The organism is Streptococcus sp. HMSC034B03 (assembly GCF_001838575.1).
In the GTDB taxonomy this organism is placed as follows: Bacteria; Bacillota; Bacilli; order Lactobacillales; family Streptococcaceae; genus Streptococcus; species Streptococcus anginosus.
The window spans coordinates 191,777-244,691 of sequence record NZ_KV837637.1; the positions used below are offsets into that span (position 1 = coordinate 191,777).

Consider the following 52,915-nt stretch of genomic DNA (forward strand, 5'->3'; position numbering starts at 1 on the left):
ACAAACAATACCGCAAGTATTCTAAAAAATACGATGGCTATGATTTAAAACAACGGCTCACCCAAGCACTCGCACGCAAAGGCTACGATTTTTCTGATATTGCTAGCGCTCTCAGAGAATATCTATAAAAAATGTAAGGTTTATTTATGTTTTTTCATGAAAATATGTTACAATAAGAGCGATAACCTGATTAATTGTAGAAAGTTGGTAGAAGATGAAGCTTCCAAAAGAAGGCGACTTTATTACAATTCAAAGTTATAAGCATAATGGAAGTCTGCACCGCACTTGGCGCGACACCATGGTACTAAAAACAACAGAAAACGCCATTATTGGTGTCAACGACCATACCTTGGTCACAGAAAGTGACGGGCGGCGTTGGGTGACACGCGAGCCAGCTATTGTCTATTTTCATAAAAAATATTGGTTTAACATTATCGCTATGATCCGCGAAAATGGGGTTTCCTACTATTGCAATCTAGCCAGCCCCTATTATCTTGATGCAGAAGCATTAAAATACATAGATTATGATTTAGATGTCAAAGTCTTCACCAATGGTGAAAAGCGATTGCTGGATGTAGATGAATACGAGCGCCACAAGCGGCAAATGAACTATTCCAATGATTTAGATTACATTCTCAAGGAGAATGTGAAAATCTTAGTAGACTGGATTAATAATGAGCGTGGACCTTTTTCACAAGCCTATGTCAATATTTGGTACAAACGTTATGTAGAGCTAAAGAATCGCTAAAGTTGCCAAGGGACCTCTGGTCCTTTTTGATTTTCAAAGAACAATTTCTTGCAATTCAAGCTTATTTTATGTATCATATAGAAAATCCTTTGATGAATGAGCACAGAAAGGAAGAAACGATGGCTTTTACAAATACACGTGGACGTTATGCCAGCTTTGGCGTTGTAACCAGTTTACCAGATGATATCGTTGACAGCTTTTGGTATATTATTGACAATTTTCTAAAAGGTGTGTTTGAATTAGATGAACTTCTTCGATTTGAACTCATCAACAACAAAGGAAAAACGACTTTTCAATTTTCACAAGAGAGCCTAGCGACTGTTGTCACTTTTGATTTTAATGACGCTTTCGATCCATTTTTTCCACGAGAAATCTTTGTGACTGACAATAATGGTAAAGAAACTATTATGCTGCCAGATGAGTATACCTTGATGTAATGGTATATTAAGTAGAGCATATGTGATGATACAACCACTCCTTAATGTATGAAAACACATAAAAGCCCTCATAGAACCATTCTATTGAGGGCTTTATATTGAGTATTTAAAGTCTGCTTTGATGCTTATTCATCAGTTTCTTCTTTTGATTGATTCAGAAAATCCATTGCTTCCTTGGTCCAAGTCGGCAAATTTTTAGCGAGCGGTGCAAAACCAATCTTGTAACGGTCATTTGAAAAGCGATGGCGTTTAGGCAAATGATGCTTCTCTTCTTCCAGAGTTCTCATTGACAAACTAGCCTTACCCGAAAATTCATCATAGTCCATCACTTGCACCAAGACCTGATCGTCAACATGCAGAATTTCGTGGATATTTTCGATATAGCCTGTCCGAATTTCTGAGATATGAATCAATCCCATGTCACCCGTTTCTAGTTCCACAAAAGCACCATAAGGCTGAATACCGGTAATTCGGCCTTTTAGTTTTTCACCAATTTTCATTTTAATCCTCAACTTTAATGGTTTCAATCACAACATCTTCCAGTGGTTTATCCATTGCACCAGTTTCAACTGCTGCAATCTTATCTAACACTTGATAAGAAGCTTCATCTAATAATTGCCCAAATACAGTATGCCTGCGATCCAAATGCGGCGTTCCACCTTTGCTTGCATAGACTTCAGCAATCGGTGCTGGCCAACCACCTCGTTCCAATTCCTTTTGTGCATAAGGGATCTTGCTATTTTGCACGATGAAAAATTGACTGCCATTTGTATTTGGACCAGCATTAGCCATTGAAAGTGCTCCACGGATATTGTACAATTCTGGTGAAAATTCATCCTCAAACTTTTCACCATAAATGGATTCGCCACCCATGCCCGTACCAGTTGGGTCACCACCTTGAATCATGAAATCCTTGATAATGCGGTGGAAAATCACGCCATCATAGTAGCCATCCTTTGACAAAGCGATAAAATTCGCTACTGTCTTCGGCGCTTGCTCTGGAAATAGTTGAATTTTCAAATCTCCGTGGTTGGTTTTAATAGTCGCTTTCGGACCTTCTGTTTTTTCAATCGTCACTTGCGGAAAATGCAATTCTTTTTCTACCATTCCTAACTCCTCTAAGGCATAAAAAATGCCGTCTTCTTCTACTGTTTTTGTCACAAAGTCAGCCTTTGCTTTGATCTTTTCATGGGAAATCCCCATAGCAACGCTGATACCTGCATAATCAAACAACTCTAAGTCATTGAGTTCATCTCCAAAAACCATCACATTCTCAGGCTTCAACCCTAGATGCTCCACAACTGTCGCAACTCCAGATGCTTTTGAACCATTTGTTAGAACTACATCTGATGAATGCGGATGCCAGCGAACCAATCGTAGATGTTCTTCTAACTCTTTAGGCAATTGCAAGCTATCTCCAATATCTTCAAATGTCCACATTTGATAAACGTTGTGATCTTGATAAAAATCCGGCTGAATAGGTAAATTAGGATAAACAATATCAATGGCTTCATCAATAAGCGGTGTTCGCGTCGAAAGCGCTGCCTCATGACTACCAACGAGGCCAAAGTCAATCCCAACTTCCTTCGTCCACGCAATGTATGCCTCCACCATTTCCTCGGGAATGACATGCTGGACAACTACATTTCCTTTTTTATCCTCTACATAGGAACCATTTAAAGTGACAAAGAAATCCGGCTGCAATGCTTTCAGCTCTGGAACTACACCAAAAATCCCTCTCCCTGAAGCAATTCCTGTCAAAATTCCTTTTTCTTTTAGCTGTTTAAACACCGTTTTGATAGAGTCCGGAATATAGCCAGTCTCTTTCACTCGCAACGTATCATCAATATCGAAAAAGACGATTTTGATTTTTTTGGATTTATATTTTAATTTTGCGTCCATAATCTCCCTCTAGGAATTATTCTGCTTTCTATTATACCACTAAATGTCATCTTGTGGGACAAGGTGATGTTGGAAAGCATAAACAACAGCTTGTGTACGATCGCTCACTTCTAGCTTTGATAAGATATTGGACACATGTGTTTTCACTGTCTTTAAAGAAATAAATAATTCATCTGCTATGCGTTGATTTTCATAACCTTTTGCCAGTAGTCCTAAAATATCTCGCTCACGCGCAGTCAAATCTTCGTGCAATTCAATATGATTTCGATGATATTCCACTTTTTGGCTGACCTCTGTTTCAATGGCAAGTTCACCCTTAGCTACTTTTCGGACAGCTCGTAAAATATCATCAGCACTAGATGTTTTCAGCATATATCCTTTAGCACCTGCGTCTAAAACCGGATAAATTTTTTCATTATCCAAATAAGAAGTCAAAATGAGAATTTTAGCTTCAGGCCATTCTTTCAAAATAGCAAGTGTCGCTTCAATCCCACTCATTTCAGGCATAACAATGTCCATCATAATCACATCCGGGCGCAACTCCAAAGCTTTTTCAACTCCTTCGCGACCATTTGAAGCTTCTGCCACTACATCCACATCGTCTTGTAAATCCAAATAACCTTTCAAGCCAAGTCGTACCATTTCATGGTCATCTACTAATAAAATATGCATCCTAAACTCCTTTCAATAAAGGTACACGAATGTCAATCGCTACTCCTTGTTTAGGAGCCGTTAAAATCTGAATCGTTCCTGCCATATCGTTTACTCTTTCTTCTATATTTTTCAAACCATAACTCAATTCATCAGACGAAGTGTGCTCAAAGCCAATCCCATCATCTATCATCTTTAACTGCAATTCGTACGGTGTTTGATATAGATAAACATCTAAATGATTTGCATTGGCATGGCGAAGCGTATTACTGATAATTTCCTGAGCAATTCTAAAAATATGCTCCTCAATCTGTTTCGGTAATTTTTGCACATCATGATGAAAGCTCACCTCAATATCGCTTTTATCTGATAGCTCTTTCAAGATGAGATTCAGCCCTTCAACCAAGCTTTTTCCTTCCAACTCTGTCGGTCTCAAATGTAGAAGCAAGATACGCAAATCACGCTGAGCTGTATTTAAAATTCCTGATACGCCAATCAATTGTTTTGATAATGCATCTGTATCTAAATTCTCCACTTGACCTGTCACACCTGACAAAATCATATTGGCAGCAAAAAGTTCTTGACTGACCGTATCATGTAAGTCACGCGCAATTCTCTTGCGTTCTTTCTCAATAATCGTCTCCTCATTTTGCAGGGCGCGGTTCTCTGACTTTTGCAGATTTTCTGTCAAATGAGTTAATTTCTCTGAAACCAGCCGAAAAGAGATATCAATTTCAGGATGATGAATTTCTTGCAATTCTCGACCTTCTAAAACATTTTTTAGGTTTGTCTGAATGGCAGATAAAGTGACCATTTGAATCACTTTAACACCTAAAATCATCAGCATCGTCAGAGATAAAGTCAGTACAATCACAAAGAAACTGAACTTTTCCAACCGCTCTACATTACTAAAAATCAGTTGCCAATCAAAATTAAATAGGCTAAAAATATAATGAATAATGATTCCTAAAATGAGTAGGGAATAAAAGCTAATCAAGAGATAGTAGACTTTTTTCATTTGCGAACCACCTCAACATTTCCTAAAAACGTTGACAGGACAATTTTGACGCTTTTATGTGCTCGCTTGAAGTCTGGTGTCGTTAGGCTGATACTTTCATTTCGCAATTCATAAACAGGTTGATCTAAAAACTGCAATTCACCATATAAATTATTCACTTTCAGGCTGACTGCCACATCAACTGGCACGATGATTTTTGTATTTCCGAAAAATTTTCGCAAAATAATCACATTGTCATGGTTTGTGATAATGACTTGTTCCAAATGAATCGTATCTTTACCCATAAGACGGAAAAGATTGATGTCATCAAATCGACAGGTATCTGATGAGCCAAAATGATGAAGATTTCCCAACCATTGATTTTTTTCACGTTTTTGTTCTACTGCATCATCAAAGATGAGATTCGTCACTCCATTTTCCTTATAAATGTAAGGATAAGCCACAATCATGCCATAAATGACCGCAAAGAGCAAGGCAGCAATAACATAAGGATTGAGCATAATAATGAAAAAGAGCAGTATGGTAGAGGTTACTAGCAGAAAATTTCCTCTTTGTTTTCCAAAATAATAATAGAGCAATAACAAGAAGAGCACCAAAAAAAGAATAACACGTGAAAAATGACCAGACAAAATGGTCACTAATGCAAATGTTAATAGAATAGATTCAACAAAGATAAAAAATTGGATCTTTCTCATAGCCTCGATACCTTTCTTACTCTATTGTATCAAAAACTTACAAAAATTCCTCCGGCTAAGGTATGAAAAGAAGGGAGTGAACTGGAAGAAAATATTTTCAAGTTCTAGTTTGTAGTCCTAGAAGCTAACATTTTTATTTACAATATACTGGATAAACTTGATTGAGCAAAAACAATGCTTATCAATGATGTAAAACGAGTGCAAAAAAAGAGTGAGGGAAAATCGGTTTAACAAAACTACGATTTTATCCTCTCTCTTTTTTAATTACTTGCACTAGCACTTGTGTCTGGTGTTTTTGAGCTGCTTCCATCATTACCACTAGTTGACGAACTGCTAGAGGATGGGCTAGTTTTATCTGAGCTGCTATCAGATTGTGAACTACTTTCAGATGTTGAAGAATCTTCGGTTTTTGGCTCATATACATATAAGATAATGCGATCACTCTTCAAATTCAAAGACTGACCAGCTTCTGGGGCTTGTCTGATAATCGTATTTGCCTGTGTACCCGCTGGAGCTGTTGTAACCGTACGTTTTTCAATATTCGCACCTTGAATACCAATCACTTCCGTCAAATTATTATAAGCAAATTCATAGGTTGAACCGATATAGCTTGGCATCGTGACACTTGAAACGGACTTCGCTACTTTTAACGTGATACGTGTCTTTGAAGTCAAATCATAAGTGCTGCCTGCTGCTGGTGTTTGATCAACAACTGTTCCTGCCGCATACTCACTACTTTCAACTTCTTCTGTTTTAATTAAGCCTTTTGAAACCTTGTATTTTTGTACCAGATTGTTGATGGCATCTGCTCTTTTCTGACTTTTATAATCTTCCATAATAAAAGTTTTAGTCCCTTTTGAGACAATCAGATCCACCGTACTGCCCTCACGACGTTGCGTTCCCGCTTCTGGATTGGTGCGAATGACTGAGTCTTTTTTAACAGAATCACTGTATTCGTCTTTTTCCTTGCCAACTTTCAAACCTGCAGTTTCAATTGCAGAACGAGCTTGGGCAATAGTTTTTCCAGTAACATCTGGAATTTTTACATTTGACGGACTCAAATAGACTAAAGCCACCAGAGCTACGATGACTAAAACCACCGCTGATAACAAAACTTTATAGCGCGTTCTTAAACGGCGCTTCTTTTTTGCTTTTGGCTTAGGCGTAGGCTTACTACTGACTGCTTCTTTTGTAGGAGTAGGTGTTGACTTCGTCGCAGAAGTCAAGGTATTTTGTGATACTTTCGGCAGTGTCTTTGTGTCTGCTTTAGCAGTGTCATCAAAAACTAGTTTTTTCTCATTTCGACGGTCAGCAGATAAACAGCTTGATAAATCCACATACATTTCTGCAACAGATTGATAACGATCTGTCAATTTTTTAGCCGTTGCCTTGATGACTACATTTTCTAATGCTTGTGGAACATTTGGATTTTCAGCAATCACAGAAGGAAGAGGCTTTTGGAAATGCTGTAAAGCAATTGTAACAGCACTATCTCCGTCATAAGGGATATGTCCTGTCAGCATTTCATAGAAAATAATCCCCATGGCATAAATATCGCTCTGAACGGTCGCTTTTGAACCACGTGCCTGTTCTGGTGATAGATAATGCACAGATCCCAGCATAGAGTTGGTTTGCGTTAAGCTCGTTTCTGCAAAAGCTACCGCAATTCCAAAGTCAGTGACTTTTGCATCGCCATCTGGAGTTAAAAGGACATTTTGAGGTTTCAAATCACGGTGAACAATCCCGTGCGTGTGTGCCAAACGCATCGCCAAAAGGATTTGTCCCATGATTCGAACCGCTTCTTCATTGGACAAAGGAGCATGCTCTTTGATATAGCGCTTTAAGTCGAGTCCAGCCACATATTCCATTGCTAGATACTGCTGACCTTCTTCTTCTCCAATGTCGGTAATCCGGACAATATGAGGATGATCCAAGTCTGCCATGGCGCGTGCTTCTCTTTGAAAACGTGCTACAGCAATTGGATCCGTCTGGTAATTGGTTCTTAGAACCTTAACTGCGACTTCTTCCCCGTCTAAAATCAAGTCTTTCGCCAAGTAGACATCTGCCATGCCACCTCGACCAATTTGTTTGATGATTTTATATCGTCCGGCAAATATCTTGCCGACTTGAATCATTCTGCGTCCTCCTTATGATAATGAACCAGGGCAACTGTAATATTGTCCAGACCGCCTGCATTATTTGCAAAGCGAATCAAGGTTTCCGCTTTTTCTGAAAGAGCAATATCGCTTGTCATAATATCATAAATTTCACTTTCTGAAATCATATTGGACAAACCATCGCTATTCAAAATAATGTAATCATCATCTTCTAAGCTAATCATGCCAACATCAGGCTGCACTTCGCCTCTTTGACCGATTGATTGCGTGATGATGTTGCGTTGTGGGTGACGTTCTGCTTCCTCAGGTGTAATTTGTCCTGCTTTGAGCAATTCATTCACCAAAGAATGGTCGCTTGTCAATTGCTTGTAACTGTCCCCACGCACCAAACCAATACGAGAATCCCCTACATGGGCATAAATTGCTTGATTGCCAATAATTGCTAAGGCTTCAAGCGTCGTTCCCATGCCTTTATATTCTTCATCTTGACCAAATTGATGAACTTTTTGATTTTCTGTTTCGAGATGTTCTGCGAACCACTCACGGACACCATTAATAGAATCAATTTGAGTATCCACCCAAGCGGCACCGAGGTCTGTTACTGCCATTTCACTAGCAATATTACCGGCACGGTGACCTCCCATACCATCTGCTAAAAGAACCATTGTCATACCGGCACGATTAACAAATTGATTGGCATAATCTTGATTATTTGTACGCTTCTGACCAACATCTGTTAATAATGAAATTTCCATACTGTCAGTTTCCTCCTGTTAGGATATTCGTTTGAATTGACTGATGAAAAATCCGTCACTTCCATACAATTCTGGCGTAATTAAAATACAGCCATCTTTTAGAATATCCTGTCTATTATGTTCTAGTTTTACCTGTTTAAAATTTGGATGAGCTGCCAAAAACTGCTCAACAACTTGAAAATTTTCTTGCGAAACAATCGTACAGGTACTGTAAGTTATTATACCACCTTTTCGCAAGCTTTGACAAACACTATCCAGTATCTCAAGCTGAATTTTTTGCAACGAGTCAAAATCTGCATTTTCTTTATTGTATTTAATATCTGGTTTCCGTCGGATTAGACCAATTCCTGAACACGGCGCATCTACTAAAATTTTATCAAAGGCGTCTGCCCCAAAAGTTTCAAAAACCTTTCTCGCATCTAGCTTTTTCGTAATCACTTTATCTGCCACACCTAAGCGCTGTGCATTTTCTTTTATCAGAGCCAACTTATGCTCATAGAGATCTAATGCCGTGACCTGTCCTGTCGTTAAGTAAGAAGCAATGTGCATGGTTTTACCACCGGGTGCACTGCATGCGTCTAACACTTTTTCATCGCCGCGCAATTCAAGAGTTGGCGCGACCAATTGGCTAGACTCGTCTTGAATAGTAATAGCACCTTCTTCAAACAAGGCATGCCCTGCAAAATGACCGTGGCTTTTCACCAACGCACTCGGAGCTAATAGCGAATCTTCTGCCTGCAACAGTTGTTTTAATTCTTCTTTACGGCTTAGGTCCACTACTCGAACGCTGGCTTTATTTCGAAGAAATAAACTCTCAAAAATGGCTAGAGCTCGTTTTTCACCGTACTCTTCAATCAGCACTTTAACCAGCCAAACTGGCAGAGAATACTGAATAGAATAGCGTTTGTTTTTACGTTTAATACTGCCTATATCTGCCACACCGTCCCGCAATAGTCTTCGCAGCACTGCATTGACGAACTTTTCGCTTCCCTTTTTTCGTGCCTTTGCCAGCTCTACCGCTTCATTGACGACCGCATGCGCTGGAATTTTATCAAGATACTGTATTTGATACAAACTCATCAACAAAAGAATATAAAGCCAGGAATCCAACTTATCTCGATTTTCAATAACATGAGACAAATACCATTCTAAAGTGATTTTACGTGCAACGGTACCATATACAATTTCTGTTACAAGTCCTTTGTCTGCAGAACTTAAAGGCACTTCTAGCAAAGTCTGGTTGAGAGCAATATTGGAATAAGCTCCTTCTGAAAAAACTGCTTCTAAAACTGCAAGAGCCGTTTGCCGCGCTGTTTTTATTTTATTGACCAAAGAAATCACCTACTGATAATTGCCGTCCCAGACCATTCAGAAAATCAACGATAGTCATTTTGGACTTTCCAGCTGGCTGTACTGTTTTCAGAGAAAGTGCGCTCTCACCAGCTGCTACAATCAATTCCTTTTTCCCGATAGCAAGAATTTCTCCCGGTTGACCAGCTCCTTCTACTGGAGTAGCTTCGTAAATTTTAAAACGTTCTCCATTTAAAAGCGTATGCGCTACAGGCCACGGATACATGCCTCGAATCTGATTAAAAAGTTGTCGATTGGTCTTGGTCCAATCAATTCTCTCCTCTTCTGGTGAAATATTTGGTGAAAAGGTAACTTGATTTTTGTCTTGCGGAACTGATTTTAAATCTCCAGCTAGATAACTAGGCAAGCTCTCAAGTAGCAAATCGCGTCCGACCAACGCTAACTTTTCAAACATCGTCCCAACATTGTCTGTTTCCTCAATAGGAATCGCTCGACGCGCAATCATATCACCCGCATCCATCTCTTTGACCATTTCCATAATAGTCACACCGGCTTCTTTGTCACCATTGATAATGGCGTAGTGAATGGGAGCTCCTCCGCGATATTTTGGTAACAACGAAGCATGCACATTGACGGCAAAATTGACCGAATCTAGCAATTTGCTTGGTAAAAATTGACCGAAAGCTGCTGTGACGATACCATCAGCGTTTAAATTCATCAAACTATCTAATTCAGCACTTTTAGACAATTTCTCTGGCTGATAGATTGGTAAGCCATAGTCTAAAGCCAGTTCTTTAACAGGCGTCATGCGGATTTCTTTTTTACGTCCTACTGCGCGATCTGGCTGTGTAACTACTGCCAAAATCTCGTACTGTTTGCTTTCCAGCAATCCTTTGAGTACCGTTGCAGAAAAATCCGGCGTTCCCATAAAAATAATGTTTGTCATGGTTTCCTCATATTCTTTTTTACTATTATATCAGAAGAAGTCGTGTATTTCTTTAAAAAAGGCTAAAATAAGGCTACATAAAACTTTGTGGTTCATGGTCTATGCTTAAACGTAAGTCCTTATTGTCCTTTTCTTGTGTCCAATCCAAAATCTGATTCAACACATCTTGCAAATGCTCCTCAAAACGGTATTTAATAATCAATTGATAGTGATAGAGGTTGTGAGTGCGGGCAATCGGCTTAGGAGTTGGTCCTAATATCTGAGCCTTCTCTGACAGAGCAGAACGTATCATATTCAGCACTGTATATGACTTTTTAACAACCTCTGCTTCTATTTTATGAGACAAGGTAAGCCCCACCGTAAAATAATAAGGTGGATAGGCCAACTGCTTTCTAATACTCATTTCATAAGCATAAAAGCCCTCATAATCCTGATTTTTCGCAAAAGTAATCGCATAATGGTTCGGATTGTAACTTTGAATAATCACATGACCTTCCTTTTCAGCTCGTCCTGCACGCCCAGCAACCTGAGTTAAGAGTTGAAAGGTGCGCTCAGATGAACGAAAATCTGGCAAATTCAAAGCCGTATCCGCATTGAGCACTCCCACGAGAGTAACATTTGGAAAATCCAGACCCTTTGCAATCATCTGGGTTCCCAGCAAAATATCTGCCTGTCCGTCTCCAAACTCTTTGAGAATTTGTTCATGACTGCCCTTTTTCCGAGTAGTATCAATATCCATTCTCAAAATACGAGCCTGCGGAAAGGCTTCTGCTAATTCATCATAGGCTTTTTGCGTCCCAGTCCCATAGTAACGAATGCTCCTGCTGGAGCAATTCGGGCAACTATGAGGAATCCCTTTTGAGAAACCACAATAGTGACAATTCATGCTTTTGGTATCCATGTGCAAAGTCAAGGAAATATCACAATTTGGACAGGTATCAACTGTCCCGCATTCACGACACATGACAAAACTAGAATAGCCCCGTCGATTCAACATTAGGACAACCTGCTCTTTTCTATCTAGCTTATCTTGAATGGCTTCTAACAAAACAGGCGTGAAATTACTAGCTTCATTTTGCCCAATATAATCACGAAAATCCACAATTTCCACTTCAGGAATCTGAGCTTGCGGATTTGCTCGCTTGGTCAGTTGCAAAAAGTGATACACACCTTTGCCAGCCCGCGCTCTGCTTTCTAAACTCGGCGTCGCCGACCCCAACACCAGAATGGCTTGATTGTACTTTGCACGTAGTAAAGCGACATCTCGTGCATGATAGCGTGGATTGGAGTCTTGCTTGTAACTCGCTTCATGTTCCTCATCAATGATAATCACTCCAATATTTTTTAAAGGAGCAAAAATAGCAGAACGAGCACCAACAACCACTTGTGCTGCTCCTCGCTCAACTTTGCGCCATTCATCATACCTTTCCCCATTTGAAAGACCTGAGTGAAGAATGGCTACTTTCTTTCCAAAACGCGAAATGAAGCGGTTTGTAACTTGTGGTGTCAAGGAAATTTCAGGCACTAACATAATGGCTGTCTTGCCACGGCTGAGCGCCTCTTGAATGACCTGCAAATAAACCTCCGTCTTACCGCTACCTGTCACTCCTTCTAGCAGAAATGGCTTGCCGTCATGCCCGATCTGCTGCGTGATAGCTTGAACCGCAGCTTCCTGCTCTTCATTTAGCACCAAGGCAGAATTCGCTGAAATATTTTCAAAATAAGCCTCAGAACGACTCACCTCTTTTTCAACGATTTGCAAAGCTGCTTGCTCTATAAAATAGTGAATAATTTCCCGTGAAAATGTTTCTTTCAAATCTGCTAAACGGTGCATTCCAGTCTGAACTTGCAAAATGTCTCGCAAGGCTTGCTTTTTTTTTGCCCGATTAGGAATGACCAATTGACCTAAAATCTCGTGATTAACCTGATACCATTTTTCTGTTTTGACATGTTTTTGATCTATCGCTTGGTATTCTACCTGAATCGCTCCTTGCCGTGCCAAACGCATTACCTTAGCTTGCAGCTCTTTATCAAGCGATGAGAAATGCTGCCGATCTGCATTGCCAAAAATGAGCAGTCGATCTTCTTCATTCAAAGAGGGTTGAGCATGAAGAATTTTATCATAGCTGGAGTTCAGAAACCCCGGCAACATAGCTTTTAAAATTGAAATTTTGTAAGAAAAGACAAATTTTCTCAATTCTTCTGCCAGCCACAGCTGCTCCTTATTTAAAACTGGTGTAAAGTCTAACACTTCCACGATTTCCTTCAATTCTGTTGTCGTTTCTTCTGCTAGCTCTACGACAATCCCTTGAATCAAGCGATTGGCTTTCCCAAAAGGCACATGCACACGCATGCCAATTTCTAACATAGTCGAAAATTCTTTCGGCACCGCATAATTATAAGGTTTATCTGTCTGCATTAAAGGGACATCCACAATGACTTTTGCAATCTGCACTTTCTCACCACCTCTCATTTCTCAGTAAAAGAAAAAATAAGATTGAGCTGACCCAACCTTAAATTTTTTCACCCTCTTCTTTTTCCTTCGCAATTTGTTCTTTGATTTTACGCTCTTCTTCTTCTCTGCGCAAGCGTTCTTCCTCAGCACGCCGACGAACTGCTTCTCGCTTGCCTTCAGGATCTGGGTGAATCCCAACATTGCCAGATTCAATTTCTTCCAAAGCACGAAGTGTTGATTTGACAGACTTAAATTCTTGGGTCGGAGCTGCTCCTTCTTCCAATTCATGAGCACGTTTTGCTTCAAGAATCACCAAGGAGTATTTTGAAGGCACCTTATCAAGCAAGGTGTCAATTGAAGGTTTTAACATCATAATTCTTTACCTAATTTCTAAATTCTTATCTTACTGAAAGTTGTTCTGACAGCATATCTTGATAGTGACCGATGACACGTTCCACTCGAAAATGCTCTGCTTCAATAACGCGCTTGACGCGTTCCGCTGCTAACGGAACTTCATCATTGACAATGGCATAATCATATTCGCGCATGAGAGCAATTTCTTCTCTTGCTTTGGCAATGCGTTTGGCGATTACTTCGGCACTATCTGTTCCACGTCCCACTAAGCGATCTTGTAATTCTACCAAATCAGGTGGCGTTAAAAAGATAAAGACGGCATCCGGCACTTTTTTCTTCACCTGAAGCGCCCCTTGAACTTCAATCTCAAGGAAAACATCAATCCCTTTATCCAAAGTTTCATTCACATAGGTCAAAGGAGTTCCATAGTAGTTGCCAACATACTCTGCATACTCTAACATCTGACCTTGCCGAATCAACTCCTCAAACTCTTCTCTCGTACGGAAAAAATAATCCACCCCGTCCACTTCACCAGGACGTTGAGCACGAGTTGTCATGGACACAGAGTATTGAAACTGATTATCCGAGCTTTCAAAAATCTCACGTCGAACCGTTCCCTTCCCCACACCTGAGGGACCAGAAAAAACGATTAACAAGCCACGATCCGCCATCATATCTCCTTCATTGTCTTTCTATCTAGTGTAACAAAAAAGCAGTATTTTTTCAACTGCTTTTTAGCATAGGTAGATGCTTGTTTTCTGAGAAAACAATGCAAGTCATTCTTACCTGCCTAAAATTATACATTAGCTAGATAAACATTCATTCTTAGTAATATCTATTTCGCATAATCCACAGCACGCATTTCCCGAATAACCGTTACTTTGATATTTCCTGGATATTCGAGGTTGTTCTCAATCTTTTCACGCACATCATGAGCCAAAATAGTAATCTTATCATCTTTAATCTGACCAGGGTTGACCATAATCCGAATCTCACGCCCCGCTTGTAAGGCAAAACTATTTTTCACACCTTCAAAACTATTGGCAATTTCTTCCAAATCTTGCAGGCGCTTGATATAGCTTTCAAGGGATTCACTGCGAGCACCTGGACGAGCCGCACTAAGCGCATCAGCTGCTGCAACAATAACTGCAATCACACTTTCAGGTTCTACATCACCATGATGACTGGCAATTGTATTGACCACAATTGGATGTTCCTTATACTTACGAGCCAATTCTGTTCCAATCTCCACGTGGCTACCTTCCACTTCACGGTCAATAGCCTTTCCAATATCGTGAAGGAAGCCTGCACGGCGAGCTAAGTTAGCATTTTCACCGAGTTCACTCGCAATAACACCAGACAACTTAGCAACTTCAACAGAATGACGCAATACATTTTGCCCATATGACGTACGGAATTGCAAGCGTCCCATAATCTTCATCAAATCCGGATGTAAGTTTGGTGCACCGATTTCATAAGCTGCTGCTTCACCATATTCACGAATCTTATGATCAATTTCCAGACGATTTTTCTCTACTAATTCTTCAATGCGAGCTGGGTGGATACGACCGTCTTTCAACAAGGCTTCCATTGTCATGCGTGCAATTTCACGTCGAATAGGATCAAAACCAGATAAAGTCACCACTTCTGGTGTGTCATCAATAATGACATCAATACCCGTTAAACTTTCAAAGGTTCGAATATTCCGACCTTCACGTCCAATAATGCGACCCTTCATCGTATCATCCGGCAGATGAACTGTTGAATTGGTTTGCTCCGCAACATAGTCACCTGCAATCCGTTGCATGGCTTGGACTAAAATATCCTTTGCCATTTTATCAGAACGTTCTTTGACTTCTTGCTCTGCTTCACGAATACGCGTCGCAATTTCCTTTGATAACTTATCCTCAGTCTGAGTGAGAATGATATCTCTGGCTTCAGTTTGTGAAAGTGAAGCAACACGCTCTAATTCTGCTTCTTTGTGCTGCTCCAACTCTGTCAGTTTGTTTTCACGCGCCTCAAGGTTTTTGTTTCTATCAGAAATACTTTGTTCTTTCTGCTCGAGTGTTTTTTCTTTGTTGGTCAAATTGTCATCTTTACGATCAAGACTTGTCGCACGTTCTGTCAAACGACTTTCCAATTGCTTCAATTCTTGACGATCAGATTTAAATTCTGCCTCAACTTCTTCTCGATATTTTCTGGCTTCTTCTTTTGCCTCTAACAGTGCTTCTTTTTTAAGGGATTTACTTTCGCGCTTCACTTCTTTTAATAACAAATCCGCTTCGCGCTCAGCTTGTCCACGTAAATTAGTTGCTTCTTGTTCAGCATTTAAAAGAGTAAGTTCCGCAGCTTCTTTCGCAGATTTCATGCGAACTGTGATACTTACATATCCAATGACTAAACCAATGATGACGGCAAAAACACCTGCAAAAATCATTTCCATGTTTTTACCTCAAATTATTGATATTGAATTGTAAAATTCTTAATTATTTTATCATAAAAATCGATTTTTCACAAACTAAATTCTTATAAATACGCGACTGTTTTCACATTCTTTTTTGCAAATCCTTTTTCCTGACAGGCTTTGTTAAGTAGAAATTTTTTTCTTTGCTAGAGCAAAATATGGTATAATTTATTAAAAGCAAAAGGAGTTCTATTTATGGTCAAAGAAGTCATTGTTGAAAGTTTTGAGTTAGATCACACGATTGTCAAAGCCCCCTACGTACGCTTGATTGGCGAAGAGGTGGGACCTAAAGGGGACATCATTTCCAACTTTGATGTTCGTCTAGTACAGCCTAATGAAGATGCCATTCCGACCGCTGGACTTCATACGATTGAACATCTGCTAGCTAAGCTCATTCGTACTCGCATTGACGGCATGATTGATTGCTCACCTTTTGGCTGTCGGACAGGATTCCACATGATTATGTGGGGTCAGCATAGCTCAACTGAAATTGCCAAAATCATCAAGGCATCTTTAGAGGAAATTGCTGAAATAACCACTTGGGATGATGTCCCTGGTACGACTATCGAATCTTGTGGCAATTACAAAGATCACAGCCTTTTTTCCGCTAAAGAATGGTGCAAACTGATCTTAGAGAAAGGCATTTCTGATAATGCCTTCGAGCGTCATCTTGTATAAACTTAAAAATGTGTAGGAAATCTCAGATTTCCTACACATTTTCTTTTTATTGACGAATCAAATAATCAAATGCCCCCAAAGCTGCTGTTGCTCCTGACCCCATTGAAATAATGATTTGTTTATAAGCGCTATCTGTACAATCACCTGCTGCAAAAATTCCTGGCACATTTGTTGCACCATGTTTGTCAACAATGATTTCACCACGCTCATTTAAAGCAACTGAACTATTCTTAAGCCAATCTGTATTTGGCAAAAGACCAATTTGAACAAAGACACCGCTGAGTTCAATTTTATGTTCTTCATTATTCGCACGATCGAGATAAGTAATGGCTTCAACTTGATCGGAACCATGAATTTCTTTTGTAGCTACATTGGTTAGAACCGTCACGTTTTTAAGTTGCTGTACCCTGTCTTGCAACACTTGATCAGCTTTCAAAGTTGGTAGAAATTCTAGTACATAAACATGCTCTGCCAGACCAGCTAAGTCAATTGCTGCTTCAATTCCAGAATTGCCTCCACCGATAACAGCCACTTTTTTACCTGTAAAAATAGGACCATCGCAATGTGGACAATTGGTTACACCTTTCGTCCGGAATTCTTCTTCACCAGGGACGTTGACATTTCGCCAGCGAGCACCAACAGAAAGAACGGCCGTTTTTGCTTTCAGAACTGCGCCATTTTCAAGCTCCACTTCAATCAAATCCTTTTTCTCGATGTTTTTCACACGTTGATTCTTCATGATATCAATTGGATATTTCTTGGCATGTTCTTCTACCTGCGCCATCAGCTTAGGTCCTTCTGTATAAGGAGTACCAATCATATTTTCAATACCAACGGTCTCCATCACCTGTCCACCAAAAGTTTCAACGACCATACCAGTACGAATGCCTTTACGAGCGGCATAAATCGCTGCACTGCTCCCTGCAGGTCCGCCTCCAACAACCAACACATCAAATGGTTCTTTATTGTCAAATTCCTCACTTGAAGCAGGTCCAGAAATCTTATCAAGCAGTTGCTCAACTGTCATACGACCATTCGCAAATTCTGCACCATTTAGGAAAACCGTTGGAACAGCCATGATCTTTTTATCTTCAACTTCTTGTCTAAACATGCCTCCTTCAACCATTGTATGGCTGATATTAGGATTCAAAATAGCCAGCACATTGAGAGCTTGCACAACGTCTGGACAATTATGACAGGTTAAGCTGACATAAGTTTCAAAATGAAGCGGGGATTGGATAGCCTGAATTCGGTTTATAACAGCATCTTCTACTTTGGGTGCGCGACCAGAGACTTGCAGCAAAGCCAGCACAAAAGATGTAAATTCATGTCCCAAGGGAAGCCCTGCAAACTGCACACGCCCTGCTTGACCAATTTGTGTAACAGTAAAACTTGGCTTGCGGTTAGTTTCTGCATTTTCCAATGATAAACGTGGAGACATTGCTACAATTTCCTCTAGAAAAGCCCGCACCTGCTCAGAATGCTCATCTTGACCTAAAGAAGCTTGAAATACAACATCAGATTCTAAAAGCTCCAAATATTGCTTCAGTTGCGCTTTAATTGTTTCATCTAAAGCCATATAAGCCTCCTTAAATTTTACCAACTAAATCAAGACTTGGGGTCAGCGTTTCAATTCCTTCTTTCCACTTGGCTGGACACACTTCACCTGGATGGCTACGTACATATTGTGCAGCATGGATTTTGTCAATCAAGACAGATGCATCGCGCCCAACACCATCTGCATTGATTTCAAGCGCTTGAACAACACCATCTGGATCGATGATAAAGGTACCACGTTGAGATAGTCCACTTTCGTCTAACACATCAAAACCAAGTGAAATAGTGTGAGATGGATCGCCAATCATAATGTACTCAAGTTTTCCAATGGCATCTGAATGATCATGCCAAGCTTTATGTGTAAAATGCGTATCTGTTGAAACAGAATAAACTTCCACACCTAGTTCTTTAAGAGCTGCATACTGCTCTTGCAAGTCCTCCAACTCAGTCGGACAAACAAATGAAAAATCAGCAGGATAGAAGCAGACAACGCTCCAATGACCTTTTAAATCTTCACTAGAAACTGTGATAAATTTCCCGTTTCCAGCGTGATAAGCATCTGCTGTAAACTCGACAATTTCCTTACCAATAAGTGACATAAGATTACCTCCAAAATTAGTTTTATAATAAAATAAAAATCTTATAAGCTCATTATAGCCTATAAGATTTTTAGTGTCTAATATCTTGCTTGAAAACGTTTCCTAATAATCCAAAGCATCTGCGTAACCCGCGCCATTTCCTACAAAATAACCCGTTTTACAGTTAATACTAAAGAGGTAGGTTCCGTCTGTTCTAAATAAATTGTAATAACCATTTCCGTTGATAATATTCACACGTTCAAGAATATAATTATCTCCTGTGAAATAGCCACGTTCCCGTGAGGTTGCTAAGATTTTTTCTAACACACCAGGATTGAAATTCCAAGCTGGATTATTACTGTCGTTAATTTTAGTTTGGTCGTATGGTACTCGACTTAAATGACGCTGTAAATTCGCGCCTGACGCTGGTGCTACTGGAGCAGTTGTTTGCGCTGGTACAGAAGCTGGTTGTTCTGCTACAGGTGCTTGAGCGGAGCTTTGTGACGGTGCAGCGGCAGCCTCAGATTGAGGAGCAGAGGTTTGTTGACTCTTTCCTAAGCTAATCGCAGATTTCAACACCTTATCCAAGTCCGTATTTCCAGTTGTGACATCTGTAAATTTGGCATCACTTTTAATCTTCGCCTTTGTATCTAAAACACCGTCTGTAATAGCTGCTGAGGTGAACTGTGCATTCACATTTTGAACAGCCTCAACTTGTTTGACCAAGCTATCGTATTTTGCTTTGGCAACATTGTACTCGTTGGTGTTTTTTAATTTTTCTAGTGCTGCTTTTAGTTTGTTTAAGTTTCCGAAACTGCTGTTTTTCAAAGCCAATTTATTGGCATCTGTAAAGAATGAATCATAAAGGCTGTTGAAAGCTTTCAAATTCTTATTTTCAGAGCTAGAAGTAGTAGAAGATTTACTGGTTTGGCTCGTTGAATTTGTAGCTGGTTTTGCTTGCTTTCTATTCAACGACAGATAAACAGTCCCACCGATTAGAGCCAGTAAAGCAACACTCGCTGCAGAATAGAGGACTTTCTTATTTTTATAAAATGGAACTTTCTCCGTTTCCATTTCTTCATCCAACGCTGTAAAAGTCGGATAGCTTTCCGTTGACTCAGTTGAACTCACAGGAATATCATCCATTTCAGGCTGAATTGGTTCCATTATTTTTGTCTCAGCCTCTAACTCCTCTGGAGTTTGTGTACTGTTTTCTTCCGAAGTTTCTTGCGGTTCTGCTTCGCTGGCTGCAAGTGCAGCTACTGTTTCATCAAAGGCAGACTCCTCAGACGCCACCTCTGCAGGTTCTAGGGGGGCTTCCTCTTGAACCTCATCGTGCATCTCCTGGATAAATTCTGCCAAGTCTAACTGGCTCAGTTGTTCTTGATCTTCTGCTTCAGACATTTCTTCTGCAGATTGAGCCGAAAATTTCCCAGCTTCAATTTCTTGACGGTGCTGTTTAATGTATTTATCCAACACATTATCCTCTTCCGTCACTCCTGCTTCAAGTTCTTCGCTTTTTCGAGCAGCCTGACCAATTGTCATTTCTTTAGCTGTTTCAAAATCAAGAATTGATTCTTTTTCTTCTTGTTCTGGCAAATGTTTTTCGTCTTTACTCACGGCAAATCCTTTCTAATCTATTTGGCGTTTGACTCTCTGACCAAAATATTGGTACAAATCAACTTTTAAAGTCCCGTTATAGAGTTTTCGTTTTTTATCGGCTTGACTGCCAAATTTTGCTTCAAACGCTTCATCACTCGTCAAGATAAACTTGCTCCACGTTTTTAGTGGTGCAAAAGTCTGCCCCATTTCTTGATAAAGCTTGGTTACAGCATCATCATTCGACAATCGCTCTCCATAGGGTGGATTGGAAATAATGACACCATTTATCTTGTTGGTGTGCAAATCTTGCAAACGCATTTGCTTAAAAACAATCTGCTCAGAAACACCTGCTTCTTCGGCATTTCGTTTGGCAATCTCCACCATACGTGCATCAATATCAGTTCCTAAAATATCAAGCTGAATGTCTTGCTTAATCTGTCCTAAAGCTCTAGCACGAACACGCCCAACCAAGTCTGAGTCAACCCAACTCCATTCTTCAAACGCAAAATGGCGATGAAGCCCCGGCGCCATATTCATGCCAATCATAGCTGCTTCAATACAGAAAGTTCCTGAACCACAGGTCGGATCAACCAAGGGCTTATCTGGATACCAATTGGATAAGAGCAGAATCGCAGCCGCCATATTTTCTTTAATCGGTGCGCCACCTTTTTCAGCCCGATAGCCACGTTTAAAGAGACTAGAGCCTGTCGTATCGATTAAAACAGTTGCCACGTCTTTCAAAATAGAAACTTCAATCTTGAACTCAGCTCCATTTTCCATTAGGGGAACACCCTCTGGTCGAGCATAGTGCTTTTGCAACTTTTTGACTACTGCTTTTTTAGAAATAGCTTGCACACTTGGTTCATTGTGAAGTTTTGATTTGACACATTTTGCCTTGGCAATTGGAAATTTTGCTCCAAGCGGTAAATAGTTTTCCCAATCCAAAGCAAAAACACTCTGGAATAATTCCTCAAAGGTCTTAGCCCGAAAACTGCCAACAACAATCTTAATGCGGTCTGCTGCACGCAACCAGAGATTAGTTTCAATAATGGTTTCAACAGTTCCGTCAAAACGCACGCGCCCATTTTCCACTTGACATTCTAAGCCAAGATTTCTGATTTCACGACCAACCACAGCCTCTAAACCAGCCGCAGCAGTCGCAATCAACTTAAATTTTGTTTTCATTCGTCCTCTCAAAATAAAAGCTAGCATAATACGCTAGCTAAACCTATATGCAACTTTCTATAAGCCATGTTTTGTTCCAGAAATAACTAGGTATCATTTCCTTCGATAATCATCTGTCTACTGTTTCCAGTCAGAATGCTGCGTTCGTTTCCACGCATTCCGTGCCCCGACCAAAGTTTGGGTTGCTAGCTTGAGGGGTTTACCGCGTTCCACTTCTTGTGTTTCCACAAAAACTACGTCACTGTGGCACTTTCAGGACTATTCCAGCATATCCAGAGACGTAGCTGTTTCGTCCGCCGTAACGATTTCTCGTCCCTAGGCTTATTGTTTCACCTAGCACAAACACTACGGGCATCACAGCCCGTGCTAGCATGGACTTTCCTCATGAAAAGACGACTCTTCACGCGATTATCCAAAAATTGCACATTACTTATTAAATTTCGTTATTTAAGATTTGCTTGCCGAATACTTCTTTTTCCAAACGATTTAAGCGTTTTAAAATATCAAAATTTGTCAGCGTAGCAGATGCCACTTGAGGGGTTTCCATGATAGATTGCGTCAAAGGTGAAGTTGCTGCCTCATTTGACTTTTTAGCGAGTCCTGCTTTCAAACGAGCATTTTCTTCACGCAGTTCCTTTACCAAAGCAGCATACGTTTCGTAATCTTTAATGACATCATCTAAAAATTCGTCCACTTCAACCTTGCTATATCCACGGACGCCAACTTTAAAATCTTGATCAAAAATATCTTTCGGTGTGTAAATAATACTAGCCATTTCTCTCTCCATTCTCGTTCATTACTTTAATTATATAAAAAATGAACCGCAAAAATCAAGGTTAAACATCTAATTTTCGGAAAAATTTTCTGCGACCTCATTCAAGTCATCAAATGTTAATTGTTTGATAAAATATTGTTCTTGTTTCTTCATCATTTGGTAAAGATGTTTTAAATTTGTTTCATTTTCTTCATCGTAAAAAATATAAGCCCCGTCTGTATTACTGAGTAGAAAGTGATTGTAATCACGAAATTGGCTGGGATTTTCATAATGAGGATAGGCGTATTTAACAAAATCCACCTGTTTAAAACGACTTAATTTTTCTTGATTGGCTTCATTCCAGCTTTCACCTTGATTCTCAAAAGTAAAAATCGTCGCAATTTGAAAATCGTAATCTTGCTGCAATTCTTTTGCAACCTCTAGTGTCCAAACTTCAAAACCTAAATTCCCAGTGAAAATCAGCCACTCCGCACCTTCTTCCAATAAACGCGTTAAATCTCGCTGAATGGCTTTTTTAATAATCTTGATTCGAGGGTCTTTGTCATTAAAAATTCCCAAATCAAAATTCCGATAACCCACTATTAGTACGCTAACCACTTAAATTATCCCTTTATTTCCTTTTTTATGTTATAATAGAGTGATGTTATTGTACCAATAAGGAGATATATGGTCAACTATCCACATAAAGTTCCCTCTCGAAATTCATTAAGACTTCCCAAAAAGAAGTCTGTTGACTTTGCGAATCGGGGAATGTCGTTTGAAAAAATGATCAATGAAACGAATGATTATTATCTTAGTCACGATTTAGCGGTCATTCACAAGAAGCCGACCCCTATTCAGATTGTAAAAGTGGATTATCCCAGACGTAGTCGGGCAAAAATTGTTGAAGCCTACTTTCGACAAGCCTCTACAACAGACTATTCTGGTGTCTATCAAGGACATTATATAGATTTTGAAGCAAAAGAAACACATCAAAAGGCTTCCATGCCGATGAAAAATTTTCATGCTCATCAAATCAAGCACATGGAACAAGTCGTCAAACAAGGAGGAATTTGTTTCGTTTTATTGCACTTTTCAGCCTTAAAATTGACATATCTACTTCCTGCTCCTTATTTAATTAACTTCTTCAAGGTTGACAAGGGGAAAAAGTCCATGCCACTTGACTACATTCAAAAGCATGGATATTCTATCTCACAGAATGGTCTTCCTAGCATTCCCTATCTTGAAATCATTCAACAAAATTTACTAGGTGGTAAAATAAATGAATAAGCAATCTTTACTGACAGCTGCAAAATATGTAGCTATCGGTCTCATTACATTATTTATGCTTGGAGTTGTAGCTGGTGGAGGAATTTTTCTCTATCAAGTTCACAAGGCACCTGCCTTGTCAGAAAAGAAACTAGTCGCCACAACTTCCAGTAAAATCTATGATAGTGAAAACAATCTTATTGCTGACTTAGGTTCTGAAAAAAGGGTCAATGCGGCAACAAGTGATATTCCAACTGACTTAGTACGAGCTATCGTTGCAATTGAAGACCACCGTTTCTTCAACCATCGTGGTGTGGATTCTGTTCGTATTTTAGGCGCTTTTTTAAATAACTTGCGCAAAGGAAATCGACAAGGAGGGTCAACGTTGACGCAACAGTTGATTAAACTGACCTACTTCTCCACTTCAAGTGCCGACCAAACACTATCACGGAAAATTCAAGAAGCCTGGTTAGCTATTCAATTGGAGCGCAAAGCCACTAAGCAAGAAATTATTACATATTATGTAAATAAGGTCTATATGTCAAATGGTAACTACGGTATGCAAACAGCTGCTCAAAGTTATTACGGCAAAGATTTGAAAGATTTGAGCTTAGCTCAAACTGCTTTATTGGCGGGGATGCCTCAGGCACCAAACCAATACGACCCTTATACAAAACCAGAAGCTGCTAAAAATCGTCGCAATCTTGTATTGTCAGAAATGTATAAACTCAAATACATCTCTGCTGAGCAATATGAAAAAGCAGTCAATACACCCGTCACAGATGGTCTGCAAAGCTTAAAAAATTCAGCTTCTTATCCTGCTTACATGGATAACTACTTAAAGCAAGTTATTGAGCAAGTCCAAGAAGAAACGGGTTATAACTTGCTGACGACAGGAATGGAAGTCTATACAAACGTAAACAGAGCAGCTCAAGAGCGCCTTTGGAATATTTATAATAGCAATGAATATGTTGCTTATCCAGATGATGAATTACAAGTAGCTTCTACCATTATAGATGCTACAACTGGTAAGGTGATTGCTCAACTAGGCGCCCGAAATCAAGCTTCAAATGTTTCTTTTGGTACTAACCAAGCGGTTGAAACCAATCGCGACTGGGGCTCAACCATGAAACCGATCACGGATTACGCTCCAGCCATTGAAAATGGCATTTACACTTCTACGGCTGCTTACATTAGTGATGCTCCTTATAATTATCCTGGAACAACTACTCCAGTCTACAACTGGGATATGCGCTATTTTGGAAACATCACCATTCAGTATGCACTTCAAGAGTCTCGGAACGTTCCAGCTGTCAAGACGTTAGAAGCCGTCGGACTCAGCAAGTCTAAGAAATTCCTAAGCGGACTGGGCATTAATTATCCAGATATGGTATATGCAAATGCCATTTCAAGTAACACGACAAAATCCGATCGAAAATATGGTGCCAGCAGTGAAAAAATGGCTGCTGCCTATGCTGCTTTTGCAAATGGTGGAACTTATTACAAACCACAATATGTCAGCCGTGTTGTCTTTAGCGATGGAACCTCAAAAGATTTCTCTAATCAAGGTACAACCGCAATGAAAGAAACAACAGCTTACATGATGACAAATATGCTGAAAACAGTTCTTACATCTGGTACTGGGACCAATGCAGCTATATCTGGTGTCTATCAAGCTGGTAAAACAGGGACTTCCAACTATTCCGATGATGAATTGGCGAAACTAACGAAGCCTTATGGTGGCTCCAGTGTTGTAACTCCAGATGAACTATTTGTTGGTTATACACAGAAATATTCAATGGCGGTGTGGACAGGTTACACCAATCGTCTCACTCCTGTTCTGGATGACGGTGTGAAAGTTGCAACAGATGTTTACCGTGCCATGATGTCTTACTTGTCTGAAAGTGGGACAGAAGACTGGGAAATGCCTAGCGGCCTTTATCGTAGCGGAAATTATGTCTTTTTAGCCAATTCCACTAATAGATACCAAGGAAATTATTATAATTCTACTTCCAGTTCGAGCCTTGAAGAATCATCATCTTCTTCAAGCAGCCAAGAAAGTTCTACCCAAGAGTCATCAAGCAGCTCTGCTTCATCAAGTACAGAACCGAGTGCTTCTACGTCTGCAAGTTCTCCTAATAGCGGTGGAAATTCAGAAACTCCTCCTTCACGAAATCGATAATGAACAAGTTCCTGAAAGCTAAGCCGTTTAAAAGTTAACACCTTCAAATCAGAGTTTTGTAAAAATTAAAAAACACGAACAATCAAGATCAGTAAATAACTGGCTATAAGATTGTTCGTGTTTTTAATATTTCAATTCCTGATGAAATCACCATGAAGCAGTCTTATACCTTATGAAAATCTCTTCAAACTTTGTCAGTTTCGTCTGCGATCTCAAAAGCTCCTCTTTTAATCTGCTTACGGACTCATCTCTTAGTTTGCAATTTGATTTTCATTAAGTATCAAAATTTTTTATACCGCTTCTTTTTAATTCTTATTATTTACTAGCCAAAGCTCCCATTGGATCCCATGGGGCAAGTACTTTTGGTTCTGCTTCATAAGCAGCTAGTTCTTCTGCTGTTAAGAATTCCTTACGGACAACGATTTGATAAGTGTACTCGTCCATCCAGTCGTCGCTGGCAACAAAATAACCTTTGTCTCCGACTTTGTCACCCCAAGAATTTTCTACTTTCCATTTTGTTGATTTTCCATTTTCATCCAAATCAACACCTGTCAAGACCATAGCATGGGTCATGAGACTTTCGCTGTAATCCAAACGTCCTGCCTTATCTTGTGTCAATTCAATATCCATGCTTGATGTGAAATCGTACATGTCATTAACCATAACGCCCGCTTTGCGGTTGCTAGATTGACCGACATCAGAACCAAACCAAACAGTTTCTCCAGCCTGCATTTGAGCAATAGCCAGCTCTTTCAAACGCTCCATATTAACATTCAAATAACGAACATCACGTGCTCCTACGACATTTCCTAACATCTCAACTGTATAAGATTTGCCGTATGGTTTGTCAGCTGTAGGAGCATTGATGATTGAAACGTAGTCATCTAATTGAAGATCCACGTATTTTTTGTAAAATGCTTGTGGTGTCAGTCCAGTTTCACTGTGGAAATTGTTATCTTTATCACGATAAGCAAAATCAAAAGTACGAGGTGGGAGTCCAAGTGACATTGCTAAGAAATTAAAGATTTCTTGCAAGAGCTCTTCTTTTTTAGCTTGAATAGCTGTCGCATCTGCTCCACTAGTAACCAAATCACGCAAGATTTGTGCATCTTGACGGAGTAATTTATTGAGATATTGGTTGAGCTCACGGCTATTGCTAGATGAAATGGATTCTGGGTAAACTGATTTTGGAACAACCCCATATTTTTCAAAAAGTGCCACAACCATATCCCATTGTCCGCCGTCTTGTTGAGGCGTATCTAAGAGGAATTTCACTTTACGACTGGTTAAGTCTTGGTCAGCTGTTGCTAAGACTTGCTCCAAAAACCAGTTGGATTTTTCATATTTATCCCAAAAGAATGTGTGCGCTTGAGACAATTCAAATTCTTCCAATTGAAAGCCTGCAATCATTTTATGACGGAATGTATTGAGCGCTGCAAACATCCAGCAACGTCCAGACGCTTTTTGATTGCTGACTTTATCTTTGGTTAAGTCAATAGAAAACACAGGATTGTTTTCAATTGCACTGCTGCGTTTTTCAAGCGATGTTAATAAACCATTGTGGCTAACTGCATTTTCAATTGCAGCATACTTAGCAGTTGCTTCATAATTTGCATATAATTTATCTGTAAATTGTTGATCTATAGAATTCATAGATACCTCCTTCTAATTCTAAACACTATTATAGCTTATTTCCAAAAATCTTCAAACAAAAAGTTAGGCGCACCTAACTTTTTGTTATACAGCTGATTTTAGTAACCGACGTATTTTAAAAAACATAAGTCAGAACAATTCTCCTGCTTATTTCCAAAAATCATCGAAGATTGTAATCGGCAAATGACGTTTGTGCTCCCCTTTGTGCCACCAAGATTCAATCCTTGCTTTCGCTTGGTCAGAAATGGTTTTACCTTCCAAATAGTCATCAATTTCGTTGTAAGTGACACCGAGAGCGACTTCATCTGCAATGCCTGGCTTTTCTTCTTCCAGGTCTGCTGTTGGTACTTTTTCATAGAGGGCAGAATCAGCGCCCAAGGCAGCCAACAGCTGTTTCCCTTGCCGTTTATTGAGACGATAAAGTGGCAGAATGTCTGCACCACCATCACCAAATTTCGTAAAGAAAGCTGTTACATTTTCTGCTGCATGATCTGTTCCGACAACTGCTCCTTTATAAGAGCCTGCTAAAGCGTATTGCGCAATCATGCGGCTGCGAGCTTTGATGTTGCCTTTATTGAAGTCTGAGACAGTCGCTCCTGTAGCCTTAACCGCTTTTGTCATAGCATCTGCACTTTCTTTGATGTTGACAACAAGACTGACATCCGGCTGGATAAAAGCAAGAGCTCGCTGTGCATCGTCTTCGTCAGCCTGCACCCCATATGGCAAACGCACTGCGATAAATTGATAGCTAGCATCGCCAGTCTCCGCACGCATTTCCTCTATTGCCAATTGCGCCAAACGTCCTGCTAAAGTAGAATCTTGTCCGCCCGAAATTCCTAAAACATAGGTTTTCAAAAAAGAATGTTTTTTAAGATAATCCTTTAAAAAATCAATGGATTTACGAATTTCTTCCTCTGGGTCAATGACAGGGTTCACGCCTAACTGCTGGATAATCGTTTCTTGTAAGGTCATTTTGTTTCTCCCATTTGATTCGCTTTTTTGCGCATTTGATCAATCAAATCAACCTTGTCTTGCCATACATCACGCGCCAAATCCACAGGATAATCTTGCGGATTGAGAACCCGTTTGTACTCGTCCCACAACTTGTCAAATTCCTTGCGAGCATATTGTTGGATTTCTGTTAAGGTTGGCAATTCATAGACAAGTTGACCTTGTTTAAAGATATCAACCAAAAGAGGTACTGCATCAAAATTTGTCACAGTTTTATTAATGTAAGTGTAGGTCGGATGGAACATTTCCAATTCGGTGATAGCATTCACATCTACACCATCATAAGTAATATAGTCTCCTTCTGACTTGCCTTTTGCACGGCTAGTAATCCGCCAAACTTGTTTTTTACCCGGCGTTGATACTTTTTCCACATTATTAGAGAGCTTAATCGTATTACGCAAATTGCCATGTTCATCTTCAATAGCCACAATCTTATAAACGGCTCCCAGTGCTGGTTGGTCATAAGCCGTGATGAGCTTAGTTCCAACACCCCACACATCAATCTTGGCCTTTTGCATTTTTAAGTTGAGGATTGTATTTTCATCCAAGTCGTTAGAAGCGTAGATTTTAGCATTTGGAAAACCAGCTTCATCCAGTTGCTGGCGAACTTTTTTAGAAATATAAGCCAAATCCCCTGAATCAATTCGCACTCCAAGGAAATTGATTTTATCCCCCATTTCACGCGCTACTTGAATCGCTGCAGGAACACCGAGGCGGAATGTATCATAGGTATCCACCAAGAAAACACAGTCATGGTGCGTTTCAGCATACGCCTTAAAAGCTTCATAGTCATTTCCATAGACTTGGACGAGAGCATGAGCATGCGTTCCTAGGACTGGAATATCAAAGAGCTTTCCAGCACGAACATTACTGGTTCCATTTGCTCCACCAATCACTGCCGCACGAGTTCCCCAGATAGCCGCATCCATTTCCTGTGCTCGGCGTGTACCAAATTCCATTAAAGGCTCATTTTCGATGACTGAGCGAATCCGAGCTGCTTTTGTCGCTACCAAGGTTTGATAGTTGACAATGTTTAATAAGGCAGTTTCCACTAATTGACATTGAGCAAGAGGACCTTCTACTTGAACAATGGGTTCATTGGCAAAGACCAAGTCTCCCTCTTGTGCAGAACGCACTGTTAATTCCAATTTCAAATTTGCTAAATAGTCTAAAAATTCTTCATCATAGTCAAGAGAACGAAGATAGGCAATATCACTATCTGAAAATGTCAAATGATTTAAATAATGAACCATCCGCTCCAAGCCAGCAAAAACCGCATAGCCACTATGAAAGGGCTCTTTCCGAAAATAAACTTCAAAAACAGCTCGTTTATTATGAATATTTCTTCTAAAATAAACTTGCATCATGTTGATTTGATACAAATCCGTATGCAAGGTTAAACTATCATCTGGATACATAACGACTCCTTGTAAGATGTATTTTTACTTATTATACCACAAATCAAAAGAGCAAGAGGAAATCTTGTTCAACTTTAGGTGTTTAAATAACTATTCTCAAGTTTTCTGTTGTATTGCGCTGTTTAAATTTTCAGTTTTAAAACATCTTAAAAACCAAGGTGCATTTGGAACAACTTTAAAAAAGTCGCAAATTTATCCTTGGTTTTATTATATTATTATTTATCTTTAAATTTCAATTGGCTATAAATACCAAATACAAGTATCCAAATAGCTGAACCGATTGCTCCTACAACGGTTGATTTTTGTAAAAAGAGGGTTATAAATACAAAGGCAAAGAAGAGCAAAGTAAGAGGATTGAGAAACTTATAGGCTGGCATTAGATAGCCATCTGCCATAAATTCTTTTGATTTTCTGTATTTCAAGTGAGCAATCATAGTGAGTGCATAGATAGCAATATAAACTCCTGATGAAGAAGCAGTAATCAAAGCAAAGGAGTCTGATACTCCTGGTAATACCTGAATAAAAGCAGCTAATGCAATCACTACCGCTGAGGTCAAAATAGCGTTTTGCGGAACATTTTGTCTGGATAATTTCCCAGCACCGATTCCATTCAAAAAGCGATTAGGTGAATCATGTGCAATTTGATACAAATGACGCCCAGTCGAATACAAGGTAGAGTTCAAAGCTGAAGCAGCTGAAGTCAATACGACAAAGTTAATCAAAGCTGCAGCCCATTTAAGGCCTGCCAACTTGAAAACAATCACAAAGGGAGAATCTGTGGTTGCTAAATCCCGCCAAGGGATAATCGCCATAATTGCAAGCAAAGAGCCACCGTAGAAAAGAACGATCCGCAAGGGGATTTCTTTAATAGCCTTTGGCAATACCTGCCGAGGATTTGCCGTTTCAGACGTTGTGATTCCAATAAATTCAATAGCTTGATAAGCAAAGAAGACCATTTGAAAGCCCATGACAAAACTCATAAAACCATTAGGAAATAATTGGAAATTTTGACTGATATTGCTGATGCTGGCTACACCATTGGGCGTTTTAAAGCCTGTCAACACCATAAAAATCGCTGTCACAATCAAAGCAATAATCGCTACAATCTTAACCATGGCAAACCAAAATTCAACTTCACCAAAAACTCGGACTGCAATCAGATTGACCATGCTCAAAACGGCAAGGAAGACGATTTGAATCAGCCATGCTGGCCAAGTCGGAAACCAAAATTGGACGTACTGTGCAACTGCCGTGATTTCTGCCATACCGATAAAAATGAGGGAAATCCAATAGGACCAACCAGAAAAATAACCCCAGCCATTCCCAAGATACTTGGTAATGAAGTTGATAAATGTGTGCTGGTCTGGATCATAATACAACATCTCTCCAATCGCCCGCATCATCAAATACATAAAGACGCCGGTCAACATGTAAATGAGAATAATTGACGGCCCTGTCAGACTAATCGAACGTCCTGCTCCTAAAAAGAGACCCGTTCCAATTGTCCCAGCAATAGCAATGATTTGGACATGACGATTTTTTAAGCCACGTTCCATTTTATTCTTATTATTTTCAGAATTCTTTTCACTCATACGAAGCCTCCTTTTCACATGAACTTTTCCATTGTACCACAATTCTGACAATTTCACTAGTCATTTATGAGAGCACGAGAATTGAACAAATCAAAAGAAACCCTTTCATTTCCAATCCTCCAATGCATTACTTGTTTTTCATTAAGCAAAAAGAAGCTGGAATAAGTGCTCAGCTTCCTTTGTTTATATCGTGCGTTTAGAGTACACTTAATGCTGGAACAAAAGTCTAAAGACATTCGCTTTACAAGTTCGAAAGAATACCTTTGTCAAACACTTCGTTTTTTATCCACCACCTAAACTGCTGAGAAGCCTTGCGTGGCTGAGACTACGAAACAAAAATTTTCAAGATGATTTTGGTCTTTCGCTCTAAAAATTCTCTGTGATATACTTGTAGACTTCTTGCCCTGCAACCGCTCCGTCACCGACAGCTGTCGTTACTTGGCGAAGATCTTTTTCGCGAACATCTCCAATAGCATAGATGCCAGAAATAGCCGTTTTCATATGATTATCGGTTACAATCCAGCCTGCTTCATTGGTAATGCCCAAATCTTTGGCAAACTCACTAACTGGATCTAAACCAACATAGATAAAGACACCGCCAAATTCATGTTCAGATATTTCACCCGTTTTGACATTCTCTACCATAACGCTGCTAACGCGCTTGTCACCTTTGATTTCCTTCACAACTGAATCCCAGATAAAATGAATTTTTTCATTGGCAAATGCACGTTCTTGCAGTAACTTTTGGGCTCGCAATTCATCGCGCCGATGAATAATCGTCACCGTTTTTGCAAAACGAGTCAAAAATACAGCCTCTTCCACCGCAGAGTCGCCTCCACCGACCACAAGCAAATCTTCATCTCGGAAAAAGGCTCCGTCACAGACTGCACAGTAAGACACCCCGCGGCTGTTTAATTCTTCTTCACCCGGAACTCCTAGATGACGATGAACAGCTCCAGTCGCAATAATAAGCGTCTTGGTTTCAAAAATCTCATCTTCTGTAAAGACTTTTTTTATTGCTCCTTGGTGTTCGATTTTTTCAACAGAGCCAAACAAATGCTCCACTCCCAAATTTTCGAGCGGTTCAAACATTTTTTCGGCTAGTTCTGGACCACTGATATTAGCATATCCAGGATAATTTTCAATATCTGAGGTATTGTTCATTTGTCCGCCTGGAATGCCACGTTCCAAAAGAGCCACTTTAAGATTACTTCTAGCAGCATAAAGCGCAGCTGTCATGCCTGCTGGTCCAGCTCCAATAATAATTGTGTCGTACATAAATTTACTTCCTTTATTGTAATCACTGTTATTCTAACGTTATTAAGCTCTTTTTTCAAACATTATGCTCTGAAGATAAGCAGAATCCCCATCATTGCAAAGGATAAAATCGGAATCGTCATCACTGCAATCAATAGCATATCATACAGATGAGCTTGTCGATCTTTGATTGTTTTATCAACACGGCGAACAGCACGCAGCCCAATCCATAATCCGAGAAAACTCCCTACCAATAGCGCCGTAATCAGTAAACTCTCTAGATAGAGTAAAAAAACTTGAGACAGCATAGTCACTCCTCTATTCCCTAATTTTTGTTAAAGGCATTCAAAACAAATGCCGCAAACTTGAAAATAAACCCAGCTAGCAAGGCCAACTGGGCTTCTTTTTCTATTATATCAAATATATGTCCGTTTGTAACTGGCAAAAAATTCTTTTGTGCGTTCTTCTTTAGGGTGGTTCATTATTTCATCTGGAGTTCCCATTTCAATAATGTGCCCCTTATCCAAAAACAGCACTTTATCTGCCACTTGAGACACAAAAGACATGTCATGGCTGACTAAAATCATGGTCTGACCAGCCTTGGCTGCATCTGCAATGGATTTTTCAACTTCCCCTACTAGTTCAGGATCAAGCGCTGATGTTGGCTCGTCTAAAAGCAAAACATCTGGCTTCATCGCAAGCGCACGCGCCAAAGCGACACGTTGTTTTTGTCCACCTGACAGATGACGTGGATAGTGATTTTCACGGTCTGACAGACCAACTTTTGCCAGTTCTTCTTTGGCAAGATTCGTCGCTTCTTGGTCTGATAATTTTTTTACAACCAATAAACCTTCTTTGACATTGTCCAAAGCCGTCCGACGCTCAAAGAGATTAAACTGCTGAAACACCATAGCTAACTTTCGTCGCAAGGTTAGGATTTCTTCCTTGCTAATCGTAGAAAAATCAACAGTAAAATCATCAATGGCAATCGTGCCGCTGTCTGGCTGTTCCAGATAATTCAAACTGCGTAAGAAAGTGGATTTCCCCGCACCAGATGAACCAATTAAAGCAACCACTTCTCCTTTTTGAATCTCTAAACTAAGATTGTTTAAAACCATTTGTCCAGAAAAGGATTTGCTGAAATTTGAAATACGAATCATTATCGAACATCTCCTTTCGCCTGTATTTGTGGATTGAGATTATCAGGCGCTTCAATCGCCATTTTCTTTTCGATAAACCGCCCAAATGCTTCAATCACAATATTCACGCCCCAATAGACAAGAGCAACCGAGATAAAGCGCTCGAAGTAGCGATAATCTGCACCACCCAAAATCTGCGCTTGAGCAAAAATCTCAACAACTCCTGCACTGAAAGCCAAGGAAGTTCCTTTGGTCAAGCCAATCAAAGAGTTAATCAAGGTCGGTGTGGCAACCACTGCGGCATTGGGAATAATAACACGGCGGTAAACCTGTCTGTTTGTCATTCCCAAACTACGAGCCGCTTCAATTTCTCCAGCATCAACAGACAAAATCGCCGCTCGAATGGTTTCACTAGCGTAAGCCGCTTCATTAAAAGCAAAAGCTACAATGGCAAATAGATAGGCTGGAATAGCATTGATATTCAGACCCGTACCGAATCGCAAGTTGATGGCCTTCAGAAGCAAAGGAATCCCATAATAAGTCAGCATGAGCTGAACAAGCACTGGTGTCCCTCGCAAAAAACTAACGAAAAAAGCCTGCAGAGGATATAAAATTTTCACACGGTTGATTTTGACAATAGCAAAAATGAGAGCCAAAATCAAGCCAAAAAAAGCTCCTCCTAAGGTCAGTAGTAGTGTTGTTGGTAATTTTTCGATAATTCTTGGTAGTCCGTCAAACACAGAGCGCCAGCTAAAAAGCTGTCCGTCTGGAATCTTTTGAACCAATTCTTGATACCAATTAGAGGTTAAAACCGCTGTTGTAACAATCATAGTAACTTCCCTTTCTCGATAATATCTAATTCTATCACAATTTTTTTATTTCACCAATTATTTACTACGATAAAAATAGACTAGCAAGACTAGTCTATCACATTCGTTCTCTAAAGAATAATTGTTTTTATTTATGAGAGTGATAAAGAAATTTTAAGACTAAAAACTTTGACGTTTCGCTTTTCTTTCTGCACGACCGCGTGCGCGATTTTCAGCTCTTTTTGTCTTACGGCGTTTTTCATTGACAGCCCACTGGATTTTTTTCTTATAGCCCGGTTTGATTTTCTTCTTTTTCTTTTTAACCAGACCAATCATTTCCGTGTCCAATTTTTCCTGTGTTTTTTCACGATTGGCACGGCGATCGCGGTCATAGGTATCTTGAAATTCTCCGTTTTTAATCATCTTGGGAATGAAGTGGATACCCATTTTCTCCAGCTCACGAATATCTGAATCATCGCTCGGTTGATAAAGTGTAATAGCCGTACCTGGCAGTCCATTTCTGCCAGTTCGTCCCACTCGGTGAATGAAGAAGGACAAATCTTGCGGAATCGCATCATTGATGACATGACTAACGCCTTCAATATCAATTCCCCGCGCAGCTAAATCTGTCGCAACAATGTATTCAAAATCTAGGTTCTTCACCTGATTCATAATCCGTTTTCGCTCCCGCGGTGCAATATCCCCATGAATCTTTGCCACCTTGAGACCTTGCGCTGTCAAATAGCTATGCAATTCATCCGCTCGTGTCTTAGTATTGACAAAAATCATAGCTAGATAAGGCTGTAGGAGCTGTGTGATTTCATAAATCTGCGCATTCTTATCACGTCCTTTTGTTGAAATCAGCCAATTTTCAATAGTATCTGAAATAACCGTTTTGGTTTTGATTTGCTCAATGACCGGGTTGGATAGATATTTTTTTAAAAATGGCTGCAATTTTTGCGGAATGGTCGCAGAAAAGACTAGAAATTGCAAATCCTTCGGCAAACTGGACGCAATCTTATCCACTGTTTCTAAAAAGCCCATATCCAAGGTCATATCTGCTTCATCAACGACAAAGGTATTCGCCTTATGAATGGCTAAGTCACCTGATTCGACCAAATCATAAATGCGTCCTGGTGTGCCAATGACAATATGTGGTTGACTGGAACTCAATTTCCCAATCTGACGATTTTTATCCGTCCCACCGACATAGTTAGCAACTCGAATTTCCTTATCAGAAAAAGCAGCAATTTGGCGTGCAGCCTGATAAATCTGCCTAGCCAACTCACGACTAGGAGCGGTAATAACGACCTGAACACTATCTGCATCTTCATTCAGCTTTTGAAAAATCGGCAGCAAGAAAGTGTGTGTTTTCCCTGAACCTGTTTTGGACTCTCCCACCAAGTCACGACCAGCAAGCACAACCGGAATGAGTTTTTCCTGGACTTCTGTCGCCTCAACAAAGTTCAAATCTTTAAGTGCCTCTTGAATGTAATCTTTAAACTTAAATTCTGTAAATTTCATGTTTTCCTCTATTCGTCTCTTATCCTATCTATTATACCAGAACTTGCTTTAAAAATAAAAATGAATCATGTTTTTCTCTTCTTATTTCCTCCCTTTTCTATGAAGCTCTCCTTATTTTATGATACAATAATAATAAGTTTACAAAAAAGGGATGACCATGAAAAAATTTATTATTACTCTTGTAACGACTCTCTTGATCTTCCTAGCTCCTACAGTTTTAGCGGACAACTTTGAAGTAGGTGCTAAGCATGCTATCGCAGTTGACGTTGCAACCGGAAAAATTTTGTATGAAAAAGATGCTAATCAGCCAGTTGAAATTGCTTCTATTACTAAACTACTAACAGCCTATTTAGTCTATGAAGCGATTCATCAAGGAAAATTCACTTTACAAACTTCCGTAGATATTTCTGACTACCCTTATCAACTAACCGTTAATTCGGACGCCAGTAACGTTCCTTTGGAAGCTAGAAAATATACTGTCGAAGAACTGTTAGAAACTTCTTTAATAGCAAGTGCTAATAGTCCAGCGATTGCCTTGGCTGAAAAAGTTGCCGGTAGTGAGAAAAAATTTGTGGATTTGATGAAAGCTAAATTGCAACAATGGGGAATCAAAGGTACTACTATCATCAATGCTTCTGGGCTGAATAATTCTGTTTTAGGAGAGGAACATATTTATCCTAGTTCAGGAAAAGAAGACGAAAATAAAATGAGCGCCCACGATGTTGCCATTATTGCTCGGCGTTTAATCCTTGATTACCCAGAAGTTCTAGAAATCACCCAAAAAGCTACGTCTAACTTTGCAGGCATGACGCTTACATCGTCCAACCACATGCTCAAAAATATGCCCGCCTTTCGAGCTGGAGTAGATGGCCTCAAGACTGGAACTTCTGATAAAGGAGGCTCTTCCTTTGTCGGAACAATCCAGCAAAGAGGGATGCGTTTGATTACGGTTCTCCTCAATGTTGATCATGCAGATGAGGATGAGAATGCCCGCTTTACAGCTACCTCTAGATTTATGACCTATATTTATCAGCAATTCACAGTCCAAACTCTTGTGAAAAAAGGTGAAGCCTACAATAAAAGCTCTGCTCGCATCATTAATGGGCAAAAAGATGAAGTCACTGCTGTTGCTAGTGAAAAACTCACCATTGTGCGGAGATACAATCATAAAAAACCGACTGTTCATTTTACAACTGATAAAAACGGTTATCCCACTCCTTTAAAAAAGGGTGTCATTGTTGGGAAATTGACCTATACTGATAATGATTTGATTGGAAAAGGCTATCTTGACAAGAAGCCACCAACTATTTCCATGCTTTCAGCGGAGAAAATTGGTCGTCCTTTCTTCCTCAAATCATGGTGGAATGAATTCGTACAATATGTCAATGAAAAATTATAAACGAGCGAAATAGAAATCAGTATTTCGTAGAAGCTTGATTTCATCGTTCATCTCCGCATAGTTCGAAAGACTTGAAAAACCTTTTGAGGTTGGAAATAAGCAAATGTAACTTAATGACAAATGGGCTGTAAAAGTTGATATAGAACATATTATAGCTCATTCAATAGTAATTGGGAATGTGACAAAACTCAAAATCAAAAATTTTTAGTTTGTAGTCTCATTCCCACAAGGCTGCTCAACAGCCTGAGAGACTGTCGAGGTGGCAGATAAAGAAAACAAAGTTTTCGTCAAAAGTACTCTTCCAAGCTTGAAAAGCGAATCGCCTTGAGACTTGCTTTTCAAGCTCTATCCGTAACCTCAACGCAGTGCTTTGAGTAATTAGCTACTGCGTCTGTAATGCTAACGATATAAACAAAGAAAGCTGAGCACTTTTGTCTCAGCTTATTTATTTTAGCTTCATTTACTCAACTTTTCAGAATTTCCAGCTTCCTCAATCGCCTTTTTAAGAGCGTTCCAACCTAAGGTTGAGCATTTGATGCGTTGAGGGAACTTAGCAACACCAGCTAAAAAAGCTGCGTCTCCTAGTTCCTTTTGCTGCTCATCGTCCTTACCTTGCACCATTTGAGAAAAAATTTCTGCCAAAGCTAGCGCTTCATCCTTCGTCTTCCCTAGGACTACATCCGTCATCATACTGGCTGAAGCTGTAGAAATACTGCAGCCAGAATTCACAAAGGCAATATCTTCAATCATGCCCTGCTCATCAAATTGAACCGACAGGCTGATGACATCACCGCACGTAGGATTGTTGAGACTAACTTGTTCTACACCCTCCAATCGACCTTGATGATGAGGGTGAGCTGAATGGTCCGTCACAACTGCTTTATAAAGGCTATTTAGTTTAGAAAGTGCCATCGAAAAACTCCTTTGTTTTCTGCAAAGCTTCAACAAGCTTGTCGCAATCTGCTTTGGTATTATATAGATAAAAACTAGCTCGAACAGTCGCTGACACTCCTAGGTAACTCAACAAAGGTTGAGCACAGTGATGTCCAGCCCGTACAGCCACGCCTTCATAGTCCAGAGCTGTTGCTACATCATGAGGGTGAAGCCCAGCTAGATTAAAGGAAATAACACCTGACCGCTGAGTCAAGTCCTCCGAACCATAAATGGTAAGCCCCTCAACAGCTTGTAATTTTGGAAATACATAAGCTATCAATTCCTGCTCATACTGATGAACTGTTTCCATTCCAATCTTGTCCAGATAGTCAATGGCGGCAGCTAGACCTATAGCACCAGCTATATTGGGTGTGCCTGCTTCAAACTTCCAAGGCAACTCTTTCCATGTCGCTTCTTGTTCATAGACAAAATCAATCATTTCCCCACCAAATTCGACAGGCGACATTTGCTCAAGTAGCTCTTCTTTGCCATAGAGAACACCGATACCAGTCGGACCTAGCATCTTGTGACCCGAAAATGCAAAGAAATCAACGTCCAAGTCTTGTACATCAATCTTCATGTGAGGAACTGATTGAGCTCCGTCCACCACTAAAAGAGCATTTGTCTGGTGCACTAACTCTGCTATTTCTTTTATGGGATTCACCACACCTAGTACATTAGAAACATGCGCCAAAGCAACAAATCGCGTCTTTTCAGTCAATTTCGACTGAAAGTCAGCGAGGTCTAACATACCGTCTTTCAGATAAGCATAAATCAATCTAGCACCTGTTTCCTTACAGGCTTCCTGCCAAGGAATGATATTGGAATGGTGCTCCATAACGGAAATCAGCACTTCGTCGCCTGGCTGCAAGACACTTTCGGCATAACGCGCTACCCAATTGAGTCCCGTTGTCGTTCCTCTCGTAAAGAGAACTTCTTTCGTTGAAGCGGCATGGATAAAGGAGCGCGCTCGTTCCCGCGCAGCTTCATAAGCTGCCGTTGCCCGTTCTGCTAGTGTATGAACACCACGATGAACATTGGCATTATCATTTTCGTAATAATCCGTAATCGCTCTTAAAACCTGCCTTGGCTTTTGGGTCGTTGCTGCATTGTCCAAATAGACTAGTGGCTCATCATTGACAATTTGATTCAAAATTGGAAAGTCCTTCCGAACAGCTTCTACATCAAGTTTAGACATTTCTTTTCCTATCTCTTACTTCTTAGCCAAAATTTCATCAATATTTTCAATCATCTCAGCACGCACTTCTTTGACTGGAATTTCAACGATAACAGAGCCTAAGAAGCCACGCACAACTAAACGTTCCGCAGTCGCCTTATCCAGTCCCCGACTCATGAGATAGTACATATCTTCTGGATCCACCTGACCGATAGACGCCGCATGCCCTGCTGTCACATCATTTTCATCAATCAAAAGAATAGGATTAGCATCTGAACGTGCTTTATCAGACAACATGAGCACTCGACTTTCCTGTTGAGCATCTGCTCCCTTGGCTCCCTTGATAATGTGACCGATTCCGTTAAAAGTCAACGTTCCCTTTTCCAAAATCACTCCATGTTGGAGGATATTACCAATCGAATTGCAACCGTAGTTGGTGACACGACTGTCAATCCCTTGTATCTGTCTACCACGAGAGAGAGCCACCACTTTCATATCCGCATGACTGCCACGACCAAACAAATCACTGTCAAAATCAGCAATCACATCGCCTTCATTCATGACCCCGATTGCCCAGTCAATCATTGAATCATCGTCTAACTTACCCCGACGACTGATATAGGCGGTCACATTTCCCCCCAGACGGTCAATAGCTGAAAACTTAATCTGAGCACCAGCCTGTGCAATCACTTCCACCGTGATATTAGCAGTCACGGGAACAGTCCCAGAGCCATAGGTCTCCAGACGCTCCAAATAGGTAAACTTGGAATGCTTCCCTGCGATAATCAGGATATGCTTGTTAAATGGCACATCACTTTCACTATCTTGGTAAAAAATGCCTTCAATGGGCTGATTGATTTCAACATTATCTGGAATATAGAGCACCGCTCCACTATTGAAATAAGCTGTATGGTAAGCTGCTAGCTTATCTTCGTCATATTTAACAGCAGACATAAAATGTTTCTCAATGATTTCTGGAATTTCCTCAAGAGCAGAATAAAAGTCTGTGAAGATGACACCCTGCTCCGCCAAGTCAGCCGGCAATTGCTCTAAAGCAGTCTGCGTCCCAACCTGAACCAATGTCAAATGGTCATTCAGTGCTGTAAAATCAGGCACATTTGCAAGAACCTCACTTTCTGACAGCGTGCCGTCTCCCAAATTCCAGCGGTGAAATTTCACCCGCTCAATAACAGGCAGTTCCAACTTATCTATTTTATCAAAGGCAGCTTGACGGAGATTTGCCAACCACTCAGGCTCCGCATGCATTTGTGAAAAATGTTTAATGGTTTCTTTTGTCATTTCATTCTCCTATCTTTTCTAAGTAAAAAGAAAGGTTGACTAGACTTCTTCTTGGTAATCAAAACCAAGTTCTTCAGCCAATTTGGCATAACCTTCCTGCTCCAAACGAACAGCTAATTCCGGACCACCAGAAGCAACTACACGCCCATCCATCATGATATGGACCACATCAGGCGTAATATAATTCAACAGACGTTGATAGTGCGTAATAATCATAGCACCAAAATGTTCACCACGCATAGCATTGACGCCCTTAGACACCACTTTCAGTGCATCAATATCTAGTCCAGAGTCAATTTCATCCAGTAGCGCAAAAGTTGGCTCTAGCATCAACAATTGCAAGATTTCATTGCGTTTCTTTTCACCGCCAGAAAAGCCTTCATTCAGATAACGCTCGGCCATTTCCTCTTTCATATTCAGCAATTCCATTTTTTCGTCCAATTTCATGATGAAATCACGAACAGAAATTTTTTCGTCGTCTTCTTTACTTGCATTCATAGCTGCACGCAAAAATTCTGCATTGGTAATGCCTGGAATTTCACTTGGATACTGCATAGCAAGAAAAAGCCCCATGCGAGCTCGTTCGTCCACATCCAATTCTAAAATATTGACACCGTCAAAGAGAACTTCCCCTTCGGTTACCTTGTAATTTGGATTTCCCATAATCGCTGCTGATAAGGTGGATTTTCCCGTACCGTTTGGCCCCATAATGGCGGCTACTTCTCCTGTTTTAAGAGTCAGATTAACTCCTTTTAAAATTTCCTTTCCTTCGATTTCTACGTGGAGATCCTTGATTTCTAAGACAGACATGGTAAATTTTCCTTTCTTTGTAACCATAATATACCTTATAAGTATAGCAAAAAAAAGCCAAAAAGGCTTTTATTTTGTTTTAATTTAAGATTCTATTTCTTTCTTCTATTTCTGAATTTTGTACGAATTTCTTCTCGATAAGCAGAATTTCCGATAAAACGAAGGATATTGAGTAGCGGTGTTCGATTTGGACCCAGAACACCAATTAGTTCTACCAAAAGTTCCACTCCAAAAAGTAGTCCAATAATTAACAGCGTCCCACCGATACGGCTCGAAACATTTAGCAAAAGAGAAATCATGGCAAAAATCATAGAAATGCCATAAATAACCAAAACTGTCCCACGGTGGGTCAAGCCTAAAGAGAGCAGGCGGTGATGAAGATGACGTTTATCGGGGGTATAAAATTTTTGTCCAGATAAAGTTCTACGCACAATCGCTAAAAATGTATCTGTAATCGGCACTCCCAGAATAATCATCGGAGTAATCACAGCGACAGCTGTCGCATTTTTCAAGCCTTGCAATGACAAAACCGCAATCATAAAACCGATAAACAGCGCTCCTGTATCTCCCAGATAAATAATAGCGGGGTGGTAATTGTAAGGGAAAAATCCTGCGATAGACATGACCAAGACAAAAATAGTTAAGGTTAGAAAAACATTGTGATCTGGCAAGAAAAAGTAGGAAACAATCCCCATTGTCACCAGCGAAATAATGGATACACCACTCACTAATCCGTCCAACCCGTCAATCAAATTAACGGCATTGGTAATCGAAATAATCCAGATAACGGTTAAAATGAAAGACAACCAAGGAGCAAAGTGCAGCAGCGACCCACCAAAAGGGATTTTAAAATGATTCAAACGAAAATCCGTCAATAACCAAATCAAACTGGCAGCCAACACAATTCCTGACATCTTTGCTAAAGGCTTCAACTCTTTCACATCATCAATAAGGCCTGTTAAGGCAATGATGCCGCCTCCTAAGACAACAGGCCAAATATAATCAAAATAACTTTTTCCATGAAAGGTTGCCTGCACAATCATCGGCATAAAAACAAGCGTAGCAACCGAAAAAGCAATGACAATAGCTAAACCGCCGCTGCTTGGCATCGGCTTTTTGTTGATTCTCCGAGCATTTGGATAATCAACCGCACCTATTTTAAATGCCAATAGACGCACCAAAGGCGTGAGAATCACACCGATGAAAAAGGTTCCAAGCAACACCAAAATGAATTTTAAAGGGAAGGGAATCATAAGCATTTAACCTTTTGAAGACTGGCAACCGCCTCGTTGACAAGCAATAAGTAACCGTGTTCTTGCAAAACAGCTCTTGTCACATCCGTATCCTCTGCATGCTCACGCATCAAAGCCAGGAGCCAAGCTGGATAACGCTTTGGACGCCCTTCAATATCAACCAAGATTGTCAAATAATAGTGGTCGTCCATTTTGTACAACTCCGAAGTATTGACAGCATAATCTACTGTCTTAGAAAAAACAATTGCTTCTTTCAGGCTAGAAAATTTCAAAATGTAATAAATATATTTCTGCGTTAGTTCGTCACTATTTTCCTCTGACTCCATATCAGAAGTGCTTGTGTTATCGTCTGCTTCCGCCGTTTCCAAAGAACGAACAGCCTCCATATCGTCTTTACTTTTCTCAAAAATATTTTTTTCTAATGTCTTTAAAAATTCATCAGGAGACATTTGAGACAGCTCTTCTACATCTGGCAAATCTGCCAAATCATCGAAGTTCAGATTCTTATCAATCTTAGACTTGGTGACAAAGACATCCAATCGGTCGGGCTTTGGTGTCACACGAAAACTGAGCATGCCGCTATCTAAAAAGCTCTCTGGCATTTCCAACTCATCTAAAATCGCATAGAAAAACTCTTCTGTTTTTTCTTGTGGGACTAGAAAATCTGCCATTTCCATCCCACGTTCCTCTAAATCCTCTAATTTTATTGTGATTTTAATCGTTGTATCACTAATTTGCTTCATTTCCATAGGCATTACCTCATACTTCTAGTCTTTTCATTATACTAAAATTTCGGGTTTTTTACAAAAAATAGACAGCCTTTGTTTTCTTTTGCAATTCAAACTTCTAAGAGACATTTTGCCTCAAGAACTTTTGAACTTCAAAATAACAAAAAGCGCCCACTAGAGCGATTTTTATCTATTTTGTCCCCTCTCGAGGTAATATGGGTTACTAACCGGATATTAAAGTCCGTAAGTTGCAAGGTAAAGAGAGTTTCCGTCCCCTCTCGAGGTAATATGGGTTACTAACAAGATAAGAATACGGGAAAATTGATTCATTATATTGTTTCCGTCCCCTCTCGAGGTAATATGGGTTACTAACCCTATATTTTGTACATAAATACCAGAAAACCACCATATCTTGTTTTAACAGCCCAAAAGTGGAAACTTCTTTGATTATAACATATTTTGAACCAAAAAGGAAGAACTGAGAGCTACTTGAGCAGTTTAAGTAACTCCTCATTCTTAACATCGTAATAGGAGAATCGTTCTTCTCTAATATCATAGTTGGACTGGAGGATATCCTTTAATGTTCCCAACAAGGCGCGCAATCTTTTTGAGCTAATTGCCTTTTTATCGATTTCAGCGAGACCATGCGCTAGACGATTTCTTTCCCCGTTGAAACTCTTCACTAATTTGATACTTTCCAGTAAAGACTCTTCCGCCTGATAAAATTCCAAAATATTGCTAAAAGACAAAAGGTTCAAAGTAGAAGTCTTGTTATAGACTCTTTCCTTGCTTTCACTCCCACGCTCCTTCTTCATCTCATGCTCCAGATAGTCAATGATAGCATCGGCATCTGGGTGCGACAGGTTTAGCTTGGGAAGATTTTCCTTTCTGACGATTAAGCCCGGATGTTCGGATTGGATTTTTTCTTCCAAGATATACTCTGCCAAAGACTTCGCCTTGATGAGCACATCAGCGATTTGACCCCGGCGATTTAAAATATCAATCATCAGGTAATAGTTGAGAGCTTTAACAGCCTCTTGGCTATCCCCTTCCCGAGCCAAATCCTGCAAAATGGCCTGCTTTTCAAAAACATCGGTAAAATTATTTAAAATATTGCATGCCTTGGCTCTTTGCGATTTAGAAAGGATCTTATTATTTTTTTCCTGCAAGATAGCCAAGGCAGCCGCATAATCATAACGCTTAATTAACTGACACAGATAGCGTTTGACTAGAGACTGATTGAACTTTTCAGACTGGTCTTCTAAACTGCGATTTTCAAAATCTTCCTAATTGTCTTTATTGCTATCAATCAATTCCTCAATCGGTAGTTCTGTGGCTGGATTAAAAGGTCTGTTGGCTGATTTTTCAGGAGTAGCCACCTGCACCGCCCGAATGTTGTAATTATTGATGCGATTGACCGCAAACATGGCGGAAATAATCTGCGGTGTAGCAGACGAAAGGTTCAAAATCAGTTCATCCTCATCGCTCAGATAACGCTCAATAATCTGAGTGATTTCTGCGTACATTTTGTCAAAAACATAGACTTCATCATTTTTAAGGATTGTTGGGTCAATCATAATTTCCGGATTGTAGCCGTCAATAGACTGCAAAGCTGCTTGAATCCGGTCTTTTTTTACCAGCATTTCCTCACTGTAAATCAAGACTACCTTGTTCGGTCGGTAAATACGGCACAAATGCAAGAGGGCTCCGTCGTGATTTTTTGTAATAGGGTCGGTGGTCCCGACAGCAGAGATTAAAATTTTCATCTTATCGTCCTAACTTAAATCTTCTAATAATTTCTTGTTCATTTCATCGTAAAAGGCAAATAGTTTCCTATCAAAAGAATACCAGTCCTGAATCAGGTCTTTCAGAGATTTCTGGGCAGCCCCCAAAAGTTTAACATCTTCTTCTTTCAGGGGATTAAGACTGTGTGCAACTGCATTTCTGGACTCATTCAGATCCAAAATAGGTTTAATCTGTTTTAAGAGCTGCCATTCCTGTCTCTTTTTAAGAATTTTTCTGAAATCCCAGATAGACAGATATTTAAGCTCATCCTCTTCAATATCCTGTAGTTCCTGAGGATAATGTCTTTGGATGTAATCCTCCAGCATAAACTCAGCCAAGGACTTGGTACGAATAAAGCACTCCATCACATTTCCTCTTTTGACCTGCAGGTCAATGGTCAGGTAAGCATTTAAAACCTTCTTCTCTGTTTCACCCAGTTTCCTTTTGGCCAGTCGCTTTGGGATATCCTGAATATTAAGGGCGGTTACTAGATTGCTCAGTTCTTCCCTGACCCTTTTCAACTGAGTGGTAGCAGCCAGTTGCTGAATCACTTCTAAAGCAGCCTTGTAGTCATGATTCTCAATCAGAGTGCGAGCAGTACGCTTTAAGATAGATTGTTTAAACTTCTCCGATTGATCTTCGACTGTACGATCCACAAAGTCAGGATTATTGTCTTCGTTGGTCTCAATCAATTCAGCAATATCCTCCTCATTATCATGCCCGAGACCTTCATTAGACGCATTAACAGGATTTACCACCTGAACGGCCTTGACATTGATGTCATTAAGGCGATTTAGGATGAACAAAGCAGCTTTCATCTGAGGCGTTCCGCTGGACAAGTTTAAAATGAACTCATCTCCTGTATTTAGATATTCCTGAAGAATTTTCCAGATTTGGTCGTACATGACATCAAAAAGAAATACTTCTGAATTTGGAAATACTGAGGGATGCGGAAAAATTTCAGGATGATAATCCTCAGATATAGACTGAATGGCTTGAGTAATCCTGTCGTTCCTTTCAACTGTACGTTCAGAATGCAAAATAATAACCTTATCGGGACGATACTTCCTTACGATATGAAGTAGGGAGCCATCATGAAAAGCCCGAATGGGATCTGTATCTCCAACTGTCGAAATTACTATTTTCACACTTTTACCTCCTGAATAATGAAATTGGCCTTACCCATTTCATACAGATTTTCATTATTTTTGACCAACTTTCTCACCTGTCCTTTGACAGAAAATGATTTATTTTCAGCTCTAGTCAGTTTAAGTACGCCTTTCCCAATCATCTTTGTTTTTAAGCGTTCGTATCTCTTTTGTAAAATCCCATCAGCTTGTCTGAAAATGGTCTTTGTCCAGGATCCACTGCCGGCCCCTAGATAGATAGGATATTGGACATTATCCTGAATGTATCTTTCAGAAAAACCGTCCAAAAAGAAGTCTTTGTAGCTATTGTAGAAATCAAAGGAAAGCTGGTCCAAACTTCTTATCATGCTGGCTGCTCTTTCAGTTGTAGTAGTAATGGTAAATTCTGCTACAGTGAAGGGAGGAAGAGCCTCCCGATAGAGAGGAAGAGCCCGTAGCTTATCTCCTGATTCTTTACTGGACTTGTCCAGTTTTTGAACCAGAATGATGTCTTCATTCTTAAAATCAATCCCATTGATCTTAAGGGACTGACTGTCGCTGACCCGAATTTCGTTAAAAAGATCGTCGAAATCTTTACCAGATTTTGCCCCCCAAGAGATGACAGTTTTATCTTCCTTTTCTTTTCCCCTATGTCCAGTCACAAAATCAGCATCTTTCCATTCGGGATGGGTATTTAAGAGAATGGTACGAATAGCCCCTTTGAGACTGGAGCCGGGAATATAGGGCTGACCAAAACCATCGCGGACAATCTTGTAAATCTCATTGAGAGTTCCTAGACTAGATTTATCATTTTCATAACCACTTTCTTTAATCTTGTAACCACCAAAGTTTCTGTCTTTAATGCGGTTGTCATCAGCAAAAGAGACCAGACGATTATTGACAGCTCTCGCCCCATACTCCATCAGAAAGGCTTCAAATCTACGGTCCAAACCTTTGGCTACCATACTAGCATAGAATTTTCCCATATCCGGGAAATAAAAGCTGTCATTTTCATAAATAAACTCCTGGCTGGTGTACTTTTCTCCACTTCCGATATGAACCGGAGCCATGGTACGCAGCGTGAATTTAAATGTTTTGTAATCACTCTTCATCCTAGACCTCCAGTTTGTAAAATAGCGGTTTGGCAAAGTTTAACACAGGATGCGGGAAACCTTTTGGTCGGACATCAACTATCTGTCCTCTGAAAGTTTCAGAGAAAGTCGATCCCACCTTAAACTTATACAGGTCCTGCTTACGATAGTTGGATGCTTCGCTCGTGCTAAAGGCAAATCCGCTTGATTTAGTCAACAGGTACTTACTTCCGGCCATGGCAGCTTCCAATTCATCATCTACCGGCAAGGCGCTTGTCAAAAGCATGACCTCCCGATCTAATGATTGGGTCAGTTTTCGGGCCAAGTCACTCGGCAAATCATGAATTTCTAAATCAAAGTGACCGTAACCACTGCTTCTCTTACCTCCAATACCAGAATACTGCAGCCCGGTCATCAAAAGATCAAAGAGTTGGCTTTGCTCAGCAATCACATAGAGTTTGCTGTCTTTGGCATAAGTCTTTGTCCCAACCTGAAACAAACCACCCTCTTTCAGAGGCTGATTCTTGGTAACAAGACTGGATTTTGCACAAACTTTCGCTTCCAAACTGTGACCATTTAGAAAGTTCTCAAAGTCTGACAGACTAATATAGTTTAATTTTTTTGATTTTTTAGCCTGCTGGCGCATTTCCTGAACATCCAAATCCTGAGGTAACTTGTCCAGACTTGGATAGCCGATTGGCTTAGGCAGAAAGGCTTCTCCTTTATAGGGAAAGGCATCTGATAGTACAAAGCTCTCCCGATTTGCCAGCTCAAGAAAATCATCCAGCTTATCCGCTTTAATGGCCTCTAAGACCAAGGCGGAAAAAAGGCGATCGGCAGAAAAGGTCAGACTGGCAGTATCCAGTTTCCCACTTCCAAAATGAGCGGATTGGAAATCCATCATATACATCTTGTAGGTCATATCAGACCTCCGTTTTTAATAATTGATTCAACTGACCTTCATCATACTGACCAAAGACTGTCTGAGCCTGAAGGTCTTCAAAGACAACTTTACCGTATCCGCGACTTCCAGAACCGCCCAGATAATCAAGCTCCAAGAGCTTCAAACCGTCAACAATAGCCTGAATATCCTCGTTAACCTCACCCGCAGACTTGTCATTGATTTCATAAATCAACTCGAAACCAAAGCGACTCTCCCGGATAGCGCGTTCAATCTGCCGTGGATTGGCTACTGCAGTAATTCGGTCGATGGTATTTTCAAATTTGACCTCAGTATAACTCTTGGCCCCCTTGGCATCAAGGTCATCTTTGTTCAGGAGAAAGGCATCACGGAAGATGAGGCGGCCGATTTTATAATCTTTTGAATCGTGATTTCCGAAGAGACGGCTGAGTACTTCTCCGTCTTCTTTAGGAGACTTAGCGAGTTTATCATTATAAACACGAGCCAGGAGGGTTCTCATTTTTCCCTTGATACTGGAACCAGGAATAATTGGAAGATTGGTGATTGGATCTTTGATAACAGGAGAGTCCGTGGCTCCAATAGCTGCAAAGGCGTTGCTGGTACCGATGTGCAAGCCTGTTTCCAAGCGAATCTGAGCAGTAATTTTCACTTTTGCGTATGTCATATTAATCTTTCCCTCCATAGAATTTAAAATAGGCAACCAAGGCTTCCATATAGCGACAGAAACGCTGCAGCGTTTCCTTATTAGAGACTTCTTTGAGAGCTTCTAGTATCTGAGCCTGCTGAACCAAATCTTTTACTGCAAATTCTCGACCTGACTGATAGACGAACTGAACTCGCAGATAAGCAATCTTATCCTGCAGGTCGGGGTAGCCTTTTACATTGCTTTCATCAAACAATGCACTTGTCAAACTCAGCAAGTGGCGAATCTTGCTGGTAGTCAGCAAGAAGGCATCAGGATTTCTCCTATCCCGATTATTTCTTTTTAATGATTTGATTGCCGCCTCAGCCTTGTCCACATAGTTGTCATCTGTTAAAATTGCCATTCCTTAATCCTTTCTAATTTCATAAATATAGAGTAAGAGTGCCATTTCAGCTTCTTGTCGTTCTTGTTCACCGCCTGTATACCAAGCCCAGAAAATGTTTTTAAATTCTTTGAACTTTTCTTTTTCCTCCTTGGAAGCAGCGTCTTCCAAGCGAGCCAGCAGATAAGCCAGACGGGCTGTATTCAACTTATCATAGGCTCTCAGAAGCTTAATCAAACGATAGATAAAAGCTTTGCCTCTCTCATCCTGTGATTTAAAATACTTGCGAAGCTGCACCAGCTTGCTTTGATAGACACCTTCGATAAACTGGTCAAACTTAAATGTGAAATTTTGTTTAAAGAGCGCGATGCTGTCTTTCCCGTTCGACTTAGCCGCTTCTTCCAAATCTCCGGAATCCTGAGCCATAAGGTGAATCGGTGTCTTATCCGGATAAAGACCAATACCTGCCGACAGGGTTAGTTTCCTATTGGTCCAACTGAGAAACTGCTGACGAAGCTCTACTGTAAAGGCAATAATATCCTGCCATGAACCAATGGCAAAAACATCATCACCACCGGCATAAATAACAGTCAGCTTCTTTCCTCGGGCAAATTGATGAATATAGTACTTGAAGAACAAGCTCATATTCTGTGAAAAGATAGCTGAACGGGCAAAGGTTGAAAAGCGTCCATCTTCCTGACCAGCAAAACCAGCCATAAAAGCAGCACCCAAATCATCCACATCCAGCCGAACGACAGCTAGACGTTTAATTCCCTGCTTTGTCTGACTGTCTCTCGATAGATCGGCATAGTCATAGATCTCAGCCTTTGTGCCATCTTCCTTGATAAAGTTATAGTCACCGACAAAGACTGGTGTGCCTATTGTATCATCTGACCACTTATTTTTCACATAGAGTCTAGCCGGCTGTTTGCCAAGGTCTACTTTTTCCACTGATGTCAGAACTGCACCCGGTCCGATAGGCAGACCAGACTGACTGTCAGAGACGATTTGAAAATAATCCCTGTCAATCTTTTTGGCAAAACCGCTCAGTTCCTGACAGACTGTACACAAGTCATACTCTTCACCTTCACCGTAATGGACTGTTTTGACCTTCTCAACAGAATGACAGATGGCACACTCGCGTTCAGAGCTCCTACCACCTTGATTTAAAAGCAGCAGACTAGCTGCATCATAGCGAGACAGCTTCTTCTCCGAAATCATACGACTGACACCTTGGTAGATTTCCCGATAGTTTTTCAGATAGTCAGGTCCAGAATAGGTATCTACCATAATATCTGCAGCTGAAAATGACTTCCAGCCAAAGGCCACATAGAGACCTGTTTGAAAATGTTCCAAAAAGAACTTGTTAAAGGCTTTTTCAAATTTCACTAGCTGACCAATGGTTTGCTCGGTGTTGGCCAAGATGAAATAGGCATGTCCACCCCCAACATAAAGGGCATTGACTCGGGACAGACCCAACTCGGCCAAAAGACTGTCTACAATATGCTCGCTCATCAAGTCCAGATAGAGGCTACGAGCCTTGAGCTGCTTAGCCGCTCCCTTACTGGCAATATTGTAGATAAAGTCCTGAATTCCTGACAGATCAAAGCTAGCCAGTAAAAAGCTTCGTATCCCATCAAAGGTAGGCAGATCATCCAGCAGATGCTCCTGACCACTATCCTCCAGATAGTCATAAATCGCAGCTGCGAAGCCCGCTGTAAGCTTGCTGTGTTCTGCTAGAGAAATGTCACCCAATTCCTTATCACTGGGAAGTAGAGGCACTGTAGAAAAGAGACTCTGCCAAATATTGAAAAGGGCTGGGAGACTTTCCTCTTCCAATGAAATGTCACATAGTTTTCTTATCAGCTGCTCCAACAGCTCTTGATAGTCTGACTGACTAATGGAGGTTATCTCCTGACTAGCAATAGAAAACTCACTATCATCTGTCAAAAACTCAAATTTCTGATAGCGTAGACCTTCCTTCTTCGCTTTAAAGCGGTTAAAAATATCAGCCAACGGTTGGGAGAACTGCCCATCGGATACTTGTTTCTGCTCAGGTAGACCTCTGACAATAGAATCAGCCAGAGCAATAATCTTGGCTATTTTTTCATTATTCTCTAAGTTCAGCTGTGGTAAACAATTCTGAAGCCAGTCTTTTCCCTCAGCTGGCTCTCCATCAGATCGACCCTGCGAGCGACTGACTAGACGACCGATATTGTAAAACAAAGCCTTGTAAATTAAATCAAGCTTTTCTTTCTTCAATTCTCATCCCTCCCATTCCTAAACTACACTTAGTGCCAACTCCTGAAAATTCTCCAAATCTCAAAAGCATATGAGCATAGGCTTTCAAAGACGATGCTCCTTGAATACGAATCGTCACCCTGCCTCGAAAGGCAGGGTATTTTCGACCGTGAATTGGAAAATAGTGGCTTCTCAACTGATAACTACTAATCTGGCTGTGGTCTGCCAAAAATTGTAAAGTTTCTTCCTCTATCTCTGATTTTCCTTCTATCAATCTGCTGTATTTTTGCATGAGACTTTGAAAAATCAAGCGCGTATCTGGAAAGAGCACAAACTTCCCCTGCCGTTTAAAGGTGGTCGGAGTATAGAAATGGATATATACGATAGAACTAGGATTATCCTCCTGAAAAACTTCCAGCAAACTCTGTTGCGAGAGAGTCTGAATCTCCAGTCCCTTTACAGATATAGATTCTGAGTAAGTATTCAACTGAATCTCTTTTAAGTCCAAAAGCTGAGGCAATATCTCTTCTTCTGCTTCCTGAGCGAGTAGATTAACCGTCCAGATCATTTTTTCTCTCGTGGAGTATAGATTCAAAGAGTAGGGATTTGTTTCTTGCTCATGGAGAAAATCCGCAAAATCTGCCGAAATTCGGCTCATGAGAAATCCCTGTAACTTAGCCACCAGATCATCGTCCCTTATTTCAACCTTTGATAAATGCAATTGTACTTTCTTCACATTTTTAATCCTCCTTACTAAAAAAACGCCCAAAAAGGTGAAAGTATTTTTCACCAATTTAAGGGCGCCCTCTCTGTCTATCAGAACTGTTCTTTACAATCAATATATTAGCATAATGTGAAAACGTTGTCAAGTAGTCTTATGAATTTCACCTAAAAAATCCCCTCTCGAGGTAACATGGGTTATTAACTTAGAGACTATGAAGCCGAAGATGGTTTGTTTACAAGGTTTCCGTCCCCTCTCGAGGTAACATGGGTTATTAACCTGATTTAGGAATCTATAATATGATCCATGAAAAGTTTCCGTCCCCTCTCGAGGTAACATGGGT

50 protein-coding genes and 1 other RNA gene (1 of these 51 only partly in view) are annotated in these 52,915 nt (G+C 40.2%); 7 read left to right on the forward strand and 44 right to left on the reverse strand.

All coding sequences use genetic code 11. The features are described from left to right. The 3 genes from recX to HMPREF2634_RS08875 form a co-directional block, all read left to right on the forward strand. Nucleotides 1-128, forward strand: the end of a protein-coding gene (gene recX / locus HMPREF2634_RS08865) for a recombination regulator RecX (protein WP_003025796.1). Its footprint begins 649 nt before the window's first position; the window shows 128 of its 777 coding nt (coding positions 650-777); the start codon falls outside the window, past its left edge; the stop codon is at nt 126-128. An 86-nt stretch (nt 129-214) separates the two neighbouring features. Then, nucleotides 215-748 (forward strand): nucleoside tri-diphosphate phosphatase, encoded by a 534-nt coding sequence (locus HMPREF2634_RS08870; protein ID WP_003025799.1) that lies wholly within the window; start codon nt 215-217, stop codon nt 746-748. Between the two features lie 119 nt (nt 749-867). Then, a complete protein-coding gene (locus tag HMPREF2634_RS08875; protein ID WP_041784094.1) occupies nt 868-1,185 on the forward strand; it encodes a DUF960 domain-containing protein in 318 nt (105 codons plus the stop codon). A 125-nt stretch (nt 1,186-1,310) separates the two neighbouring features. On the opposite strand, the gene HMPREF2634_RS08880 is transcribed toward HMPREF2634_RS08875, so the two are convergent. The 13 genes from HMPREF2634_RS08880 to HMPREF2634_RS08940 all read right to left on the reverse strand — a co-directional run bounded on the left by HMPREF2634_RS08880 (nt 1,311) and on the right by HMPREF2634_RS08940 (nt 15,832). Further along, on the reverse strand, nt 1,311-1,685 hold the full coding sequence (locus HMPREF2634_RS08880; RefSeq protein ID WP_021001363.1) for a S1 RNA-binding domain-containing protein: 375 nt from the start codon (nt 1,683-1,685) through the stop codon (nt 1,311-1,313). 1 nt (nt 1,686) lies between these two features. Then, the gene (locus HMPREF2634_RS08885; RefSeq protein ID WP_021001362.1) at nt 1,687-3,087 is read right to left on the reverse strand and encodes a bifunctional Cof-type HAD-IIB family hydrolase/peptidylprolyl isomerase; all 1,401 of its coding nucleotides are present in this window, start codon (nt 3,085-3,087) and stop codon (nt 1,687-1,689) included. A gap of 39 nt (nt 3,088-3,126) precedes the next feature. After that, complete coding sequence (locus HMPREF2634_RS08890; RefSeq protein WP_021001361.1) at nt 3,127-3,759, reverse strand: response regulator transcription factor; 633 nt, start codon at nt 3,757-3,759, stop codon at nt 3,127-3,129. Nucleotide 3,760: 1 nt separating this feature from the next. Further along, nucleotides 3,761-4,756 (reverse strand): envelope stress sensor histidine kinase LiaS, encoded by a 996-nt coding sequence (locus HMPREF2634_RS08895; protein WP_021001360.1) that lies wholly within the window; start codon nt 4,754-4,756, stop codon nt 3,761-3,763. Beyond that, nucleotides 4,753-5,451 carry a cell wall-active antibiotics response protein LiaF gene (liaF, locus tag HMPREF2634_RS08900; protein WP_003025810.1) on the reverse strand — a complete coding sequence of 233 codons (699 nt, stop codon included), beginning with the start codon at nt 5,449-5,451 and terminating at the stop codon, nt 4,753-4,755. The genes HMPREF2634_RS08895 and liaF overlap by 4 nt, the downstream gene beginning before the upstream one ends. 260 nt (nt 5,452-5,711) lie before the next feature. Then, the gene (gene pknB / locus HMPREF2634_RS08905) at nt 5,712-7,586 is read right to left on the reverse strand and encodes a Stk1 family PASTA domain-containing Ser/Thr kinase (protein ID WP_021001359.1); all 1,875 of its coding nucleotides are present in this window, start codon (nt 7,584-7,586) and stop codon (nt 5,712-5,714) included. After that, complete coding sequence (locus tag HMPREF2634_RS08910) at nt 7,583-8,323, reverse strand: Stp1/IreP family PP2C-type Ser/Thr phosphatase (RefSeq protein ID WP_003025814.1); 741 nt, start codon at nt 8,321-8,323, stop codon at nt 7,583-7,585. The genes pknB and HMPREF2634_RS08910 overlap by 4 nt, the downstream gene beginning before the upstream one ends. Before the next feature lie 18 nt (nt 8,324-8,341). Next, on the reverse strand, nt 8,342-9,655 hold the full coding sequence (gene rsmB / locus HMPREF2634_RS08915; protein WP_070836493.1) for a 16S rRNA (cytosine(967)-C(5))-methyltransferase RsmB: 1,314 nt from the start codon (nt 9,653-9,655) through the stop codon (nt 8,342-8,344). Continuing rightward, nucleotides 9,645-10,580, reverse strand: a complete 936-nt coding sequence (gene fmt, locus HMPREF2634_RS08920; RefSeq protein ID WP_021001357.1) for a methionyl-tRNA formyltransferase — start codon at nt 10,578-10,580, stop codon at nt 9,645-9,647. Before fmt ends, rsmB begins: the two co-directional genes overlap by 11 nt. A 73-nt stretch (nt 10,581-10,653) precedes the next feature. Beyond that, nucleotides 10,654-13,035 (reverse strand): primosomal protein N', encoded by a 2,382-nt coding sequence (locus tag HMPREF2634_RS08925; RefSeq protein WP_041784002.1) that lies wholly within the window; start codon nt 13,033-13,035, stop codon nt 10,654-10,656. Between the two features lie 58 nt (nt 13,036-13,093). Then, nucleotides 13,094-13,408 carry a DNA-directed RNA polymerase subunit omega gene (gene rpoZ, locus HMPREF2634_RS08930; RefSeq protein WP_003031464.1) on the reverse strand — a complete coding sequence of 105 codons (315 nt, stop codon included), beginning with the start codon at nt 13,406-13,408 and terminating at the stop codon, nt 13,094-13,096. A gap of 25 nt (nt 13,409-13,433) precedes the next feature. Continuing rightward, nucleotides 13,434-14,060: a guanylate kinase gene (gmk, locus tag HMPREF2634_RS08935; protein WP_021001355.1), complete on the reverse strand. Its 627-nt coding sequence runs from the start codon at nt 14,058-14,060 to the stop codon at nt 13,434-13,436. Between the two features lie 164 nt (nt 14,061-14,224). Then, a complete protein-coding gene (locus tag HMPREF2634_RS08940; protein WP_003025825.1) occupies nt 14,225-15,832 on the reverse strand; it encodes a ribonuclease Y in 1,608 nt (535 codons plus the stop codon). Between the two features lie 216 nt (nt 15,833-16,048). Here HMPREF2634_RS08940 and HMPREF2634_RS08945 point away from each other — a divergent pair, with 216 nt between their 5' ends. After that, a complete protein-coding gene (locus tag HMPREF2634_RS08945; protein ID WP_003025827.1) occupies nt 16,049-16,531 on the forward strand; it encodes an S-ribosylhomocysteine lyase in 483 nt (160 codons plus the stop codon). A gap of 46 nt (nt 16,532-16,577) precedes the next feature. Here the strand turns inward: HMPREF2634_RS08945 and ahpF are convergent, their stop codons facing one another. The 7 genes from ahpF to HMPREF2634_RS08980 form a co-directional block, all read right to left on the reverse strand. Further along, complete coding sequence (gene ahpF / locus HMPREF2634_RS08950) at nt 16,578-18,110, reverse strand: alkyl hydroperoxide reductase subunit F (protein ID WP_021001354.1); 1,533 nt, start codon at nt 18,108-18,110, stop codon at nt 16,578-16,580. Nucleotides 18,111-18,120: 10 nt separating this feature from the next. After that, nucleotides 18,121-18,687 (reverse strand): alkyl hydroperoxide reductase subunit C, encoded by a 567-nt coding sequence (ahpC, locus tag HMPREF2634_RS08955; protein ID WP_003028418.1) that lies wholly within the window; start codon nt 18,685-18,687, stop codon nt 18,121-18,123. 102 nt (nt 18,688-18,789) lie between these two features. Then, nucleotides 18,790-20,286, reverse strand: a complete 1,497-nt coding sequence (locus HMPREF2634_RS08960) for a cell division site-positioning protein MapZ family protein (protein ID WP_021001353.1) — start codon at nt 20,284-20,286, stop codon at nt 18,790-18,792. A 12-nt stretch (nt 20,287-20,298) separates the two neighbouring features. Beyond that, a complete protein-coding gene (locus HMPREF2634_RS08965) occupies nt 20,299-21,453 on the reverse strand; it encodes a THUMP domain-containing class I SAM-dependent RNA methyltransferase (protein ID WP_021001352.1) in 1,155 nt (384 codons plus the stop codon). Between the two features lie 55 nt (nt 21,454-21,508). Then, nucleotides 21,509-21,873, reverse strand: an RNA gene (rnpB, locus tag HMPREF2634_RS08970) — RNase P RNA component class B. A 13-nt stretch (nt 21,874-21,886) separates the two neighbouring features. Then, nucleotides 21,887-22,228, reverse strand: coding sequence for a cell division regulator GpsB (gene gpsB / locus HMPREF2634_RS08975; protein WP_041784001.1), 342 nt, complete (start codon nt 22,226-22,228; stop codon nt 21,887-21,889). 69 nt (nt 22,229-22,297) lie between these two features. Next, entirely contained in the window at nt 22,298-22,825 is a 528-nt protein-coding gene (locus HMPREF2634_RS08980; protein WP_003025846.1) for an SLOG family protein, read from the reverse strand. 69 nt (nt 22,826-22,894) lie between these two features. On the opposite strand from HMPREF2634_RS08980, the gene recU reads away from it, so the two are divergent. Both recU and pbp1a read left to right on the forward strand, forming a co-directional pair. After that, complete coding sequence (recU, locus tag HMPREF2634_RS08985; protein WP_003025849.1) at nt 22,895-23,497, forward strand: Holliday junction resolvase RecU; 603 nt, start codon at nt 22,895-22,897, stop codon at nt 23,495-23,497. Then, nucleotides 23,490-25,658, forward strand: a complete 2,169-nt coding sequence (gene pbp1a, locus HMPREF2634_RS08990) for a penicillin-binding protein PBP1A (protein ID WP_021001316.1) — start codon at nt 23,490-23,492, stop codon at nt 25,656-25,658. The genes recU and pbp1a overlap by 8 nt, the downstream gene beginning before the upstream one ends. Nucleotides 25,659-25,973: 315 nt before the next feature. Here the strand turns inward: pbp1a and pepC are convergent, their stop codons facing one another. From pepC to HMPREF2634_RS09035, 9 genes are all read right to left on the reverse strand, one after another. Next, nucleotides 25,974-27,311, reverse strand: a complete 1,338-nt coding sequence (pepC, locus tag HMPREF2634_RS08995) for an aminopeptidase C (protein WP_021001315.1) — start codon at nt 27,309-27,311, stop codon at nt 25,974-25,976. A gap of 147 nt (nt 27,312-27,458) precedes the next feature. Beyond that, nucleotides 27,459-28,283 (reverse strand): ammonia-dependent NAD(+) synthetase, encoded by an 825-nt coding sequence (nadE, locus tag HMPREF2634_RS09000; RefSeq protein ID WP_021001314.1) that lies wholly within the window; start codon nt 28,281-28,283, stop codon nt 27,459-27,461. Then, nucleotides 28,280-29,740 carry a nicotinate phosphoribosyltransferase gene (locus tag HMPREF2634_RS09005; RefSeq protein WP_021001313.1) on the reverse strand — a complete coding sequence of 487 codons (1,461 nt, stop codon included), beginning with the start codon at nt 29,738-29,740 and terminating at the stop codon, nt 28,280-28,282. Before HMPREF2634_RS09005 ends, nadE begins: the two co-directional genes overlap by 4 nt. A 215-nt stretch (nt 29,741-29,955) precedes the next feature. Continuing rightward, nucleotides 29,956-31,332, reverse strand: coding sequence for an amino acid permease (locus HMPREF2634_RS09010; RefSeq protein WP_021001312.1), 1,377 nt, complete (start codon nt 31,330-31,332; stop codon nt 29,956-29,958). Nucleotides 31,333-31,698: 366 nt separating this feature from the next. Continuing rightward, nucleotides 31,699-32,610: a thioredoxin-disulfide reductase gene (gene trxB / locus HMPREF2634_RS09015; protein ID WP_003025866.1), complete on the reverse strand. Its 912-nt coding sequence runs from the start codon at nt 32,608-32,610 to the stop codon at nt 31,699-31,701. Nucleotides 32,611-32,672: 62 nt separating this feature from the next. After that, nucleotides 32,673-32,897: a DUF4059 family protein gene (locus tag HMPREF2634_RS09020; RefSeq protein ID WP_003025868.1), complete on the reverse strand. Its 225-nt coding sequence runs from the start codon at nt 32,895-32,897 to the stop codon at nt 32,673-32,675. A 108-nt stretch (nt 32,898-33,005) separates the two neighbouring features. Then, complete coding sequence (locus HMPREF2634_RS09025; RefSeq protein ID WP_003025869.1) at nt 33,006-33,749, reverse strand: amino acid ABC transporter ATP-binding protein; 744 nt, start codon at nt 33,747-33,749, stop codon at nt 33,006-33,008. Beyond that, nucleotides 33,749-34,558: an amino acid ABC transporter permease gene (locus HMPREF2634_RS09030; RefSeq protein ID WP_021001311.1), complete on the reverse strand. Its 810-nt coding sequence runs from the start codon at nt 34,556-34,558 to the stop codon at nt 33,749-33,751. Before HMPREF2634_RS09030 ends, HMPREF2634_RS09025 begins: the two co-directional genes overlap by 1 nt. A gap of 159 nt (nt 34,559-34,717) precedes the next feature. Then, nucleotides 34,718-36,061, reverse strand: a complete 1,344-nt coding sequence (locus tag HMPREF2634_RS09035; protein ID WP_070836494.1) for a DEAD/DEAH box helicase — start codon at nt 36,059-36,061, stop codon at nt 34,718-34,720. A gap of 157 nt (nt 36,062-36,218) precedes the next feature. On the opposite strand from HMPREF2634_RS09035, the gene pbp3 reads away from it, so the two are divergent. Continuing rightward, nucleotides 36,219-37,460 (forward strand): D-alanyl-D-alanine carboxypeptidase PBP3, encoded by a 1,242-nt coding sequence (gene pbp3, locus HMPREF2634_RS09040; protein WP_021001309.1) that lies wholly within the window; start codon nt 36,219-36,221, stop codon nt 37,458-37,460. Between the two features lie 456 nt (nt 37,461-37,916). Here the strand turns inward: pbp3 and sufU are convergent, their stop codons facing one another. The 15 genes from sufU to cas6 all read right to left on the reverse strand — a co-directional run bounded on the left by sufU (nt 37,917) and on the right by cas6 (nt 52,587). Continuing rightward, nucleotides 37,917-38,372: a Fe-S cluster assembly sulfur transfer protein SufU gene (gene sufU / locus HMPREF2634_RS09045; protein WP_003025879.1), complete on the reverse strand. Its 456-nt coding sequence runs from the start codon at nt 38,370-38,372 to the stop codon at nt 37,917-37,919. Then, a complete protein-coding gene (locus tag HMPREF2634_RS09050; RefSeq protein WP_021001308.1) occupies nt 38,359-39,591 on the reverse strand; it encodes a cysteine desulfurase in 1,233 nt (410 codons plus the stop codon). Before HMPREF2634_RS09050 ends, sufU begins: the two co-directional genes overlap by 14 nt. Nucleotides 39,592-39,606: 15 nt before the next feature. Further along, nucleotides 39,607-40,869 carry a Fe-S cluster assembly protein SufD gene (gene sufD, locus HMPREF2634_RS09055; RefSeq protein WP_021001307.1) on the reverse strand — a complete coding sequence of 421 codons (1,263 nt, stop codon included), beginning with the start codon at nt 40,867-40,869 and terminating at the stop codon, nt 39,607-39,609. A gap of 39 nt (nt 40,870-40,908) precedes the next feature. After that, the gene (gene sufC / locus HMPREF2634_RS09060; RefSeq protein WP_041783992.1) at nt 40,909-41,679 is read right to left on the reverse strand and encodes a Fe-S cluster assembly ATPase SufC; all 771 of its coding nucleotides are present in this window, start codon (nt 41,677-41,679) and stop codon (nt 40,909-40,911) included. A gap of 92 nt (nt 41,680-41,771) precedes the next feature. Further along, complete coding sequence (locus HMPREF2634_RS09065) at nt 41,772-42,938, reverse strand: glycosyltransferase family 4 protein (RefSeq protein WP_041783991.1); 1,167 nt, start codon at nt 42,936-42,938, stop codon at nt 41,772-41,774. Then, nucleotides 42,929-43,681 (reverse strand): adaptor protein MecA, encoded by a 753-nt coding sequence (gene mecA, locus HMPREF2634_RS09070; protein ID WP_021001304.1) that lies wholly within the window; start codon nt 43,679-43,681, stop codon nt 42,929-42,931. Before mecA ends, HMPREF2634_RS09065 begins: the two co-directional genes overlap by 10 nt. A gap of 464 nt (nt 43,682-44,145) precedes the next feature. Next, on the reverse strand, nt 44,146-44,730 hold the full coding sequence (locus tag HMPREF2634_RS10330) for a hypothetical protein (protein ID WP_373878982.1): 585 nt from the start codon (nt 44,728-44,730) through the stop codon (nt 44,146-44,148). A 216-nt stretch (nt 44,731-44,946) separates the two neighbouring features. Further along, complete coding sequence (locus tag HMPREF2634_RS10335; protein WP_373878983.1) at nt 44,947-45,426, reverse strand: type III-A CRISPR-associated CARF protein Csm6; 480 nt, start codon at nt 45,424-45,426, stop codon at nt 44,947-44,949. A gap of 9 nt (nt 45,427-45,435) precedes the next feature. Continuing rightward, nucleotides 45,436-46,593 carry a type III-A CRISPR-associated CARF protein Csm6 gene (locus tag HMPREF2634_RS09080; protein ID WP_022527056.1) on the reverse strand — a complete coding sequence of 386 codons (1,158 nt, stop codon included), beginning with the start codon at nt 46,591-46,593 and terminating at the stop codon, nt 45,436-45,438. Continuing rightward, the gene (gene csm5 / locus HMPREF2634_RS09085) at nt 46,590-47,684 is read right to left on the reverse strand and encodes a type III-A CRISPR-associated RAMP protein Csm5 (RefSeq protein ID WP_070836495.1); all 1,095 of its coding nucleotides are present in this window, start codon (nt 47,682-47,684) and stop codon (nt 46,590-46,592) included. Before csm5 ends, HMPREF2634_RS09080 begins: the two co-directional genes overlap by 4 nt. 1 nt (nt 47,685) lies before the next feature. After that, nucleotides 47,686-48,585: a type III-A CRISPR-associated RAMP protein Csm4 gene (csm4, locus tag HMPREF2634_RS09090; protein WP_070836496.1), complete on the reverse strand. Its 900-nt coding sequence runs from the start codon at nt 48,583-48,585 to the stop codon at nt 47,686-47,688. A gap of 1 nt (nt 48,586) precedes the next feature. Then, a complete protein-coding gene (csm3, locus tag HMPREF2634_RS09095) occupies nt 48,587-49,249 on the reverse strand; it encodes a type III-A CRISPR-associated RAMP protein Csm3 (RefSeq protein WP_070836497.1) in 663 nt (220 codons plus the stop codon). Between the two features lies 1 nt (nt 49,250). Then, nucleotides 49,251-49,631, reverse strand: a complete 381-nt coding sequence (gene csm2 / locus HMPREF2634_RS09100; protein ID WP_022527060.1) for a type III-A CRISPR-associated protein Csm2 — start codon at nt 49,629-49,631, stop codon at nt 49,251-49,253. Between the two features lie 3 nt (nt 49,632-49,634). Next, nucleotides 49,635-51,872 (reverse strand): type III-A CRISPR-associated protein Cas10/Csm1, encoded by a 2,238-nt coding sequence (cas10, locus tag HMPREF2634_RS09105; RefSeq protein ID WP_070836498.1) that lies wholly within the window; start codon nt 51,870-51,872, stop codon nt 49,635-49,637. Further along, nucleotides 51,853-52,587 carry a CRISPR-associated endoribonuclease Cas6 gene (gene cas6 / locus HMPREF2634_RS09110; RefSeq protein ID WP_070836499.1) on the reverse strand — a complete coding sequence of 245 codons (735 nt, stop codon included), beginning with the start codon at nt 52,585-52,587 and terminating at the stop codon, nt 51,853-51,855. Before cas6 ends, cas10 begins: the two co-directional genes overlap by 20 nt. Nucleotides 52,588-52,915: the final 328 nt, after the last annotated feature.

Coding starts and splice junctions, on each gene's coding strand:
- HMPREF2634_RS08870 (WP_003025799.1), top strand. CDS start 215: ATGAAGCTTCCAAAAGAAGGCGACTTTATTACAATTCAAAGTTATAAG.
- HMPREF2634_RS08875 (WP_041784094.1), top strand. CDS start 868: ATGGCTTTTACAAATACACGTGGACGTTATGCCAGCTTTGGCGTTGTA.
- HMPREF2634_RS08880 (WP_021001363.1), bottom strand. CDS start 1,685: ATGAAAATTGGTGAAAAACTAAAAGGCCGAATTACCGGTATTCAGCCT.
- HMPREF2634_RS08885 (WP_021001362.1), bottom strand. CDS start 3,087: ATGGACGCAAAATTAAAATATAAATCCAAAAAAATCAAAATCGTCTTT.
- HMPREF2634_RS08890 (WP_021001361.1), bottom strand. CDS start 3,759: ATGCATATTTTATTAGTAGATGACCATGAAATGGTACGACTTGGCTTG.
- HMPREF2634_RS08895 (WP_021001360.1), bottom strand. CDS start 4,756: ATGAAAAAAGTCTACTATCTCTTGATTAGCTTTTATTCCCTACTCATT.
- liaF (WP_003025810.1), bottom strand. CDS start 5,451: ATGAGAAAGATCCAATTTTTTATCTTTGTTGAATCTATTCTATTAACA.
- pknB (WP_021001359.1), bottom strand. CDS start 7,586: ATGATTCAAGTCGGCAAGATATTTGCCGGACGATATAAAATCATCAAA.
- HMPREF2634_RS08910 (WP_003025814.1), bottom strand. CDS start 8,323: ATGGAAATTTCATTATTAACAGATGTTGGTCAGAAGCGTACAAATAAT.
- fmt (WP_021001357.1), bottom strand. CDS start 10,580: ATGACAAACATTATTTTTATGGGAACGCCGGATTTTTCTGCAACGGTA.
- rpoZ (WP_003031464.1), bottom strand. CDS start 13,408: ATGATGTTAAAACCTTCAATTGACACCTTGCTTGATAAGGTGCCTTCA.
- gmk (WP_021001355.1), bottom strand. CDS start 14,060: ATGGCGGATCGTGGCTTGTTAATCGTTTTTTCTGGTCCCTCAGGTGTG.
- HMPREF2634_RS08940 (WP_003025825.1), bottom strand. CDS start 15,832: ATGGAAATGATTTTTGCAGGTGTTTTTGCCGTCATCATTGGTTTAGTC.
- HMPREF2634_RS08945 (WP_003025827.1), top strand. CDS start 16,049: ATGGTCAAAGAAGTCATTGTTGAAAGTTTTGAGTTAGATCACACGATT.
- ahpF (WP_021001354.1), bottom strand. CDS start 18,110: ATGGCTTTAGATGAAACAATTAAAGCGCAACTGAAGCAATATTTGGAG.
- ahpC (WP_003028418.1), bottom strand. CDS start 18,687: ATGTCACTTATTGGTAAGGAAATTGTCGAGTTTACAGCAGATGCTTAT.
- HMPREF2634_RS08965 (WP_021001352.1), bottom strand. CDS start 21,453: ATGAAAACAAAATTTAAGTTGATTGCGACTGCTGCGGCTGGTTTAGAG.
- gpsB (WP_041784001.1), bottom strand. CDS start 22,228: ATGGCTAGTATTATTTACACACCGAAAGATATTTTTGATCAAGATTTT.
- recU (WP_003025849.1), top strand. CDS start 22,895: ATGGTCAACTATCCACATAAAGTTCCCTCTCGAAATTCATTAAGACTT.
- pbp1a (WP_021001316.1), top strand. CDS start 23,490: ATGAATAAGCAATCTTTACTGACAGCTGCAAAATATGTAGCTATCGGT.
- pepC (WP_021001315.1), bottom strand. CDS start 27,311: ATGAATTCTATAGATCAACAATTTACAGATAAATTATATGCAAATTAT.
- nadE (WP_021001314.1), bottom strand. CDS start 28,283: ATGACCTTACAAGAAACGATTATCCAGCAGTTAGGCGTGAACCCTGTC.
- HMPREF2634_RS09005 (WP_021001313.1), bottom strand. CDS start 29,740: ATGTATCCAGATGATAGTTTAACCTTGCATACGGATTTGTATCAAATC.
- HMPREF2634_RS09010 (WP_021001312.1), bottom strand. CDS start 31,332: ATGAGTGAAAAGAATTCTGAAAATAATAAGAATAAAATGGAACGTGGC.
- trxB (WP_003025866.1), bottom strand. CDS start 32,610: ATGTACGACACAATTATTATTGGAGCTGGACCAGCAGGCATGACAGCT.
- HMPREF2634_RS09020 (WP_003025868.1), bottom strand. CDS start 32,897: ATGCTGTCTCAAGTTTTTTTACTCTATCTAGAGAGTTTACTGATTACG.
- HMPREF2634_RS09025 (WP_003025869.1), bottom strand. CDS start 33,749: ATGATTCGTATTTCAAATTTCAGCAAATCCTTTTCTGGACAAATGGTT.
- HMPREF2634_RS09030 (WP_021001311.1), bottom strand. CDS start 34,558: ATGATTGTTACAACAGCGGTTTTAACCTCTAATTGGTATCAAGAATTG.
- HMPREF2634_RS09035 (WP_070836494.1), bottom strand. CDS start 36,061: ATGAAATTTACAGAATTTAAGTTTAAAGATTACATTCAAGAGGCACTT.
- pbp3 (WP_021001309.1), top strand. CDS start 36,219: ATGAAAAAATTTATTATTACTCTTGTAACGACTCTCTTGATCTTCCTA.
- sufU (WP_003025879.1), bottom strand. CDS start 38,372: ATGGCACTTTCTAAACTAAATAGCCTTTATAAAGCAGTTGTGACGGAC.
- HMPREF2634_RS09050 (WP_021001308.1), bottom strand. CDS start 39,591: ATGTCTAAACTTGATGTAGAAGCTGTTCGGAAGGACTTTCCAATTTTG.
- sufD (WP_021001307.1), bottom strand. CDS start 40,869: ATGACAAAAGAAACCATTAAACATTTTTCACAAATGCATGCGGAGCCT.
- sufC (WP_041783992.1), bottom strand. CDS start 41,679: ATGTCTGTCTTAGAAATCAAGGATCTCCACGTAGAAATCGAAGGAAAG.
- HMPREF2634_RS09065 (WP_041783991.1), bottom strand. CDS start 42,938: ATGCTTATGATTCCCTTCCCTTTAAAATTCATTTTGGTGTTGCTTGGA.
- mecA (WP_021001304.1), bottom strand. CDS start 43,681: ATGGAAATGAAGCAAATTAGTGATACAACGATTAAAATCACAATAAAA.
- HMPREF2634_RS10335 (WP_373878983.1), bottom strand. CDS start 45,426: ATGAAAATTTTAATCTCTGCTGTCGGGACCACCGACCCTATTACAAAA.
- csm5 (WP_070836495.1), bottom strand. CDS start 47,684: ATGAAGAGTGATTACAAAACATTTAAATTCACGCTGCGTACCATGGCT.
- csm4 (WP_070836496.1), bottom strand. CDS start 48,585: ATGACCTACAAGATGTATATGATGGATTTCCAATCCGCTCATTTTGGA.
- csm3 (WP_070836497.1), bottom strand. CDS start 49,249: ATGACATACGCAAAAGTGAAAATTACTGCTCAGATTCGCTTGGAAACA.
- csm2 (WP_022527060.1), bottom strand. CDS start 49,631: ATGGCAATTTTAACAGATGACAACTATGTGGACAAGGCTGAGGCGGCA.